This window comes from Nocardiopsis baichengensis YIM 90130, assembly GCF_000341205.1.
GTDB classification, from domain to species: domain Bacteria; phylum Actinomycetota; class Actinomycetes; order Streptosporangiales; family Streptosporangiaceae; genus Nocardiopsis_A; species Nocardiopsis_A halophila.
Genome location: NZ_ANAS01000038.1, coordinates 1 through 57429 on the forward strand (window position 1 = coordinate 1; position 57429 = coordinate 57429).

Sequence of the window (57429 nt, forward strand, 5' to 3'; positions counted from 1 at the left end):
CCCCTCCTCGCCGGAGGCGTCGACGCCGGGGAATGAGCCGGTGTGAACGGAGACGAATGTCGTACGGAATCATCACGATTCCGAACGGCCATCGTGGAAATCGCCGGTGGTGGGAAGTTTCACAGGGCCGCGCGGGTCGGTGGCGGGGCCGCACGGGGAAGATCCCTGTTCCCGGGCGGTGACGGGGGTGCGGCTCTGCGTCGGTCAAAAAGCGTGTTTTTTGACGGCGCCGCCAAGTCTCCTGGGTCTTCTCGTGTGTCCCAGGTCACCTGTTCGTTAATGCGTGAGAATTGTATGATTTTACTTCACTGGAGTTTAATAAAACCGAACAAAGTCAGTACCCCACAGCGTGCGCCGGGCACCCCGGCGCACGCCCCCGCACCCCGCCTGGAAGGCTTGAAAGGTTGGCTCGGGCATGAGTGAAGACGGCAAAGGGCGCACGGTGGAGCTGCGGTACGAGGGCGGGGAACAGACCTTCCCGCTGCTGACCGGCACCGAGGGCGAACGGGCCATCGACGTCAAGGCGCTGCTGTCGGGCGCCGGGATGACCACGCTCGACCCCGGTTTCGGCAACACCGCCTCCTGCCGCTCGGAGATCACCTACATCGACGGAGCCGCAGGGATCCTCCGCTACCGCGGCTACCCCATCCAGGACCTGTCCAAGCACAGCTCGTTCCTGGAGGTCGCCTACCTGGTGATCCGCGGAGAACTGCCCTCCGCCGGGGACCTGAAGGACTTCGCGGACCTGCTGCGGACCAACGCAGGGATCCCCGACGAGATGCGCACCCTGCTCGACGCGCTGCCGCGCAACGGGCACCCCATGACCCTGCTCGCCGCGGCGGTCAACACGCTGGCGGCCTACTACGCCGACAGCGCCGACCCCGAGGACGACGAGCAGGTCGAGGCCGCCACGATCCGGCTGTTGGCCAAGCTGCCGACGATCGCGGCGCACATCCACCGGCGTACCTCCGGCTCCGAGCCCATCGCTCCGGACCCGGCGCGCGACTACGTCGAGAACTTCCTGACCATGCTCTTCGGCGAGGGCACCGGGGACACCGAGCTGGACGCGCTCTACACCAAGGCGCTCGACCTGCTCCTGCTGCTCCACGCCGACCACGAGCTCAACTGCTCCACCGCCACCGTGCGCGTGGTGGGCTCCTCCGACGCCGACATCTACGGCTCGGTCTCGGCCGGTGTCAACGCCCTGTTCGGCCCGCTGCACGGCGGCGCCAACCAGGCGGTCCTGGAGATGCTGGAGGAGATCCGGGGCATGGGCGGCGACGTCGACGCCTTCCTGGAGAAGGTCAAGGCCAAGGAGACCCGGCTCATGGGCTTCGGGCACCGGGTCTACAAGAACTTCGACCCGCGCAGCCGGGAGATCAAGGGCCTGGCCGCCGACATCCTGGCCCGCCAGGAGCGCCCGGACGAGCTCTTCCAGCTCGCCCTGGAGCTGGAGCGCAAGGCGCTGGCCGACCCCTACTTCACCGAGCGCAAGCTCTACCCCAACGTCGACTTCTACAGCGGCGTCATCTACCGGGCGATGGGCTTCCCGACCAACATGTTCACCGTCCTGTTCGCGATCGGCCGGCTGCCCGGCTGGATCGCCCACTGGCGGGAGCAGCGCAAGGACCCGGCCACGCGCATCGCGCGGCCGCGGCAGCTCTACGTCGGTCCCGCGGAGCGCCCCTATCCGGGCCAGGGGTGAGCCGTCCGGCTCCCCGCGGCGGGTCCGGGACCGCCGGGCCCGCCTCTTTCGCCCCCGGTATGACTGCTTTGCGTTAATATTGCCCACCTGTCGGTAGTGGCCCCCGGCGCGGCGGGGAACGCCAAGGGCATGCTCGACTACATGTCCCGGCACTGGTGGGTGCTGACCGTGCGCGGCGCGGCGGCCGTCCTGTTCGGCGTGCTCGCGGTGTTCTGGCCCGGCATCACCGCCGTGGTGCTGGCCGTCCTGTTCGGCGTCTACGCGCTGGTGGACGGGGTCTTCGCCGGGGTGCTGGCCTTCCGCACCTCCGGGAGCGACCGCACGCCGCTCATCGTCGAGGCGGTCCTGGGCGTGCTGCTGGGCGTGGTGGCGCTCCTGTGGCCGCTGGCGACCGTCATCCTGCTGACCGTCCTCATCGGCGCCTGGGCGGTGTTCACCGGCGTCGTCGAGATCGTCACCGCGGTGCGGCTGCGCAAGGAGATCTCCGGCGAGTGGCTGTACATCCTGGGCGGCGCGCTCTCGGTCTGCTTCGGCCTGCTCATCTGGTTCTGGCCGCTCGAGGGCGCCGTGGCCATCGCCCTGATCATCGGCGTCTACGCGATCCTGTTCGGCGTCGTGTTCATCGTGCTCTCCCTGCGGCTGCGCTCCGCCGGGAGCAGCGGGGGCGTCCTCCCGCAGGAGTAGGCGGGGTGTCTCCCGCGGGCGCATGACCGGGGCCGCCGGGAGCGGGGATGATGCCCCCATGAGGATCTCAGCGCCCAGGCTGGAGGGATGGCGGCTGGACGCCGCGCTCGCCCTGTTCACCGGGGCGGTGCTGCTCGCCTCCGAGCCGCTGTTCGCCGCCGAGCGGGGCGTGCCGGTCTCCGCGCCCGCCCTGGCGATGCTCGGCGTCGGCGCGGCCGGCCTGGCCGTCGTCGGCCGCCTGCCCTACCTGACCGCCGTCGTCTCGCCCGCGGCGATGGTGCTCTACTACATGGTCAGTCCCTCCGACGGGTGGATGGCCTGGATCCTGCTGCTGGTGACGGTGGTCCGGCTGGCGGCGGTCGGCGACCGGGCCGGCGTGGCCACCGCCGTGCTGGTGACCCTGGTCGCGGTGCTCATCGGGGAGGGGCTGTCCTTCGACCCCTGGCGGGCGGTCGCCGTCATCGCCTGGCTGATCGTGATCTTCTCCGTGGGCGAGAGCGTCCGCAACCGCAACGCCTACCTGCGCGAGGTCGAGCAGCGCGCCGCCGACGCCGAGCGCGGCCGGGAGGAGGAGGCGCGGCGGCGGGCGAGCGAGGAGCGGCTGCGCATCGCCCGCGAGCTGCACGATGTCGTCGCCCACAACATCTCGCTGATCAATGTGCAGGCCGGGGCCGCCGTCCACCGGCGCGACCCCGAGGACGCCTTCCGCGCGCTGGAGGCGATCCGGGGCGCGAGCAAGGAGACCCTGCGCGAACTCCGGTCCACCCTGGGCGTTCTGCGCCAGGCCGACCGGGAGGAGGAGGCGCCCGCCGGACCGGCACCCACCCTGGACCGCCTCCCCGAACTGGTGGAGTGGACCCGCGCCGCGGGCCTGAGGGTGGTGCTGGACGCCGATGCCGTCGCCGACGTCTCCGCACCCACCGAACTGGCGGTCTACCGCATCGTCCAGGAGGCGCTGACCAACGCGGTGCGGCACTCCGGGGCGGGCGGGGTCCGCGTGCGCGTGGCCGCCGACGGCGACGCCGTCCGGGTCGGGGTCGACGACGACGGCACCGGCGGCGGGCCGGACCTGCACGAGGGCAACGGGCTGCGCGGCATGCGCGAGCGCGCCGCGGCGCTCGGCGGTACCTTCTCGGCAGGGCCCCGCGACGGGGGCGGGTTCACCGTCGAGGCGCGGATCCCCCGCAGGCCCGGCGACGGCGGGAGGCGCACATGATCAGGGTGGCGATCGCGGACGACCAGACCCTCGTGCGCGCGGGGTTCCGGTCGATGCTGGAGGGCGAGGACGACATCGAGGTGGTGGCCGAGGCCGGCGACGGTGCCGAGGCTCTGGCCCTGGCTTCCCGGGAGCGGCCCGACGTCGTGCTGATGGACATTCGCATGCCGGGCACCGACGGCCTGGAGGCCACCCGCCGGATCGTCGCCGACGAGCGGCTGAGCGCCGTCAAGGTCGTCATCCTGACCACCTTCGACCTGGACGAGTACGTCTACGGCGCGCTCAAGGCCGGGGCGTCGGGGTTCCTGGTCAAGGACACCGAGCCGATGGAGCTCATCCACGGGGTGCGGGTGGCCGCCCGCGGCGACGCCCTGCTGGCGCCCTCGGTGACCCGGCGGCTGATCGCGGAGTTCGCCGGGCGCATCAAGGAGCCGCCGCCCGAGCCCCGGCTGAACAGCCTGACCGGGCGCGAACGCGAGGTGCTGTCGGCGGTCGCGGCCGGGCTGACCAACGAGGAGCTGGCCCGGCGCCTGGTGGTCAGCCCCGCCACCGCCAAGACCCACGTCAGCCGGGTGCTGTCCAAGCTGGGGGCGCGCGACCGCGCCCAGCTGGTGGTCATCGCCTACGAGTCGGGCCTGGTGCGGCCCGGCTGGCTCTCCTAGCCGCCGGCCGTTCCGGTCGCACAAGGTAAGGTCTCTGTCACCGACCGGACACGGTCGTTGGCCCCCCTCTCCCTTGTCCTGCAGCGCACGGCTGCTCGAGACTCGGAACTGAGGGGGACGCGGCGGAACCCGGCGGACAGGGGAGCGGGCATGGCCAAGTGCACCGATCCGACGCGCGGCGGGTGAGGACGTGGACATGAGGACCTGCCCGGCCTGCGCCGACCCGGTCGGCGGCGGCGACGATTACTGCGAGAACTGCGGCCTGCGCCTGACCCCGGTGCCCAACGGGGAGCCGGACGCCGGGGGCGGCCGCGACCGGGTGGAGGCGGCGCTGGGGCCCATCGCCGGGGTGAGCGACATCGGCCTGCGCCACCACCGCAACGAGGACGCGCTGGCGCTGCTGACGCCCGGCGCCCGCTCGCCCGCGCTGATCGGCGTGGTGTGCGACGGGGTCTCCTCCGCGCCGCGCGCCGACGACGCCGCGCTGATCGCCGCCGAGACCGGGGCCGCCGAGACCGCCCGCGCCCTGCGCGGGGGCGCCGCCCCCGCCGAGGCGGCGACCGCCGGGCTGCGCAGGGCCGCCGCCTCCGTGGCCGCCCTCGCCGACGGCGCCGGGGCGCCGGCCTGCACCTATGTGGCGGCGTCCATGCCCGAGGGCGGCGGGCCGGTCACCGTGGCGTGGATCGGCGACAGCCGCGCCTACTGGGTCCCCGGCCCCGGGGCGCCCGGGCCGGCGCGGCTGCTCACCCGCGACGACTCCTGGAGCGCGGCCATGGTCGAGGGCGGCGTCCTCACCGAGGAGGAGGCCGGGAACTCCCTGTACGCGCACACCATCACCGCCTGGCTGGGCGCCGGCTCCGGCGAGGCGGAGGGGCACGTCGCCACCGTCGACCTGTCGGGCCCCGGTGCCCTGGTGCTGTGCACCGACGGGCTGTGGAACTACGCACCGGCGGCCGCCGACATCGGGGCCCTGGTGCCGCGGGCCTGGCGGGACCCGGCCGCCGCGGCCCGCGCGTCGGTGGAGGCGGCGCTCGCCGCGGGCGGCCGCGACAACGTGACCGTCGTGGTGATGGCCGTACCGGAGGAGACTCCGGAGGGCAGGTCGGTATGAGCACGGGGAGCGCGGCCTTCCGCGCCTCGGTGGACCAGCACCCCTGCCTGCCGCCGAGCTGCGTGGGGTGCCCGCCTACGGCGACCGCCTCGGCCCCCTCCCGGACGGCGAGGTGAACCGGGCGCTGACCCGGATGGACCAGGACGGCACCGCCGAGGAGCTGCCGGAGCGCCGGTTCGGCCGGACCGGGCTGGAGCCGGTCACGATCGTTCCCCGGTCCGTGGGGTGCGGGCGGCGCCGCGCGAGCGCAGCGCCGCCGCCCCGGCCCCGGCCAGCAGCAGCGCGGCGCAGTAGGCCAGCTGCGCCGGGCTGAACGCGAACGCCGCCACCCCGCCGAGCACGGCCGTCACCGCGATCCCGAACACCCGGTGCGCGCCCCGGAACAGGCGCGCGTAGGCCACCGCGCACACCAGGTAGAGCAGGTAGAAGTTCTGCCCGGCGATGGTGAGCAGCTCCGACAGCGACAGCAGCCCCGTCTGGTTGGCGGCCAGGACCGCCAGGAAGCCCGCCAGGCAGGCGCCCACCGCGCGGCGCGGCTGCGCCGCGCCGCCCAGGCGCGCCAGGGCGCGCGGCAACAGGCCCTCCCGGGCGCTCGACATGACCAGCCGGGAGGCGCCCCAGACGGCGCCGATCAGGTTGGCCGCGATGATGACCACGCCCAGCACCGCTACCACGCCCGCCGCCCCCGGGGAGACCGACTCGGCGACCAGCGCCCGCACCGGTGCCTTGAGTGCCTCGGAGTCGTCCCGGGCCAGCAGGGTCTGCACACCCAGCGCCAGGAGCAGGTACATCACCACGACGATCACGAAGCTGATGGCGACCACGCGCGGGAAGTCCCGCCGGGGGTCGGCGTACTCCTCCGTCGTGAAGGAGAGCATCTCCCAGCCGGTGTAGGCGAAGAAGACCGCGCCGATCACCAGCACGCCGGTGACCACCGCCCCGGGCTCCGGCGGCGGCAGGTGCTGCGCCGGCTCCCCGGCGCCGACCGCCAGCACACCGATGACCAGCAGCATCGTGGTCAGTACCAGGGCCAGCACCACCTGCACCCGGGTGGACAGGCTCACCCCGACCGCGACCACCCCGGCGGCGCCGGCCAGCAGCAGCGCGGCCGCGGCCGGGCCCGGCACCTGGGTCAGCCCGGGCAGCGCCGTCAGGTAGTTGGCGCCGGTCAGCGCGATCGCCGGGATGCCCAGCCCGAAGGTGCCCAGGGACAGCACCTCCACGCCGGCCGCCGCGTGCCGCCCGAAAGCGGCCTGGGCGAACCCCGCCACGCCGCCGGCGCCCGGGTGGGCGGCGCCCAGCCGGGCGAAGACCACCAGCAGCGGGACGGTGGCCGCCGAGGCCGCGATCCAGGTGTACAGGGCGGCGTCGCCGACCTGGCCGTAGACGATGCCCGGCAGCACCAGGGCGCCGCTGCCGACCACGATGGTGATCGCCAGGGCCACCGCCCCGGGCAGACGGAGGTGGCCGCGGAGCCGGGAGGCCTCGGCGGGCGGGTCCTGGGTACTGCTCACGGGCGTCCTCTCGTGGGAGCGGGGGCGTGCGGGAGCGGGGGCGGAACGAAAGAGGCGGGTCCGCGCGAGTGCGGCGCGGAGCGGGCACGGGGGCCGCCCGCCCTGCGCCGGGCCGGGGTTCTCGCGCGGACCCGCCCGTCTATGTGGGCACGGCTACTCGAACTCGGGCACCGGCCGGGGGTGGTCGGCGGCGGCGAGGAACGTCGTCTCGGCGGTGCGGCCGCCCTCGGGGCTGATGATGTAGACGGCCCCGTCGGCGCCGGCCACCGAACCGTGCACGGTCTCGGCCGGCAGCGCGATGTGCGTTCCGGCCGTGCAGGCGCGCTGGTGGTAGCCGTCGCCGTCGATCCAGAACAGCAGGACCTTTCCGGAGACGACGAAGAGCTCCTCTTTCAGACTGTGGAAATGCCAGGCGTGGACTTTGCCGGGCCGGTCGTTCTGCAGTTCGATGCTGCCTTGCATGGGGAGGAGTTCGGAAATCCTTGCCGGGATGGACGGGGGGACCTGGTCGGAGAAACGGACGCTCATGCTTCACCCTCACTCTCCACGTCGTCCCGCGCTTTCTGTGCGCGGACGGAGAAGGGGCACCGCGGGGGCACGGCGGTGCCCTCCTCCTCTTCGAGGAAGTACTGGGTCCATTCCCGGTTGCCGTCGGTTCCGTAGTCGCCGAGCACCGGGGCGGGAGGGACGTCGTCGAAGTCGCGCAGCCGGCCGCGGATGATGCGGCGCGCGTTCCGGCCCTGGAAGGAGGTGCCCTCCAGGCCCTCGAAGACGAAGCGGGGCTGGAAGGTGATGCAGAAGTAGGGCAGACCGCGGCTGCGCCGCCGCTCGTGGGCGGGGGTGTTGACCACGACGAACATGGGCGTTCCGGCGAAGCAGAACTCCCAGGTCGGGGACTCGGGATCGCGGGGGATCTCCGCGGGCCAGGGCTCGCGGTCGTGCTCGTGCACCCGCTGCAGCAGGGCCCAGAACCGGTCCTGGTAGGCCTTCACGGCGGCGGGGCCGGCGCCGGGGTCGGGGCCCAGGGCGCCGCGGTAGAGGACCACGAGCGAGGTGCGGCGGCCGATCGCGGGGGCCTCGGCGGCGTAGCGGGCCAGGGCCTCGGCGGTGCCGCGGGCGGCGGCCTCGATCCCGGGGTCGGCGGTATCGGCGCAGGTGTCGTCGACGAAGGCGAAGCGCAGGGTGCCGCGGCGCAGGGCGTCCACACCGAAGACGCAGGGGAACGGCGCGTGCTCGTCGAGCAGCCGTTCGGTGAAGATCTCCTCGGCGCGGCCTTTCCAGTCGCCGGATGCCCGCCGTGCGGCGGGCGCCGTCATCGCGCCGCTCATGATCGGGATGCCGCTCCTTGTGCCGGGTGCTGGGGACGGGGAACGAAGGGGACCGCGCTCGGGCGGTAGCCGAATCGATGCTCCGCTTTTCCGGGGGCGCCGGGAAAGTGGAAAAACGGCGGGCATGCTTCAATTCATGCCATGCGTGTCGTATCCGTACTGATCTATAACGGTATGAGTGTTTTCGACTACGCAGTGTCAGCAGAGGTGTGGGGGATCGACCGCACCGGAGCCGGGGTGCCCCGGTTCGAGCTGCGGCGCTGCGGGGTCCGCGGGTCCGTGGCCGCGGCGTCGCCGGGGGCGAGCGTCCGCGCCACCCACGGCATGGACGCGGTCGCCGGCGCCGACCTGGTGGTGGTGCCCGGCGGGCCCGACCCGGTGCTCGACTACCCGCCGGACCTGCTGGCGGCGCTGCGTGCGGCCGACCGGTCGGGCACCCCGATCGCGGCGCTGTGCGGGGCGGCGTTCGCTCTGGGCCAGGCGGGGCTGCTGCGCGGGCGGCGGGCCACCACCCACTGGATGTGGATCGAGGAGCTGCGCAAACGCTTCCCGGACTCAGTGGTGGAGGAGGAGGCGCTGTTCGTCAACGACGGCAGCCTGTGGACCTCCGCGGGCACGGCGGCCGGCATCGACCTGTGCCTGCACCTGGTGCGCGGCGCGCACGGGGCGGACACGGCGGCGGAGATCGGGCGCCGGATGGTGACCCCGCCGCACCGGTCGGGGACCCAGCGCCAGTACATCGAGGCGCCGGTGTCCGGGAACGACCCCTTCTCCGACACGCTGGCCTGGGCCCGGGAGAACCTGCACGTCCCGCTGACCGTGCGCCGGCTGGCGGCGCGCGCGGGCATGTCCGAGCGGACCCTGGCACGGCGGTTCGTGCAGGCGACGGGCGCCACCCCCCTGCGCTGGCTGCACGACCAGCGGGTGCAGCTGGCCCAGCGCCTGCTGGAGGGGACCGACCACCCGGTGGAGGCGGTCGCCCACCGGGCGGGGTTCGGCTCCTCGGCGGCCATGCGGCGGTCGTTCGGCCGGACACTGGGGGTGACCCCTACCGAGTACCGGGCGGCCTTCCGGGAGCGCGGGGTGGACTGAGGAGGGGGCGCCGGCCCGTGTCGTCCCTGCGCAGACCGCCCGCCGCGTGGTCTGATACCGGGTATGCGCACTCGGTCGACCACGGCGCCGGCGTCCGCGGCGACCGCCCTGGGGCTCGCCCTCGGGGCCGTCGCGGCCGCCGTCGCATTCGCCCCATCCGTCACGGCCGAAGGGGCCGGTGCGCGAACATTCGGAGAATCGTGGGCGGACCTGGTCGTGGTGGCCCCGGACCGGCTGCCCGGCGGGTCGAAGGGGTACATGGTCGGCCACCCGGACATCGAGGAGGTCCTGGTGGCCGAGGTGCGCGAGACGGGCACCGGCGGCCGCGAAGGACGCGTCCTGGCCGCGGACCCGGACGAGCTGGCGGGGTTCCAGCGCGTGTTCGGGCAGGAGCGTGAGACGGGGGCGTGGGGCGACCTCAGGGAGGGGGCCCTCGTCCCGGCGTCCGGCTCCGAGGACAAGTTCCCCTCCGAGCACGCACGGGTGCGCCCCTTCGGCGCCTTCCCGGTCGCCGAGGCGGCCCGCCCACCCGTCCCGGGCGTGGACGCGGTGGCCCCCGTCGACCCGACGGACGAGGCCCGCCCGGGCCGCACGAACGCGGCCTTGATCTCCGCACGGTGGGCCGACCAGGAGGAACTGAGCAGGGACCTGCTGGCCCACCTCCCGAGGGGATCGACCGTCACCCCGGTGAAAGAGTGGCCGGAGGAGGACACCGAGCACCGCGCAGAGTGACGTCCTCTCGGGGCACCGCACCCCACTCTTAGGCGAGGCGGCGACGGGGCCGAGGGCCGCCGGGCCCCTGCGATGCCGCACCGGCTGCGAACACCATGGACGCTCCCGATCCCGGAGCCCGTCCCTCACTCGCACATCGCCCGCGCGCCGTGTCCAGGATGGACGGGGCACGCTCAGGCGTGCCCGACCGTCTCGGTCCGGGAGAACCAATCGGCGGCGTCGTCCTTCGACAAGGCGACCAGGATGGCGATGTCCATGATGATCCCGGCGACCGTACCGAGACTGAGGCCCTGCATGAGGTTGATGCCCATACCCCCCAGGTCGAGGACGGCGACCACGCGCGCGAAGGTCCGGGCCTGGAGGCCGCCCGCACGCAGCTTCCCGGCGGCGACGAGGTACAGGACGAGGAACACTGCGCCGACGACGAGCCCGAAGACCAGGAATCCGGCGCTGGTATCGGCCTCGGCGAGGACGGCGTCCATGTCGCTGCCCACGATGAGGAACATGCCGCACAGCATCGCCAGGCCGAAGCCGACGATGACGGCATGGGCGATGAACAGGCCACGGGCGGTCCTCACCGAACCGGGCATTGGGGGAGTCATGCAGTGGGCTCCAAGGCGGATGGGGGCCATCGGTCAAACCCGATGAGGCTAGCAACCCCGGCCGGTGGGCCTTTCCTCGTCCGGAGGAGGGGGCCGTGACCCCTGAAGTTTGGAACCGGTGGCCTATGCGGCCTCGGTTAGTGGCCCGTCATCGTCGTCCCCGCCGGGCCCTCGCTCCGGTCGGCGGGTGGTGTCCCGGTGTCCTCCGGCCCCGGAGGCCCGGGCCCGGTAGTGGGCCTGGAGGCGGCGCATGTGCTTCTCGCGGTTGTGCCGCCCGCACAGCAGCTGCGCGTTGCCCAGGGCGGTGGCCCCGCCCTCCCACCACTCGGTGCGGTGGTCGCCCTGGCACCACCGTGCCGGAACGCTGCACCCCTCCTCCCACTGGCACGTGCCCGCCGTGGCCACCAGGGCCTCGCGGATGCGGGTGGGGAAGGTGCGTCGGGCCCGGCCGATGTCGACCACGCCCTCGACGGGGTCGGTGACCAGCCGCCGCAGGATGGAGTCGGAGGCGAAGGCCCGAACCGCCGAGGGCGGGAGCAGCCGCCCGCGGTCCGTGGTGGCCGGGGCCGCCCCCTCCGCGCCGAGGAGGGCCTCCAGCGGGACCACCACGCTCACCTGCGGACGCAGGACCCCACGGCGGCGGGTGCCCTGCTCCACGCGGGGCGCGTTCAGGGCGGTGGCGGCGTCCGAGCCCTCTTCGGGCACCGGGACCGGCAGGCCTTCGGCGGCCAGGCGGTTCTCGCACAGCTGGACCAGGGCATCGAAGCGCCGCTGGGCCGGGGTGCGCTCATCCGGCGGGGTGGTGTGGGCCTCGACGGCGGTGCGGATGATCTCCGCCGAAGCCGCATCACCCTGGACGTGCAGGGCGAACCCGAAGGCGTTGTCGGTGAAACGCGCCTCCCGCGCCCCGTAGGCGTCCCGGTTCTGCTCCTCGTGCTCTTGGGGGCTGATGCGCTGGGGCAGCTCCCTGCCGATCCGGCGCAGCATCCGGTCGCCCGCCCCGGAGGCGGCGGCCTGGACCATGATGTCCTCGGCCTTGGCCCGGTAGTCGCCGGCCTCGGGGTGGCGGTCGGTGCAGCGCCCGGCCACCGCCCTCTCCGACAGGTCCATGACCAGAGCGAGCTGGCCGAAGGCGATCTCACCGGCCTCCGCAGAACGGACGGCCTGCGGGTAGTCGCCCAGGTGGTCGGCCACCGTGGTGACGGCGTTGGCCTGGGAGATGGAGCGGCCATTGGCGCGCAGCAGCCCGGCCACCGTGGAGTGGCCCGAGCCCGCGAGGGCCCCGGCCTCGCCGATGCGGGCGGCCAGCCGCGCCAGGGCTAGGTCCAGCTGCCCCTGCCCGGCGGCCAGCACCCCGGCCAGCTCGCACAGCACCCGCCCCGCACCCGGCGCCAGATCCTCGCCTACCGCCCCCTGGGCCTCGGCGAGCACACCGGAGATCCCGGCCCGGATCCGCGCCGAGCGCGAACCCGCCGGGATGCCGGGGTGCCGCTGATCTGCCATACACCCATTATGAACCACCCGCCACCATTTTTGGAGCCCCGGCGGAAGATTGCCCGAAGAAATTCACGGAAGCACGGTTATCCCAGCTCAGAATACATGTTGATCATGAACGGAGGGTGTTGGACTATTGCCCGTCAAAGGCGCCCTGGAAGTCCGGTCGCTTCGCGCGGAAAGGCGCCTTTGAGGCAAGACCCCTTTCTTTTTCCAGGGGCCCTGGAGTCGGGGAGGGGCGCCCGTTCCAGACTGTCCTGGAACGGCGGAGGGGGCCTGTTCCAGGGCGGGGCGCGGATAAGGACCGATGCGTTCCCAATTCAGTTGGAGGTGCATCGGGCACCCCGCTGTCGGGCGGATGCGGGCGCGCGCCCCGCACGCGCGGGGCAGGGCGGCCGCCAACGGCCCCCGCGGGGCCACCCCCTCGGCCCGGACGGGGTGAGAGGGGCATAATAACGTTCAGCCGGCAGTCCAATACGCTTGTTCCTGTGAACTACGCAACGTCGCCGATCTTATTTCGATTGATCCAAAGGCAGACGGCAACACACCCCGAGATGGTGGTCGGAATCGATACCATGATCGCTATCGACAGCTGCTGAATGCGACGGGCGTCACACAAAAGATTGGCGTCGTTTAGTTCAGTAAATACGCCTGTGTCTTCATCCCAGTATGTCAGGTCTTCTCTGGGGGGAGCGGCAGTAAGTGGCGCATCGCACGTAACTACCTGCCCTGGCTCGAGGGTCTCCCCGCCCACGGACCGGACACCAAGCGTGGGAACAGTAAGAAAGTAAACTATGGCAATGACGCCGACTGCGAAGATGATCGACGCTATTATCGTTCGTTTCAATTTCAAATCCTACTCGGCGGGCTTCAGCCCGGTTCGGTTCAAGATTTCCCGACTGTCGTCGTAGCGCTGCGTCGTATCGTTGATCGCGACAGAGTTGTACGAATTTGTGTACTCGGATTCATAGTTTCTCATCTCGTCTTCGTAGCCGACGGATTCGAGTGAGCTCCACGTAGCCCCCCGTGCGTTATCGCGGCTAGTAGAACTGTACTGGTCGGCGTAGGGGCGGAATCGAGGGTCATTCTCAGGGTCAACGAGAAGTGAATCATCGACCTCCACGTCGATACCTTTTTGCTGAAGGTGCATAATGGTGTAGAGGTTGTTGTCGAGTGTAACGTACTCCTGACCTTTGTCGTTCAACCCGTCCTTGTTAGTTATGGAGGAAGTGGAGGGCGTATCCACGGTTCCATCCCACAGGTAGTCTGTGTAGGATTTGGTGGTAGTGCTCGCGGCTCCTCCCGCGTAGGGAATGTTGCCTACGGTTGCGTCCACGGCCGCCTGGGTGCCGATTTTCTTGATTTTGACTTCGCTTATATCCCGAGAATGGTCGGCGTTCTGGAGGACGAGTTCCGAATTATGGACAGATGAGTCGAAAAGTCCATTGAGTCGGCCATGGGCCGATGCCGCCTCCTCGGCGCTGATCTCGCCTTCCAAAAAGCTGTCCATTAGCTCTGTCCTCGTCAACTGGATATCGCGATACATGTTGACGGCGCCGACTTCATCACTGGCAATGAGCTCCATGAAGAGAGCCCTGTTATAGCCGGGGATTTCGAGAGCCTCCTCTCGCCCGGAAGCGTAATCTTCCGGAATGTCCTCGGTCTGAAAATTGAACTCTCCTGCGTTTGGACTCGCCTGGCCGAAGTCAAGCGCATAAGAGCCGAATACGCGCCCGAACTCCTGTGCGACCTTCGGGTTGTCTGCAATCGCTCCACTTTCTCCGAGTATGGTATTATAAGCGTCATCGGAAGTGGTGTTCTCGACCAGTCCCAGAGCTGAATGCCCGGCGAGGCGCCTTTCATCGGGATTATCAGAATCTGCGGCTTCCGGGATCCAGTCGATCAAACCGGCGGCTGCTTCACCGTCGTCCGGCCACTCATAGGAGAAGAGGTCGGCAAGTGCCTCTTCGGTCTCTTTTTGGTTGAGCTCTGGATGGTCGTATGTTCCGAGCGCGTCGCTTCCGTACTCCCCGTCGGTTCCCGTTGATCCCGTGAGAACCATGTGGTTCGCCTCGTGGTTTCTGGATGAAACCCCTAGGAGCTGTTGAAGGGTGTCGTCGCTGTCGTCGCCATCGGTGTGCTCGACAACACTGATCTCATCATCCTTGAGGCGGCCGGCGATGTCTCCGATAGAGGTGGTCAGGTTCGCCGAGAAAGTTTTGCCACCCACGAGTGGAGTACCACCCGGGTTCGGCGCAGAATCCAGGATGAGATTGAGCTCGTAGGCGTCATCGCTCCATCGGCCGAACCTGTCTTGAACCGATTCTTCTCTTCCATGCGGGCGAGGAGCGGCAGGGTATGCCTCAAGCCCTTCTACTGTTCTCTGGATTCTCTCTGGAAGGCGCTCGTAGTCACCACCGATGGACTCATTGGACAAGGCGAGTATTCCGCCGCCGAGAACCCCGAGAGCGTCCTGTCGCTCATCGCTGCTCATATTCTCGGCATTGTCGATGGCCTGAGATAGTGTATAAATTTTTCCGTCGAAACCACCGAGAAATCCATCGAGGAACTCGATCTGGTGGTCGCGATAGGTGTCGCCGGTGCGTTGCAGAGTGCCGGCTTGATTGATGACGCCGTTGATCACGGACATCATGTAGTAGTAGTCTTCGTCCAGCTCTTTCTCGCCGTCCCAATAGGGCTGGAGCTCACGCGCGAACTTCTCGCCTGTCCCTTTGTCTACGGGGAAATAGACGAGTTTGCGGGACGCATTGTATGCTGCCCAGCCGCGGCTTTGGGGTTGGTCTCCTTTCGCCCGCGCATTGTCGGGTCCTGGGTCGGGTCAACTGTGCTTCCTGGTGTGGACATCGCCTCAGCTTCGTCCCACCTGCTGTTGATGTCGTCGATCTTGCTGCGGTAGGTTTCGACTGCGACGCTCCACTGTTGGAGCTGTCCCCAGGCGAAATAGCACGCGGTGAGCGCTGACTGCCATGCCGACGCGTTGTCGTCAGCCGCGGATCGGATGGGTTCGGCTATCAGTTCATGAAACTCTTTCGAGGCATCATTGAACAGGGCTTCGAGATCACCGGACTTTCCCGTTATCCTGCTGACGAGGTCCAGGATGCTCTCCTGTGTAGAGGTCAGCTTGCCCAGGTCGGCGTCGTCCTTGTATTCGAAATGTCCCATCGATCCTCCAATCCGGCCTTATTCGTTGATGGGGCGACTGACGCCACCGGTCGATCCGTCCATCGCTTCTGCGTTTTCGGAATCGACGTCCTTTGCTTCGCCGGCGCCCGCTTGGATGTTCTCTCCGAGCGATATGCCCTGTTTTTCAACGTTCTCCATGCTGGCCTGTTGCTCGGAGGCGTAAGACGACCACCCGGAAACTCCCGGGGTTTTTCCGCATGCCGCCGGGGCGTCAGTACCGATGAGTTCCTCAAAATCTGAGGACAGTCCCTTGAAATCGGAGGCGTACTCTGCCGCGTCGGCGCCCTTGCCGTATGCATCAGTGGCGTTGACGCCGACTTCATGCCCAGACATGACATCTCCTGTCGCTGTTCGTGTCTTAGGTCAAGCGAACGGCCAGTGGGTGTCCGTTCATTGATGCGTCCTTCGGGGACTCGAAGTTTTCTTCCGCCTCTGAGGCCGGTGCGCCGTCCTCCTCGAATTCCAGGCGGTACCACGCCTCGTCCGTCTGGAGGAGGGCCGCGTCACGGTTCTCGTTCGGCATGTACTGCTGCAGGGTTCCCTCTCCGACGAGGAGGGGCGTGTCCTCGAAAGCCGTGCCGGATTCGTCCAGGGTCAGCAGGTGGGCTCCGGGGGTGGAAGCGTCGCCTGACGGGGTGGCCGCGGGCTGGGACCCCTCAGGGGTCACGATGACCGTTCCCCCTCCCCATACCGGGGCCCCTCGGATGTGCTGCCACTGGGTGCCGCCGGACATCAGGGTCGCGTTCATGACCGTGTCTCCGCTCTTGCGGACGGTGAGGGTCTCTCCTGCGGGGCCGGTCGCGGACTGGACGGGGGCCTGTTCCCGGACGTGCAGCTCCCCCTCGGGGGAGACCGTCCACTCCTCCGGGTTGCCGTTTTCGTCGAAGGGGACCGTGCCCTCCTGTTCCGGGGTGGCGGTGGGGTCGTCCATGGGGACCGACATCACCTGGAAGGAAGCGGCCTGTCCTTCGGCCGCCCGGGAGGCGAACCAGAGGCGGTTCCCTTGGATCACGGGGTCGGTCCAGACCTCGGCGGGCGGGGTCTCCAGGGACGCCGCCGACTCGTAGACCAGCTCGCCCTCCTCGTTCTCCACGAGCTGTGCGATCTGGACCGTCTGCGCCTCCGGGGGCGCGGACACGAAATAGTTCCAGTCCTCCGAGAACTGCGCCCACACCGGCAGGTTCGGCGCCATCGGGTCGACCGCCCCCTCGGGGAGCATGAAGGCGTCCTTCTCCTCGCCGGTCTCCGGGTCGAGGAACACCAGAGCCTGGTCCTGCTCCGGGTCGCCGCCCTCATAGCCGCGGTAGAGGAGGGCCAGGCCGGTGGGCGGCTCGGAGGACGGATCGTCCTTGCCCGAACCGCCGCCCCCGGTGGTCTCAGGGGTGCTGCACGCCGTGGCGAGGAGGACGGCGGTGCAGGCGACGGCGCAGGCGGCGGCGACGCCGCGCCGGTGGCTCCGGTGGCGCCGGTGGCGCCGGACAGCAGAACGGGGGCGGTGCAATGGGCGGGCCTTTCCTCGCGTGCGGGCAGGAGCGGCGGGCGGGGCAGGTCACTCGGGCGGGTCGCTCCAGGCCACCTGCACCTGCTCGGGCGGACGGCCCCGGCGGGCCAGCAGCGCGCGGCCCTGGGGGAGCTGACGGGACGCCACACCGTTGGCCAGCCGCCCCTCGGCCCGGTCGCCGGAGAACAGCACGCCGGGTGTCGACATGTCGCCGAGCGCCTGCAGGACCGGCTCGAACATCGCCCGCGACGTCCCGCCGGTCCGCCGGGAGGTGACCATGTGGAACCCGATGTCGCGCCCCTGCGGCAGGAGCTCGGCCAGCGCCGACAGCGGGCTGTTGCGCCCCGCCACCAGGTCCATGTCGTCCACGACGACGAAGATCTCCAGCCCCTTCCACCAGCTCCGCTCCCGCAGCTGCTTCGGGGTGACGTCCGGCCCGGGCAGCCGGTCGCGCAGCGACCCGGCCAGGTCGGCGGCGACCGCCTTGGTCTGGTCCGGCGACGTGCAGTACGCCAGCAGGTGCTCCTCGCCGACCAGCCCCAGGTGCGCCCGGCGGTAGTCCACCAGCACGATCCCGACCTCGGCGGCCGGCCGCTCGGCGATCTGCCGCAGCAGCGCCCGCAGCAGGGTCGACTTGCCGGTCTGCGGGTCCCCGAACACCACCAGGTGCGGGTCCTCGTCGAACATCATCCGCGCGGGCTCCAGGTCCCGCTCGGCCACGCCCATCACCAGGCTCTTGTCGTGGGCCCGCGCCCGGCCCCGGCGCTTGCGCGGCTTGGGCGCCAGCTCTGCCAGATCGACCCGGTCGGGCAGCGTGCGCACCTGCTGGACCGGCCCCTGCTTCCACCGCTTGGCGGCCTGGGAGACGAGGTCGCGCACCCCGTCGGCCAGGTCGGCGTCGTCGTCGGTGCCGTCGACGCGGGGCAGTGCGATGTGCGCCGTGTTCTCGTCGGCGAGCAGCGCCCGGCCCTGCACCTCCTTGGGCAGCTCCTCGGCGAGCTTGCGGTCGATCCCCGAGTCGAAGGCGTCGGTGAGCCGGAACTCGATGCGCCCGCCGAACAGCGCCTGCAGGCGGCTGCGCACCTGGGAGCTCGCAGCCCCGGTGACCAGGGTGTGCACGCCCAGGGACGGCCCGCGCGAGGCGATGTCCATCAGCGCGTCGTCGGCGTCGTCGAACGCCTCGCGGACCGAGGCCCAGCCGTCGATGAGCAGGAAGACGTCGCCCACGAACCCGCTGGGCAGCCGCCCGTCGGCGCGGGCGCGGCGCATGGCGGCGGGCGAGTCCAGGCCCGCCTGCTGGAAGACGCGCTCGCGCCGGTCCAGCTGCCCCCGCACGTCGGTGAGGATGCGGCGGACGCGTTCGGGGTCGGCCCGGCCCGCGACGCCGGCCACGTGCGGCAGCTCCTGGAACTGGGCGAGCCCGCCGCCGCCGAAGTCGATGGCGTAGACCCCCACCCGCCCGGGCGGGTACCGCCAGGCCAGGGAGGCGATGAGGGTGCGCAGCAGGGTGGACTTGCCGGTCTGGGGGCCACCGAGCACGATCATGTTGCCGTCGCCGCCGGTGAAGTCCAGCTCGGTGGGGACCTGCCGCTGCTCGCGGGGGATGTCGGTGACGCCGATGACCGCGGTGACCTCGGCGGGGTCGGGCTCCTGCGGCTCGGCCTCCGCATCGACGACCCGGTCCAGCGGCAGCGCCTCGGGCAGCGGCGGGAGCCAGACGGGGCGCACCGGCCGCGCCTGGGCCTCCACGATCCGGTCGACCGCGATCTGCAGGGTGGTGCGGGGCTTCTCCCCGCCGGAGGCCTGCGGCGCCTCCTCCTCGGCGCCGGCGAAGGGGTCGGCGAGCAGGGGCCGCAGGCCGTTGTAGGAGATGAGGGGGAGGACCGGGTCCTCCTCGGTCTTCGCCTCGGCGGGCGGGACGTAGGGCTGGGACACCATCGCGGCCTTGAACCGCTCGAAGACCGAGGTGTCGACCTTGAGGTACCCGGAGCCGGGCTCGGGCGGCAGGTGGTAGGCGTCGCCCACGCCGATGGCCTCGCGGCTCTCGGCCTCGGAGAAGGTGCGCAGGCCGATCCGGAAGGACAGGTGCGACTCCAGGCCCTTGATCTTGCCCGACTCCAGGCGCTGCGTCGCCAGCAGCAGGTGCACCCCGATGGACCGCCCGATGCGCCCGATCGCCACGAACAGCTCGGCGAAGTCGGGGTGGGCGGTGAGCAGCTCGGAGAACTCGTCGATGATGACGAGCAGGTGCGGCAGCGGCTCCAGGTCGGTCCGCCCCGAGGCCCGCGCCTGTTCGTAGGCGTGCAGGTTGGGCAGGTTCCCCGCGTCCTTGAGGAGCTGCTGGCGGCGGGTGAGCTCGCCGTACATGGCCTCGCGGAAGCGCAGGACCAGCCCGTCGTCGTCGGCCAGGTTGGTGATCAGCCCCGCGCTGTGCGGCAGCCGGTCGGTGTCGGCGAACGTCGCCCCGCCCTTGAAGTCGACCAGCAGCAGCGCCAGCTGCTCCGGCGGGTGGTTGACCACAAGCGACGCCACCAGGGTGCGCAGCATCTCGGACTTGCCGGAGCCGGTGGCGCCCACCACCAGGCCGTGCGGCCCCATGCCGCCGAACGCCGACTCCTTCAGGTCCAGCAGCACCAGCGACCCGGCCGGCCCCACGCCGATGGGCACCCGGAGGAAGTCGCCGGTGCTCCGCGGCCGCCAGGTGCGGCGCGGGTCGAGCCGGGCGACGTCGGGCACGCCCAGGATCTCGGGCAGGTCGACGGTGCCGTGCAGCGCGTCGGCGCCGTCGGAGGCGGCCAGCCGCAGCGGCGAGAGCAGGTGCGCCAGCGTGGTCAGCAGCGCCGCGCCGGCGCGGTCGGCGGTGCCGGTCAGCGGCGCCGCCTGCCCGGGCGTCCCGGTCTCGGGGTCCTGCTCGACGGCGCCGTCGGCGGTGACGTTCAGCCGCAGGTCGACGTGTTCGGGCTCCTCGCGCCGGTCGCCCAGCAGCATGACGACGTGGATCCCCAGCTGCGCCAGGTCGGTGACGGGCGGTTCGGCCGACAGCCCGGACAGCGCCGACTGGAACTCGCCGTCGACGACCAGGACCAGGCGCCGGGTGCCCGGGCCGGGCCGCGCGCCGCGGCGGCGCTGCAGGTCGACGGTGCGCTGCTCGATCTCGGCGGCGAGCAGATCGGCCATCTCCAGGGTGTTCCCGGCGACCAGGCGGGTGGTGAAGGCGGGGCCGCCGACGCCCTCCAGGCCGTCGGCGGCGTTGTGCGGCAGCCACTTGAGCCAGTCCCACTCGGCGAGCAGCCGGTCGTGGCGGACCACGCCCAGGCGCACGTCCTCGGGCGCGGAGGAGGCGGCGAGCTGGGCGGCCAGCGCGCGGGCGGCGTCGCGCCCGGCGGAGCGGTCGCCCACGATCGAGACCACCCCCAGCTCTTCGAGGGGCAGGACGAGCGGTTCCTCGGGGACGTGCGCGTAGAGCTCGATCAGCTGGTCGGCCAGGCCCTGGCAGACGGGGTCGTAGGCGATCAGCGGGCTGGAGGTGTCCACCTTCAGGCTCAGCGGCCGGGCCAGGGGGCGGGTGCCGGTGCCGATGCGCAGGTGCAGGAAGTCGGGGTCGCCGGCGCGGCGCTCCCACCGGCGGGCGGGCATCCGCACCGTCTCGGTGAGCAGTTCGGGCGCCGGGTGCAGGAACGCGCCGCCCGCGCGCTGGGTGGCCGCGACCTCCCGGACGGTCTCCCGGAGCCGGTCCAGGTACTCCACGTACCGCTCGCGCTGCTCGCGGATGCGCTTGCGCGGCCCGTTGTGCTGGGCGGTGAACATGACGATCCCCACCACGACGCTGGCGACCATGACCAGCGCGGCGGCGGCCGCGTACAGCGGGCGGTTGCCCATCGTGATCGCCATCAGCAGCGAGCCCGACCCGCTGATCACCGGCATGATGATCATCGCGAACGAGCTGTTGGAGGGCGGGTTGTCCGGCAGCTGCGGCGGGGGCGCGATGACCAGCGGCTCGGTGCCCGGGTCGGGAACGGAGTGGCGCGCGGGGCGGTGGACCAGTGTTGTCGCCACGGCGAACTCTTTCGTGCACCTGGGAACGGAGAGGAACGGGATTGCTACGGTGATGATCCCGCAATTCGTCGCTTTCTCCTAATTCGCTGCGCACGGTCGGCGCAGGCCCGGCCACGGTGCGCACCTGCTCGTGTGCAAAGGATCGGACGGACGTGAGTGGTTACTGCCGCGTGAAGGTCGCGGGCCCGCAGCGCTGGGCCGACCTCGCGCTTCCCGGGACCGTCCCGGTGGCCGGCCTGCTCCCGCAGGTCATCGGGGTGTGCTCGCCGGAGGCCGAGGGCACCCGGCCGGCCGGGTGGACCCTGGTCGACGGCGCGGGCGTGCCGGTCCCGCCGGAGGGCACCCTGGAGTCCGCCGGGGTCGTGGACGGCGACGTGCTCACCCTGCGCCCGGTCACCGCGCCCGAGCGCCCGGCGCACGTGGACGACGTGCGCGGGGCCGTGGAGGACCGCGTCGACGAGGGCGGGGGCATCTGGGACCCCTCGGCCACGTTCGCCTTCGGCCTCCTCGTGGCCGGAACCGGCCCGCTGGCGATGCTCGGGGTGATGGAGTACCTGCGCCCCGCGGGCGGCAACATCGGCGTGGCCCTGGCCGGGGCGCTGTTCACCCTGGCGCTGACGGTGTTCGCCGGGCGGCGGGGGATGCGCACCGTCGCCGACGTGCTGCTGGGGCTGGCCTGCCTGTGGGGAGCGGCGACGGCGGTGCTCACGGTGCTGCTGGTCTCCGGGCCGCATCCGCCGGCGCTGGCCGCCTTCGGCTGCGCCGGCGCGCTGCTGGTGGCGGCGGTGGGCTGGGCCGTGGAGGAGTCGGGCCTGGCCTACGTGGCGGCGCTGGGGGTGCTCGCCGCGGCGGCCGGCGTGCTGGCCGGTGTGGGCATGGTCACCGACCCCGCGCAGGGGGTGCGGGCGATGGCGGTGGCCCTGGTGCTGGTGGTGGGCGCGCTGCCGCGGGTGGCCCTGGCGATGGGCGGGCTCTCGGCGCTCGACTACGAGGTGCGGCACGCCGGCCAGGTGGAGACCGGGCGCTTCGAGGAGACGCTGACCTCCAGCGACCGGCTGCTGCACGGCCTGGTGCTGGGCGCGGCGGTGGCCACGGCGCTGACCGTGCCGCTGCTGGCGGTCGTCGGCGGCCGGGTGCAGGACGTGCTGCTGGCCGCGCTGGTGGCGGTGCTGATGGTGTTCCGCTCGCGGCTGTTCGACCGGGTCCGGCACGCGCTGCCGCTGCGCTTGGGCGGGACGCTGGGCCTGGGCGCGGCCGCGATCGGGGCCTACCCGCTGGTGCCGGCGCTGGGCCCGTGGCTGCCGGCGGTCACCCTGGCCGCGGGGGCGGTGCTGGCCCTGCTGAGCTGGGTCCGCCTGGCGGAGGTGCCGCGGGCCTCGCTGCGGCGGACGCTGAACGGGGTCGAGATCGTGGCGGTGATCGCGCTGTGCGCGGTGCTGGCCTGGGCGATGGGGCTGTTCGACCTGGTGGCGCGGGTGACCGGGTCCATCTGAGGGGCGGCCGTGCCACCCGCGTTCGGGGCAGTGACCACCGTGGGGTCGAGCACCGCCAGCGCCCCGGCCGGTTCCTCGGCGGTGGGGCGCCGTCGAAGGCGCCGAACTGGAAGGACGAGATCCCCATCACCGGATCGGGCCCGGCCGCGGTGACCGCCTCCCGGTCGTCGGCGGGGAAGGCGTCGAAGAGGTCGGGGCGACGGTGCCGCCGTCCATCGTGACCACGCGTTCGGGGGAGTTCCCAGGTCGGGGCGGGGAGGGCGGCCGCGTCGGCGGCCGATGCGAGCGGGGGCGGGTGTCGACGTGTCGTGCACCGGGGGCCGGGGCGCTTCGGCGCGATCGGTGGGGCGCGTGTCCGGATCCGGCCGGGGGGAGCGGCGTGATCGTCGGTGGCGGTCGATAACCTCTGAGTGAGCCCCCGAGTGTGGTGCGTTACCCCAGAGAACCCAGGAGGAAACCGGTGGCCAACCATGTCGGTCTGACAGAGGCGGACGCCCTCGGCAAGGGCGGTGAAGAGCTCGGAGTCTCCTCCGAAGGGCTCTACCAGCGGCTGAACAACCTGATCCAGGACATGGAGCGGGACGGCGAATCCCTCCAGGGCAACGCCCTGCACAAGTTCCGCGAGGCCCGCAACGAGCTCACCCAGCGCTTCGACGAGCTCATGGGCTGGTGCCGCAACAACGGCATCAAGCTCAACGAGGGCCAGCGCGAGGTCTCCACCGTCGACCAGGAGTCCGGCGACCAGTTCGCCTCGGCGGGCAAGGAGGCCGGCGGCCTCTCCCGGCCGATCAACGCCTGAGCAGACCCCACCGTCATCCCCATCCCCTGAGGAGCCACCGACCGTGAGCAGTTTCGAGGTCTACGGGAACGTCTCCGGCCTGCAGGACCTGAGCGGCACCCAGCAGGAGCACCTGAGCCGCTTCAAGGCGATCATGGAGGACATCCGCACCCAGTCCGAGACCACCGTCAACAAGTGGGAGGGCTCGGGCAACGACCAGTTCAAGGCCAAGGCGGAAGAGTTCGACACCCAGTTCGCCGCCGTCAACGACGCCTTCGCCAAGGTCATCCAGGCCACCGACGACGCCGCGGGCAGCTACGGCCGACTGAGCAGCCGCCTGAACAACCTGTTCTGAGGGCGTCCGTGAGCCGCAGCGCCCCGCCCGTCCCCGCCCCGCCCGAACCGCCCGCCCCGCAGGAGGGCGGCCAGCGGGTCCCCGAGGCCTTCCACTTCACGCCCAACGCCGAGCAGTACGTGCTGCAGGCGGACGCGCTGCGCCGCCGGCAGCTGCGGGCCGCGATCCTGTACGGGTCCAGCCGCTACTGGCGCCGCCGCCAGGCGGTCTGGCCCGCCGTCATCGGCGGGCTCATCCTCATCGCCCTGATCTGCGGGGGCATCGCGGTGCACGCGGCGTTCCAGAAGCAGCAGGAGATCAACGAGGAGCGCCGGAACGGCGGCCAGAGCGGGCCGGTGTTCGGCGTCCGGTCGGGACAGGAGTGAGCGAACAGATGTCCGGGGGCACGCCGCCGTCGGCGGCCGCCGTCCGGGTGCCGGGGTTCCGGTCGCCGGTCCTGGCCTACCGGGGCCGGCGGGCCCGGGTGTTCAAGGCGGTCAACGAGCGCACCGGCGCGCCGGTGGCGCTGAAGGTGATGCACGACGCCGGGGGCTACGACGAGATCGCGCGCCTGCGCGACCTCGGGGGCGCCCGCGGCGTGGTCCCGCTGCTGGACGTCGCACGCGCGCAGACCGGCGAGCCGGTGCTCGTCATGCCCTTCCAGCCGGACGGCTCCTACGCCGACATCCTCGCCCGGAGCGGGCCGGTCGACCTGCCCGAGGCGGTGCGCGCCGGGCGTGCGGTGGCCGGGGCGCTCGCCGCGCTGCACGGCGGGGGGCTGCTCCACAACGACGTCGTGCCCGGCAACGTCCTGCGCTCGGGGACCTCGGCGGTGCTGACGGACTTCGGGTGGGCGGCGGCCCTCGGAGCCGCGCCGCCGCGCCTGCGCACCAGCTCCGAGCTGGTGTTCCACGCCCCGCCGGAGGTCCTGCGGGGCCGGGCGCCGGTCCCGGCCTCGGACGTGTACTCCCTGGCCTCGACCCTGTGGACGGTCATCGCCGGGCGGGTGCCCTTCGCCGACTGGGACGGTCGGAGCCCCGACCCGCGGGAGTACGCGCGCACCGCGCTGCGCGAGGCCGCCCCGGACCTGCCGCTGCCGGGGGTGCCCCGGCAGGTGAACGCCCTGCTGGTGGGGGCGATGGCCAAGGACCCGGCGGAGCGCCCGGCGACCCCGGCGGAGTTCGAGGAGGAGCTGGGCCGCCTGTGGTCGGTGGTCGGGACGGCGTACGGCTCGGTCACCCCGGCCGGGGGCTCGGCCTCGGGAGCCGCGCAACCGCCGCGTCCGGAGCCGTCTGAGGGGCGGCCTACTGCGGATGCCCGGCCGGCTGCGGACTCGTCCGCTGGGCCTGGGGCTGTGCCGTCGCCTCAGCCGCCTCAGCCGCCTCAGCCGTCTCAGCCGGTGCGGCAGGACGGGGAGTCTGCCGCGCCTTCTGGCGGTCAGGTTCCGATGGACCCCCGGTCGGGCGAAGTTCCTGCCACGGATGCGTCGGTTCCCGGGCCCTCCGCGAAGGCCGCTGACGAGAGTGCCCCTGCGCCTTCGGCGGACCCCGCACCGTCGGGGGGAGTCCCCGAGGCCCAACCCTCCCCGGTTCCCTCGATCACGCCCGCTTCGGCGGAGCACCGCGGCCCCGCGGTGGTCGATCTCGGGCTGACCGCGGAGTTCCGGCGCAAGGGGCCGTCGCGGCCTCCGCGCAAGGTCGGGCGGCGTCCCAAGTCCAAGCCCGTACCGGGGATGGAGAACGGTGGCGCCGACGGCGCGGGACAGGCGGAGGCGCCTCACGCGAGCGGGGCGCCGGCCGCCCCGCTCGACCAGGCCCGTGTCCTCTACACGCAGCAGGCCTGGCAGCGCCTCGAAGGATGGACCGGCGGCCCCGACACCCCGCGCCTGCCCGGGACGGGAGACGGGCGCGCGGACCGGGACACGGTCGCCCCCGGCCGCGGCGCCCCTGACGGCCCCGTCGCTCCCGACGGCCCGGTGCGGCCGCGCTGGCGGCGGCACCTGCACATCGGCGCCGCGGCGGCCGCCGTCGTCGTGCTCGCCTGCCTGCTGGGCGCCGGCAGCATGGCGCGCCCCGGGCCGGGCGTGACCGCGGCCGGCGCGCAGACCACCGACTCGGCCGCCGGCTCCTCCGAGAGCGGGCAGTCCGGGGAGGAGCAGAAGAAGGCCGAGGAGGACAAGGGGAAGGACGACGGCGGGAAGAAGGAGGGCGGGGAGCCGCGCGCCCCGGAGCCGCCCGGCGGGGTCGCCCTGAAGGACGGCCTCACCAGCGTCGAGGTCACCTGGAAGGACGCCTCCGGCGGCACCGCCCGCTACTTCGTGGTCGGCGGCGTCATCGACGCACCGCCCTCCACCCTGGCCCGCACCGGGCCCGGAGTGCAGAGCGCGCAGGTCGACACCGCGAGCGAGACGGCCGAGTACTGCTTCACCGTCGTGGCCGTCGACGGACGCTCCTCCGCCGCCGAAGAGGTCTGTACCGACCGGGCCGGCGCGCGCGCCCAGGCGCAGGCCGAGGCCGAGCGCGAGCGCCAGGAGGAAGAGGAGGCCGCTCAGGAGGAAGAGGAGAAGGAGGAGTCCTCCGGCTCGGCCTCCGGGGACGATTCCGGGGCCGAGGAGTCGACCCGGCAGCAGGATCCCCAGGGCGGCCTCGCGGGGAATCCCGCCGAGTCCTCCGGCTGACGCAGGACACGACGGCCCAGCACACGGGGACGGCCCCGGCGCGTGCGCCGGGGCCGTCCTGGTCGCCGCGGTGTGCGGGGGACCGCGGCAGGGTGCCGAGGAGAGCGGAGGCTCCTACAGGTTCTCGACGTTGAGCAGCAGGTTGGGCGTGCCCCAGGGGGAGCCGGAGATCTTGTCCTCTCCGGCGTTGTCCTCCAGCCACCCCTGGACGGTGCCCTGGTCGGCCTGGCCGTGGGCGTCCTTGTACAGGGCCGCCGCGCCGGCCACGTGCGGGCTGGCCATCGAGGTGCCGCTGTAGGTGTCGTAGCCGCCGCCGGGCACGGAGGACTCCACGTCCACGCCGGGCGCGTAGATGTCCACCGCGCTGCCGTAGTTGGAGAAGTAGGCGTGTCCGTCGCCGCTGTTCGAGGCCGCCACGGTGGTGACGCCGGACGCGCGGGCGGGGGAGACGTTGTTGGCGTTCTGCCCCTCGTTGCCCGCCGCCACGGCGACGAACACGCCGGAGTCGGCCAGGTTGTTCACGGCGTCGTCGACGGCCTGGGAGGCGGGCCCGCCCAGGGACATGTTGGCGACCGAGCCCTCGGGGGCGTTCTCGGCCACCCACTCGATGCCGGCGATGACGTCGGCGTAGGAGCCGCTGCCGTCGTCGCCGAGCACCTTGACGCCGAACACGTCGGCCTCGGGGGCGACGCCGACGCTGTCGCCGGCGACGGTGCCGGCCACGTGGGTGCCGTGGCCCTGGCGGTCGATGCCGTCGCCGCCGGTGGCGTCGTAGCCGACCTCGGCCCGCCCCTCGAACTCGGGGTGGTCGGGGTCGATGCCGGTGTCGATGACGTAGGCCGAGACGCCGGCGCCGGTGGCGCCGGTGCCGTAGGAGCCGTCGAGCGGCAGGTCCGCCTGGTCGATCCGGTCGAGGCCCCAGGGGACGAAAGCCTCGGCCTGACCGGCCTGCTCGATGTAGGCGACGTCGGGGTCGGAGCGGACCTCCGCCAGCTCGGTGCCGGTCAGCTCGGCGGAGTAGCCGTCGAACACCTCGGAGAAGGTGTGCTCCACGTCGGTGGAGGCGATGCCGAACCGGTCGCTGTTCTGCTGGGTGGCCTGGGAGCCGTCCTTGAGGACGACGATCCACTCGCCGGCGACGGCGTCGGAGCTGGAGTAGAGGGGGGCGAGCTCGTCGGCGGCGGCCGCGGAGCCGCCGAGAAGCGCCGCGGGGACCGCGAGCAGGCTCGCCGTGGCGACGCCGACCGCGGTGCGCTTCATGGACACGTGCTTCACGTACTCCTCCTTGTGGGAGCTTTCGGTGCGTCTCGGGTTTCGAGGCGCGGCCGGGACATTAGTCGTGAATGCATCGCAGGCAACAGGGTCTTCACGTTCGGTTACATCGTTCGGAAAACGGGGTGAACGGTATACGCCGTGTGCACCCTGCGGTGCGATCGGGTGTCAAGGTGTCCAAGTGGCAGGATGCGGCCACCTCGTCGGGTAAACCGTGAAGCGAATGTCGCGTCGAGTGATCACCGTGGTGCCCCTGGGAATGACGGGGCGCCGCCCCCGCGGACGGGGACGGCGCCGGGACGAGGGCCGGAACGGTTACAGGTCCTCGACGTTGAGCAGCAGGTTCGGGGTCCACCAGGGAACGCCGGTGAGCGTTCCGGAGCTCCCGTCGGCCAGCAGCCGGTCCTGCACCGCCTGCGGGGAGGAGCCGGGCGCGTCCTGGAGCACGAGCGCGCCGGCGCCGGCCACGTGCGGGCTGGCCATCGAGGTGCCGCTGTAGGTGTCGTAGCCGCCGCCGGGCACGGAGGACTCCACGTCCACGCCGGGGGCGTAGATCTCCACCGCGTCGCCCCAGTTGGTGAAGGAGGCCGAGGCGTCGTTGCGGTCGGAGGCGGCCACGGTGGTGACCTTCTCGGCGCGCGCGGGCGAGTACCACTCGGCGAGCCACCCGTCGTTGCCGGCGGCGACGGCGGTGAAGACCCCGGAGTCCACCAGGTTGTTCACGGCGTCGTCGACGGCCTGGGAGCCGGGGCCGCCCAGGGACATGTTGGCGACCGACCCCGCGGGGGCGTTGGCGGCCACCCAGTCGATCCCGGCGATCACGTCGTCATAGGAGCCGCTGCCGTCGTCGCCCAGGACCTTGACGCCGAACACGTCGGCGCCGGGCGCCACGCCGACGCTGTCGCCGGCGACGGTGCCGGCCACGTGGGTGCCGTGGCCCTGGCGGTCGATGCCGTCGCCGCCGGTGGCGTCGAAGGCGACCTCGGCGCGTCCCCCGAACTCGGGGTGGTCGGGGTCGATGCCGGTGTCGATGACGTAGGCCGAGACGCCGGCGCCGGTGGCGTCGGTGCCGTAGGAGCCGTCCAGGGGCAGGTCGGCCTGGTCGATCCGGTCCAGGCCCCACGGCACGTCGGTGGTGGAGGCCGTGCCCACCTGCTCGACGTAGGCCACGCGGGAGTCGGCGCGGATCTCGGAGAGCTCGGAGTCGCTGAGTTCGGCGGAGTAGCCGTCGAGCACCTCGGTGAAGACGTGCTCGACGTCCTCGGCGCCGGTGGCGGCCGCCGTCGAGGCGCCGGCCTGGACGCCGTCCTCGAAGACGACGATCCACTCGCCGCCGGCGGCCGTCTCGCTGGTGTGCATCGGGGCGAGCTCTTCGGCGTGCGCGGCCGGGCCGCCCGCCAGGGCGACGGGGACGGCGAGGGCGCCGGCGGCGGCCAGGCCGAGCGGGGTCCTCAGGGGGTTCCTGCGGTGGGGGGATGGAGCCACGTTCTCCTCCTCGTGGGAGCAGTGGGGGACAGGTGGCCTGCGGCGCCTCCGGGTCCGGCGGCGCTGCCGGGACGATAGGCACGCGCTGGGAAGACGCGACAGGGCCGCCTATGCGGCGATGGGAGCGCGCACATGGTCCGGGGCGGCCCTCCGCCAGCGGGGCCGCGGACTGTCAAGCCGCCGGGGGTGGCAGGATCCGGCCAGCGCACGGGCGGGGCGGAGGGGAACCGTGCCGGGGGAAGGGGCGTCGGAGGGGGCATGGACGCAAACGGGGACGCACACGACGGCGCCGCCCTCCCCCAGGGGGAGGGCGGCGCCGGAGGTGTCGGGGTGCGCGTCTCTCAGGCGGCGGTGAGGCGGTGCGCGTGGTGCCGGCCGCGCTCGAAGGGGCGGCGGGGCGACGTCGGCGACGAGGAGGGGTAGAGCATCGCCGCGGCCCCGGCGGGGTCGCTGGCGGGGTGGGTGACCGTGTCACCGAGGTAGTCGTTCCAGATGAACTTGCCGTCGCGGCACCAGACGTTGATCCCGCGCATCACCGAGATGACCGCCATCTCGCTGGTCCCGGCCCGGTACATCGGGCGGACGGCCGAGGACACCAGCTCGTCCCAGAGGGCCTTGACGGCCGACTCGGCGCAGAAGGCGTGGCGCGGTCTGTGCTTGACCCGCTTGGCCAGCGCCGCTTTGGCCTTGTTGGCCCGGGGGTTGTTCAACCGCCAGTGACTCAACGACGTCTCCCGGTTTCTCGGCTGCCGCGGTGGAGGTGCCGCTCCTTTTCGATGCGGCCACGGTGCGCGGCCCTGGAGACCGCGGGCCTTGACCCGTGATCTCCGCAAAGGTCAGCGAGGAACGACGCGTTCGTTACCTCGCAGTTATTCTTTGCGATCCGGATAGTAGCAGCATCGCACCCCTAGGGGTCGAGGCCCTGAAATGTGGTCCACGTCACATCACCGCGATCGGGGAATGCGGTCCGATCGCGGTGTCCATGCAGGTGGAGATGGCTGTATCGAACAGGTGTGCGTGTGTGGCAGGTGGGATCGGAGCCCCTGAGGGGGGCTCTGGGAAGCGCGCTGGGAGCGGTGGTATCGCCGGTCGTGCGGGGAGTGTGACTCTTGGTGGTGTGATGGGGGTCTCTCGACCGTTTCGAGGGGGACGTTTGACGCCGTCCCGTTCACCCTCCCGCTACCGCGCGGCCATCCGGGCGAGCGAGGCCAGCCAGGCGGTTCCCAGAGCCGCCACGGCCACCATCCCGGCGATGTCGAGGCCCAGGATCAGCGAGGCCTGGTAGGGCAGGATCTCCGGGACGCGCCCCAGCTCCAGCGCCTGCACCTGCCAGGGCCGCCCGGTGAGCACCAGCGCCACCAGTGCCGACAGCCCGTGCACCGAGTCCCACAGGCCGTGCAGCAGGGACACCCCCAGGTAGGTCAGCAGCACCCGCACGGTGATGCGCCAGTGGCCGCCGGAGGCGGCGAAGAGCACCCCGCCCAGCACCGCCGTCCACAGCCCGTGGCCCACCGGGGTGAGCAGCCCGCGCACGATCTCGGTCTGCACCAGCGCGGCCAGGTCCAGGCCCCGCTCGGTGAGCATCGCGTTCATCGCGTAGCCGGCGCTCTCGAAGGCGGCGAAGCCGAAGCCGACCGCGGCGCCCAGCACCATGCCGTCGCGCATCGTGGCCCGCGCCGTGTGCCGGGCCACGAAGACCAGGGCCGCGGCCTTGACCCCCTCCTCGATCAGCCCCACGCCGAGGTAGACGAAGGGCGACTGGCGCAGCAGGTAGGACTCCAGCAGCGAGGCCCCCAGGACGCCGAGCACCCCGCCGACGAGGAACGCGCGGAAGAGCAGCTCGGCGGTGGCGTTCTCGCCCTGGCGGTGCTCGTAGGCCCAGGTGACGAAGGTGACCGGGACGAGGAAGCTGCCCAGCAGGATGACCGTGGGCACCAGGGTGGCGTTGGCCGTCACCAGGGTGACGGCGACCGTGGCCGCCCACAGGGCCAGGCCGGTCAGCAGCACGGCGGGCCAGGTGCGGCGCGGCCGGGACCGGGTGCCGGTGCCTGCGGGCGTGTGCATGGGCTCCCCCTGCCTCCGGAGGTCGGGACGGCGCCATCGTCCCAGCGCGGCCGCGGACCGATGCCCGAAATGCGCGTGTTCTGTGTGACTTTTACCGGATCCCTTCCCGGTCTTTTCCGGGCCGCCCCGGGCCTAGCATAGATACAACATGGATACGACCTCACCCGGCCCGTCGGCCACCGACCGGGCCTACACCTATGCCAAGGACGCCATCCTGACCCACCGCTACGCCGGCGGGGACCTGGTCAGCGAGGGCGACATCGCCGCCGGGGTGGGCGTCTCCCGGACCCCCGTCCGGGAGGCCCTGCTGCGCCTGCAGGCCGAGGGGCTGGTGCGCCTCTACCCCAAGCGCGGCGCGCTCATCGTGCCGGTCTCCCGGGAGGAGGTCGACGACGTGGTGGAGACGCGCCGGCTGGTCGAGGCGCACACCGCCGGGCGCGCGGCCGAGTCCGGCGCCGAGGCCCGCGCGGAGCTGGCCGGGCGCCTGGAAGGGCTGCTGTCGGCGATGCGCGCCGAGGTGGACGCCGGGGAGCGGGGGGACAAGCGGGCGTTCATGTCCGCCGACCGCCGGTTCCACCGGGAGATCATCGCCGCCAGCGGCAACGGCATCCTGGTGGGCCTGTACGACTCGCTGCGCGACCGGCAGCTGCGGATGATGGAGGAGGGCACCCGGACCGCGGCACGGATGCGGCGCAGCGTCGAGGAGCACCAGGCGATCCTGGAGGCCGTCCGGGACGGCGACCCCGGGGCGGCCCGCGCGGCCGTCAGCGTCCATCTGGGGACCGCCGCGCGGCTGCTGGGGGCGCGCCGATGAGCCTGGAGCCGCTGGACCGCGAACCGGGCCCACGGACATCCGATGACCGGCCCGATCCGACCGCACCCGCCGCACCCGCCGCACCCGCCGAGCCCGTCGGCGGCGCCCGCGCCTGGCTGGTGTGGGCCGTGGGCGTCGGCGTCTACTTCCTGGCCATGTTCCACCGCAACGGGCTGGGCGTGGCCGCCCTGCAGGCCCAGGAGCGGTTCGACGTGGGCCCCGCGCTGCTGTCCCTGCTGCCCATGCTGCAGCTGCTGGTGTACGTGGTGCTGCAGGTGCCGGCCGGGATCATGGCCGACCGGGTGGGACCGCGCCGCTCGCTGCTGGCCGGGCTGGCCGCGATGGCCGCCGGGGTGGTGCTGTTCGCGGTGGCGCCGACCGTCGCCGCGGCGGTGGCCGGGCGGGTGCTCATCGGCGTCGGCGACGCGGTCACCTTCCTCAACGTCATCCGGCTGGGCGCGCTGTGGTTCCCGCGCCGCCGCTACGCCCTGGTGAGCGCGCTGACCGGGGTGGCCGGCGGGCTGGGCCAGGTCGCCAGCGTGGCGCCGCTGTCCGTCGCGCTGCACGCCCTGGGCTGGACCGGGGCCTTCCTGGCCACGGGCGGCCTGACCTGCGCCATGCTGCTGCTCGTGGCACTGGTGGTGCGCGACCGCCCGGCCGGGGCCCCGGCCCCGGCGCAGCACGCCCCGCTCTCCGTGCTCGCCGCGGTGCGCGAGGCGCTGCGGGCGCCCGGCCCGCGGGTGGGCATGGCCCACCACGCGGCGGTGATGGCGCCCTACACGATGCTCGGGGTGCTGTGGGGCTACCCCTTCCTGGTGGAGGGGGTCGGGCTGAGCCCGTCGGCGGCGAGCACGCTGCTGACCGTCCTGGGCGTGGGCGTGCTGTGGCTGTCGCCGGTGCTGGGCGCGGTGGTCGGCCGCCGCCCGGGGGTGCGGCGCCCGTTCGCGCTGTGCCTGGCACCGCTGCTGGGCCTGGGGTGGCTGGCCCTGGTGGCCTGGCCGGGGGGTCCGCCGGTGCCGCTGGTGGTGGCCGTGGTGGCGCTGAGCGCGGCGGGCGCGGTGATGGCCCCGGCGCTGTCCTTCGACTTCGCGCGCGACGGGCTCTCGCCCGAGCGCACCGGGGTCGCCTCGGGGCTGGTCAACATGAGCGGCTTCACCACCACGGTGCTGGCCACCGTGCTGGCGGGGGCGGTGCTGCAGGCCGGGTACGGCTTCCAGGCCGCGTTCGTCCCGGTCACCGCGACCACGCTGGGCGCCTCGGCGGTGCTGGCGGTGCTGCTGCTCAGACCGCGTCGGGATCGCTGCCGTAGCGGGACCGGTCGCGTCGGGTCAGCATCAGGATGATCGAGATGACGACCACCGCGATCCCGGCGCCCATGAGGATGTAGCCGATCGCGTCCAAGTCCAGTCCGGGCAGGTCGGCGGTGATGCCGAACGTGAGTACGGCACCGATGATCATGAGGAAGATGCCCAGGCCGATGCCCATGTCCACCCCGTCCTTTCCGCGTCCGCTCCAGGCCCCTACCCCCGGGAGCACAGGGCCAATCGGGGCGTGCGCAACGGGCGGGGCGCCCAAGCGCCCCGCCCGCGGGGTGTCCGGACCGCGCCGCAGGTGGACGCGGTGGGTGCGGCCTAGAAGGCCGATTCCGGAACGTCCATGAGGTCGAGCCCGGTGTTCTGGGCGATCGTCCGCTCGGCGGCGATCTTGGGCAGGACCTGGGTGGCGAAGAAGCGCGCGGCGGCGATCTTGCCGGTGTAGAAGTCGGTGTCGGCGGCGTCGGCGCCGTCCAGGCGCTCCAGGGCCACCTCGGCCTGGCGCAGCAGCAGCCAGCCCAGCACCACGTCGCCCACCGCCATGAGCAGGCGGGTGGCGTTCAGGCCGACCTTGTACAGCTCGCGCTGCTCCTCCGCGGAGCGCATCGCGTCGCCGACCATGACCTCGACGATCTTCTCCACGTCGGCGGCGGCCTCGGCCAGGAGCGCGCGCTCCTCCTTGAGCCGGCCGTTGCCCGCCTCGCTCTCCGCGAATCCCTTGATCTCACCGATCAGGCGCCCGAAGGCCTGGCCGTTGTTCTTGACGATCTTGCGGAAGAAGAAGTCCTGGGCCTGGATCGCGGTGGTGCCCTCGTAGAGGGTGTCGATCTTGGCGTCGCGGATGTACTGCTCGATCGGGTACTCCTGCAGGTACCCGGAGCCGCCCAGGGTCTGCAGGGACTCGGCCAGCAGCGCGTAGGACCGCTCGGAGCCCACGCCCTTGACGATGGGCAGGAGCAGGTCGTTGAGGGCGATGACGTCCTCGTGCTCCTCGCCGGCGTGCTCGGCCATCTGCACCGCGTCCTGCTGGGTGGCGGTGTAGATCACCAGCGCGCGCAGCGCCTCGGCGTAGGCCTTCTGCGTCATCAGGCTGCGGCGCACGTCGGGGTGGTGGGTGATGGTGACCCGCGGGGCGGTCTTGTCCGACATCCGGGTCAGGTCGGCGCCCTGCTTGCGCTCCTTGGCGTACTCCAGGGCGTTCAGGTAGCCGGTGGACAGCGTGGCGATGGCCTTGGTGCCGACCATCATCCGGGCGTACTCGATGATGAGGAACATCTGCCGGATGCCGTCGTGCTTGTCGCCCACCAGGTAGCCCACGGCCGGGTGCTTGGCGCCGAAGGTCAGTTCGCAGGTGGTGGAGGCCTTCAGGCCCATCTTGTGCTCGACGTTGGTGACGTAGGCGCCGTTGCGCTCGCCGGGCTCCCCGGTCTCCAGGTCGACCAGGTACTTGGGCACCAGGAACAGCGACAGGCCCTTCGTCCCGGCCTTGGCGCCCTCGGGGCGCGCCAGCACCAGGTGGAAGATGTTCTCCGTCATGTCCTGCTCGGCGGAGGTGATGAAGCGCTTGACGCCCTCGATGTGCCAGGTGCCGTCGCCCTGGTCGACGGCCTTGGTACGGCCGGCGCCGACGTCGGAGCCGGCGTCGGGCTCGGTGAGCACCATGGTGGCGCCCCAGCCGCGCTCGATGGCCAGCTCGGCGAAGCGCTTCTGGTCGGCGTTGCCCTCCTGGTGGAGGATGCTCGCGAAGCCCGGGCCCGCCGAGTACATGTGGATGGAGGGGTTGGCGCCCAGGATCAGCTCGGCCGCGGCCCAGACCAGGGAGCGCGGCGCCCCCAGGCCGCCGAGCTCCTGGGGCAGGTCCAGGTTGTACCAGCCCGCGTCCATGTAGGCCTGGTACGACTTCTTCAGGCTCTCGGGGACGGCGACCTCGCCGGTGGCGGGGTCGAAGACCGGCGGGTTGCGGTCGGCGTCCTCGAAGGACTCGGCAACGACCCCCGTGGCCAGCCGGTTCACCTCGTCGAGGATGGTGCGGGCCGTGTCCTCGTCCAGCTCCGGGAACGGTCCGCCGCCCAGCACGTCCTGGCGCTTGAAGACCTCGAAGAGGTTGAACTGGAGGTCACGGAGGTTGCTCTTGTAGTGCGTCATTGGCGCGCTCCGCTGCTGTCTCGTGCCCGCGGTGACCGCAGACGGAGTGTCTGCGCACGCAAGCTACTACCGGTGGGTAACAAGTCAATGTTACTACCCGGTAGTAGCTCTTTGCCAAGACGCTCGCGGGTCAGACGTTCATGGAGGCCGGGCGGGCCATCGCGATCCCGTCGGCGTCCATCTCGCTCTTGATCCGCGCCCGCAGCGCGCGGCCCACGGCCCACTGCTCGTTGGGGCGGGTGCGGACGGTGACGCGCAGGGTCATCGCCCCGTTGGCGATGTCGTTCACCCCGACCACCGTCGGGTCCTCCAGCAGGGCGCCGGCGACCTCGGGGTCGGCGGAGAAGCCCGCGGCCGCCCGGCGGGCCGCCGCCTCGGCCGCGGCGGGGGAGGCCTCCGCCGACACCGGCAGGTCCACCACCGCGTTGGCCCAGCCCTGGCTCATGTTGCAGACCCGCAGGATCTCGCCGTTGCGCACGTACCACAGGCCGCCGTTGATGTCGCGGACCTTGGTGATGCGCAGGCCGACCTCCTCGATGGTGCCCACGGCCTCGCCCACGTCCACGGTGTCGCCGACCCCGTACTGGTCCTCCAGCATCATCGCCATGCCGGAGACGAAGTCCTTGACCAGCCCCTGGGCGCCGAAGCCGATCGCCAGGCCGAGCACGCCCGCGCTGGCCAGCAGCGGGCCCAGGTTGATCCCCAGCTCGCCCAGGACCATGAACAGGGCGACGCCGAACACGGTGAAGGAGGCGATGCTGCGCAGCACCGACCCGATCGTCTCGGCCCGCGCGCGCTGGCGCTCGGCCGCGGCCCCGCCGCGCAGCCGCTCCTGGGAGTCGGCGATGCGCCGGGTCATCGCGGAGATCAGCCGCCCGAGCAGCACCCGGGCGACCGCGGCGAGCACGATGATCAGGACGACGTTCAGCGCTCCGGAGAGCAGGGCGCCGGAATGGTCGGCGAACCAGGAGGTGATCGCGGCGGCCGTCGGCATGGTTCTTCTCCCAGCGGTGGGCGGTGGGCGGTGGTCGGTCGGTGGTCGTCCGCGAGGCGCACCCGGCGCCTCGCGGTGCGCCATCGTCCCATAACGCCCATAGGCCACCGGATCTATTCGCAGATCACGACAGGGGACCTACGCCACAGGCGCCTCAGTCGACCTCCTTCCAGTCGCTCTCCACCACGATCTCGTCCTTTTCGCCGCCGTCCCCGGAGGAGGAGTCCCCGGTGTAGTCGAGGACGAGCTTGCCGACCAGGACCGCGACGGCGAGCAGGAAGACGATGAAGAAGAAGATCTTCCACCCGCTGTAGGGGCGCTCGCCGTGCACCTCGCCGGTCTGGCCGTTGACCAGCACCTGCCACGTCTTGCCGCGGAACATGTAGGAGCCGATCCACACCGGCAGCAGCATGTGCTTGTAGGTGACCTTCGCGTACTTGGTGTCGATCGACTCCACGCGCTGCTCGTCGCCGCCGATGTCCTTGACGACGTCCTTGCGGATCGCCTTGGCCATCTCCTTCTTGGCCTTCTTGAGCCCCGCCTCGGGCTCGACGTCGTAGCGGACGGTCTCGTGGCCCGCCAGGTACTCCGGCGCGTACGGCACGGCCTTCTTCAGCGGCCAGGGCTCCAGCTCCACCAGGAACTCTTCGGGCACCTTGGTGGTGGCGTGCACGAGGATGTCGTCGAAGTTGCGCTTGACCCGGCCCTCGGCCGCGTGCCAGCGGGTCTTGCGCACCTCGCGGGTCTCGACCTCGCGCTCGCCGTTGCGCAGGATCGTGCGCTCCTCGGTGACCCAGTAGTGCTCGCCGCGCTTGCCCGTGTAGTCGGAGCGGGTGCGCGCGTCGTAGGTCCAGTGCGGCAGGTAGGTGCTCTTCATCGACTCCGAGTCGGCCACCTTCTTCAGCCGCCTCGGGGCGAACCAGCGGGTGCGCACCCACTTCTGGAAGGACTCGCGCGCCTGGCCCTGGCCGAGGGCGAACAGCAGCACCGCCTCCGGCGGGATCTGCGGGTCGTTCGTCGTCTCCACGACGAGCGGGTGTGCGCAGAACTGGCAGGTGAAGGACAGGCCCTCGCCCTGGACGCGGGCGCCGCACCCGTGGCAGACCAGCTCCTGTTCGGTGAACTTCGCCCGGCGCTTCTTCTCGGCCTTGAGGTCCTTGTAGGCGTGCTCGACGATCTCCCGGTCGGGCGCCTCGATCTTCTGCTTGTGCCCGCAGTAGGGGCACTGGAGCCCCTTGGTGCCGGGCTTGTAGTGGAGCGCGGCACCGCAGCCCCCGCAGGGCAGGGCCTCCTCGAGCGCATCGGGCTCGGGTTCGGGCTCCTCTTCCGGCTCCGGCTCCGGCTCGGGGGCGGGCTCGGGCACGGGGACCGGCATGGGCGGCGGTGCCGCCTGCGGCGGCATGGGAGGAGGCATGGGGGGAGGCATCGGCGGCGGCGCCTGGGGAGGCGGGCCGGGGGCGGCGTGCCTGCCGCGGCTCGGCGGGGGGTGGTAGGGATCGCCCGGAAGGGGCGGGGGTGTGGACATGCGGGACGTGCTCCTACGCGGTTCGGGGGATGGCGGTGCGGGTCAGGCCTGCGGCGGCAGCGGCGGCGGCGCCGCGCCGAAGAGACCGGCCAGCTGCGGGACCTGGCCCGCGGCGGTCCACTGCGCCATCCCCTCGCTCCACACCAGCGTCTCCCGGGTGAGCGCGCCCTGGGCGGCCATGCCCTGGAGCTGCTCGGGCCCGAAGGGGCCCTGCTGCTGCCCGCCGGCGCCGACGAACCACTGCTGCGCGCCGGGCAGCGGCGGCGGAACGGCCGCGCCGCCCGGCGCCTGCTGCGGCGCCGCCTGCTGCGGTGCGGGCTGGGGCGCGGGCTGCTGCGGTGCCGGCTGCTGCATGCTCTGCGCCATCTGCTGCGCCGCGGCCATCCCCATGCCCATGGACATCGCGTCGGAGACGCCGCCCCCGTGCTGCGAGGAGTCCTCCAGCGCGTTGGCGGCCTGGAAGCGCTGGTACTCGCCCATGTCGCCGAGGATCCCCATCTGGGTGCGCTTGTCGAGCGCCTCCTCCACCTCTTCGGGCAGCGAGACGTTCTCGATGATGAAGCGCGGGATCTCCAGGCCCATGTCGGCCAGGTCGACGCTGAGCGCGGCGGCGACCTTGTCGCCGATGTCCTCCTGACCGGCCGCCAGGTCCAGGACCGGCGTGCGGGCCGAGGCCTTGGCCAGCGCGGGGCCGAACCGGCCCACGATCATCTGGCGCAGGTGGTCCTCGATCTCCTCGGTGCGGAAGTTGGGGTCGGTGCCGACCAGCTCGGTCAGGAACCGCGCCGGGTCGACCACCCGCGCGGAGAACCCGCCGAAGGCGCGCAGCCGGACCGGGCCGAACTCGGGGTCGCGCACCATGACGGGGTTCTTGGTGCCCCACTTCATGTCGGTGAACTGCCGGGTGTTGACGAAGTACACCTCGGCCTTGAAGGGGGAGTCGAAGCCGTACTTCCACCCCTTGAGGGTGGACAGGATCGGCATGTTCTGCGTCTCGAGGGTGTAGGTCCCCGGGGGGTAGACGTCGGCGAGGCGGCCCTCGTTGATGAACACGGCGTTCTGCGACTCGCGCACGACGAGCTGGGCGCCCATCTTGATCTCGTTGTCGTGCCGCGGGAAGCGCCAGACCATGGTGTCCCGGCTGTCATCGGTCCACTCGATGATGTCGATGAGCTCGCCGCGGATGGAGTCGAACAGGCCCACGGGGGATCCTCTCTCGTCGGGTCCCCCGCGCCGCAGCGGGCGCAGGGGACGCATGCACCTCTCCTTCGGACGGACGGGCGCCCCGGACGGTTCACCCCCTGTGGGCCTCGCGGTTGGCCGGAAGCGGCCCCTAGTCGGAGGAACCGGCCTCCAGGCGGGGCGGGAGGCCGAAGAGGGGGAACAGCGCCTGGGTGTCCAGGAAGCAGTGCAGCCCGGTGATGCGGCCGTCCTCGACGTCCAGGACCTGCAGCGCCCACGGCTCGTGGCCGCCGTCCTCGGACGGTTGGTAGTGGCCGAAGGCGGGCGCCCCGTTGGCCGAGACCGGGACCAGGCGGGAGCCGCGGCACTTGGCGCCCGGGCCGAGCATGAAGGCGGAGATGTCGTCGTGGCCGCGCAGCCAGAGGGGGAACGGGGGCATCGTCATGGCGGCGTCGTCGCGCAGCAGGGTGACCAGGGCGGCGATGTCGTACCGCTCGAAGATGTCCACGTAGCGGGTGAGCAGGTCCTTGTGCTCCTCGTCCAGCTCCGGCGCGGGGGCCGCGTCGGTGGCGGCGCCGTGCGCGGCCAGCGTGGCCCGGGCCCGCTGCAGGGCGCTGTTGACCGAGGCGACCGAGGTGTCGAGCAGGTCGGCGACCTCGGCGGCGCGCCAGCGCAGCACCTCGCGCAGGATGAGCACCGCGCGCTGGCGCGGCGGCAGGTGCTGCAGCGCGGCGACGAAGGCCAGGCGCACGGTCTCGCGGGAGACCACCGCGTCGGCCGGGTCGCCGGTGTCGGGCGGGGCGATGCGCTGGTCGGGGATGGGCATGACCCACGCCGACTCCGGCAGCGGCGCGCCCAGCGGGGTGGCCGCGGTGCCGGCCGGGGCCATGTCCACCGGGCGGGCCCGGCGCTGCCGCCCCTGGAGCATGTCCAGGCACACGTTGGTGGCGATGCGGTAGAGCCAGGAGCGCAGGGCCGAGCGGCCCTCGAAGCGGTCGTGGGCGCGCCAGGCCCGCACCAGCGTCTCCTGCACCGCGTCGTCGGCCTCGAACGCCGACCCCAGCATCCGGTAGCAGTGCCCGGTGAGCTCGCCGCGGTGCGCCTCCAGCGTCTCGTCCAGCCGTTGCTCCGTCATGGGGGCGCCCTTTCGCTCGGGGGCGTCCCATCGTACGGGGCGCCCCCGACGATCAGAGGGCGATCGCGGAGAACTCCCGGGTGCGCGCGGTCAGGGCCTGCTCCACCGGGAGCCGCTCCATGGAGGAGGCGCCGTAGAAGCCGTGCACGTTCCGGCAGCCGCGCAGGACGAAGGCGGCGTCCTCCGGCTCGGCGATCGGCCCGCCGTGGCACAGCACCGTGACGTCCTCGCGCACCTCCAGCGCGGCCTGCGACCACTCGTCGATCAGCGGAACGCACTCCTCCAGGGTCAGGGCGGTCTCCGCGCCGATGGAGCCCCCGGTGGTCAGGCCCATGTGGCACACCACCACGTCCGCCCCGGCCCCGGCCATCGCCGCGGCGTCCTCGGCGGAGAAGACGTAGGGGGAGGTGAACAGGTCCAGCGCGCGGGCGCGCCGGACCATGTCCACCTCATGGGCGTAGCCCATCCCGGTCTCTTCCAGGTTGGCGCGGAACACCCCGTCGATCAGGCCGACGGTGGGGAAGTTCTGCACCCCCGAATAGCCGAGCGCGGCCAGCCGGGGCAGGAAGACGTCGAAGTCGCAGAACGGGTCGGTGCCGTTGACGCCGGCCAGGACCGGGGTGTCCCGCACGGCGGTCAGCACCTCCCGGGCCATGTCCTCGACGATCTCGTTGGCGTTGCCGTAGGCCAGCAGGCCGGCCAGCGAGCCGCGCCCCGCCATCCGGTAGCGGCCGGAGTTGTAGACCACCAGGATGTCGGCGCCGCCCGCCTCCTGGCACTTGGCGGACAGGCCGATGCCGGCGCCGCCCCCGATGATCGGGGTGCGCGCCTGCCTCTTGGCCTTGAGCCGCTGGAGGATCTCCGCTCTGGGAATCCCGGCCATGCCCTCACTCCTCCCCGTGGAGTTCGGCGAGGACCGCCACCGCGGCCTCGGCGAACGCCGGATCGTTGATGTCGGTGTCGCGCTCCTCGACGCGGACCCCGCTGCCGGCCAGGCCGGTGCGCACCGCGTCGAACAGGGCGGCGTCGGCGTCCGGGTCGTGGAAGGGGCCGTCCTGCACGGCGACCGCGGAGACGCCGCGCAGCGGCAGCAGCACCGCGGTGGGCCCCGGCCGGGCGCAGGCGCGGGCGGCCAGTCGGCTGCCCAGCTCGGCGCACTCCTCGGGGGTGGTCCGCATGAGCGTGACCGAGGGGTTGTGCACCAGCAGGCGGCGGTCGGCGAAGTGCTCGGGGACGCTCTCGCGCGGGCCGAAGTTGACCATGTCCAGGGCGCCGAGCGAGATCACGCGGGGCGTGCGGGGGCCGCCCGCGAGCCGTCCGGGGCCCGCCGACATGACGCCGCCGACCAGTTCGTCGGCGAGTTCGGTCGTGGTCAGGTCGAGCACCCCGTCCAGCGCCCCGGCGTCGGCCAGCGCCTCCAGGGCCCGCCCGCCGGTGCCGGTCATGTGGAAGACGAGCACCTCGTCGCCGCGCTCCTCCAGCAGCTCCCGGGCCCGGGTGACGGCGGGGGTGGTGACGCCGAACATGCTCGCGGCGACGGTGGCGCCCGCGGCGGGCCGCTCCACCGGCGCGCCGCGCACCATGCCGGCCACCGCGTCGCAGGCGTTGGCCAGCACCCGGGTGGACACGCTGTTGAGCCCGGCGACGTCCACCACGCTGGGCATGAGCACCAGGTCGCTCTCGCCGACGTAGGGGCGGGTGTCGCCGGAGGCGGCGGTGGAGACCACCACCTTGGGCACCCCCAGCGGCAGCGCGCGCAGGGCCCGGGCGGCGATGGAGGTGCCGCCGGTGCCGCCGGTGCCGCCGACGGCGACGGCGCCGTCCAGCCGCCCCTGGGCGCGCAGGGCGAGCACGGCGGCGTGCGCCCCCTCGGCCATGGCGGCCACGGCGGCGCCCCGGTCGGCGCCCGCGTCCGGCGCGTCGGCGGCGTCCCGGGCGGCGATGTCGGCCGGCGGCCCCGCTGCGGGGGCGAAGACCCCGGTGTCGACCAGGACGGTCTCCAGCCCGGCGGCGGCGAGCCGGCCGGTGACGAAGGCGGCCTCGGCGCCCTTGGTGTCCAGGGTGGCCAGGACCGCGACGACGGGGGGACGCGCGCTCACCGGTTCACCGCCCCGGGGTGCTCGCCGGCCGGGGCCTCGCGGAAGTCGGGGGCCGCGCGCAGCGCCTCCTCGGCGCCGGCGGGGGAGTAGACGACCACCAGGCGCAGCGTGCTCCAGCCGGTGTTGAAGGTGGAGTGCAGCACGCCGCGGGGGACGTGCACCGCGTCCCCCGCGGCGACGGGGAAGGCGGGGCCGTCGCCGACGGTCTGCTCTCCGGTGCCCGACAGGACGTAGATGACCTCGTCGGACTCGGGGTGCCGGTGCCGGTCGTGGCCCTTTCCGGGGTGGACGTCCACGTCGCCGACGGTCAGCTCGGTGCCGGGGGCCGTGCCGGGGGTGATGCGCCACTTGATCCGCCCCCAGTCGAAGAGCCAGGTGGGGACGGAGTCGGGGCGGTGGGGGGTGGGTTCCATGGGGTGTGCCCTACCCCGGGCCCGGGGTAGGGCAACGTGCGGGCGGTGAACATGAGAATGAGGCGCCGAAACTTATTTTCCGTGAAATGCGGACATGGGCGGGGGGCAGGGGGCTAGATTGGGCCCTGTGGACGCGGAGCGTGTCCACATGTGTACGGATAGTCGATATTGCGGTGTCCCGTGGACGGCGGGAGCCGCGAGACGAGGGACCACATGATGAAGAAGATGTTCGCCGCCGGTGCCGTCGCCGCCGCCTCCGCGGGCGTGCTCCTGGGCGGGGCCCCCGCCTTCGCCCACGACGGCCCGATCACCTCGGGCAACGGCTCGATCCTCGGGGGCAACCAGGTCGTGGCCGACGCGAACGTCCCGGTGAACGTGTGCGGCAACGGCATCGGGATCCTGGGCATCGGCAACGGCGCCTGCGTCGACTCCGGCGCCTGGGTCAAGGACCACTAAGCGGTCCCCGGCCCCAGGGGGGCGGCGCCGGACTCAGCGGTCGGCGCCGTCCCCTTCTCCGTGTCACAGGTAGGAGCGGGTCCGCCCGTCGACCCGGCCGCGGAACGCCCACCAGCCGGCGGCCTGGTAGGCGGCCATCAGCGGGACCGCGACGGCGGCGGCCCAGGACAGCGGCGCCAGGGAGGCGGCGTCGGCGGCCGCCTGGGACAGGGTCAGGCCGCCCCCGTCCGCGGAGGCCAGGACATAGGGGTGGTGCGCCGCCCAGGGCAGGACCGCGAACAGGGCCATCGCGGCCGAGGTGCAGGCGAAGGCGGCGCCGGTGCGCCCCGCGCGCGCCGCGGCCCGGGCGCCCAGGAGCGCGGCGGCCTGCAGTGCGGCGGTTCCGGCCGCGGCGGCCGGGTGGGCCACCGCAGGCGTGGCGAGGGCGGCGGCGCCGACGAGGACGGCGCCGGCGGCCGCGGCCGCCGGGAGGCGCCCGGCCAGGACGCGGGCCCGGGAGGCCGTCGGCCCGAGGGTGCGCAGTGCGGTGAAGGACGCGCCGTGCGCCGCGAACAGCGGCGGGGCGGCGGCGGTGCACAGCAGGGCCGCAGGGGAGAGCAGGGCGGGAACGGCCGAGACCGCGTGGCCGGAGGTGAACTCCACGCCGTTGAGCAGGACGCCGACCACCGTCCCCCACAGCACGGCGGGGACCGCGCCGCCGGCGGTGATCAGGGCGTCCCACCCGCGCACGCCCCGGGCCGTGCGCGCCCGGCCGCGCAGCTGCACCGCGGCCTTCCCGGCCACGAGCGCCGCCAGCAGGGGCACGAGCACCGGGTACAGCCCGGACAGCAGTGCGCCCTCCAGGAGGGGGAAGGCGCCGAGGAGGACGGCCGCGAAGGCGACGAGCCAGACCTCGTTGCCGAAGAAGAAGGGGCCCAGCGCCGCCATCGTGGCCCGGCGGTCCGCCCCGTCGCGGGCGATGAAGGGGCGCAGCAGCTGCGTCCCGTAGTCCAGTCCGCCCAGGACCAGGTACCCGGCCAGCAGGGCGACCAGCAGGACCAGCCAGGCGTTCTCCAGGGGCGCGCTCTCCACGGTCATGGCGTCCTCACGGAGTGCGGGGCGGGGGCGGGTTCGGGTTCGGGGGCGCCCAGGCGCACACCGTCTGGGCCCCGGTGGGCCAGGCGCGCGATGATCACCCAGTCGGCGGCCGCCAGCGCGCCCAGCACCCCGGTGAACAGGACCAGGGACGCGGCGACCGCGGCGACCGCGGCGGCCGGGACGGGCGAGGCGGCGTCGGTGACCGCCAGCTCGCCGTAGACCAGCCACGGCTGGCGGCCGGCCTCGCGGAAGAGCCACCCGCACACCGAGGCGATGAACGGCAGCGGGACCAGGGCCACCACCGCCCAGGCGAGCGGGCGGGTGCGCACCAGCAGGTCGCGGGGGAGCAGCACCAGCGCGATCAGCGGGGCGAAGAAGAGCACCCAGCCCAGGGCGACCATGGTCTCCGCGGGCACCGCGATCCACGCCGGGGGCGCGTGCGCGGCGCCCTCCGCCCCGCCCTCCAGGACGGCGGTCTTCAACGGCTGCTGTTCGGCGATGCCCCGGAACTGGACGTCGCCGACCGCGTAGAGCGGGTAGCAGGCCAGGGCCGCGACGACCACCCCCAGCCGCAGCGGTGCGCGGAAGAAGGCGGTGTGCGGGGTCCGGCGGGCGAAGTGGTAGGCGGCCACCCCCGCCATGGCCAGGCCGCCGGTGACCAGCGCGGCCGCGGTGACGTGGCCCAGCGCCACCAGGGCGTTGGGGTTGGCCATCACCGCGCCGAGGTCGGCGAGGTAGGCGGTGCCGCCGCGCACCTCGTGGCCGACCGGGTGCTGCATGAAGCCGTTGGCGACCAGGATGAAGTAGGCCGAGGCGTAGGCGGTCAGCGCCACCAGCCAGATCAGCGCGGCGTGCAGGCGCGGGCCCAGCCGCCCCCAGCCGAAGATCCACAGCCCCAGGAACGTCGACTCGGCGAAGAACGCGACCATCCCCTCCAGGGCGACCGGCGCGCCGACGATGTTCCCGGCGTATTCTCCGAGCCCGCTCCAATTCAGCCCGAGCTGGAACTCCATGACGAGTCCGCTGACGATTCCCAGGGCGTAGTTCACCACGTACAACTGGCCCCAGAACCGGGCCTGGAGTTCGCGGCGGGCGCGCCTTTCCGGGTCGGAGGCGGCCGCGGACGCCGTGTGCAGGACGGCGACCAGGGGAGCCAGGCCCAGGGTGAGCAGGACGAACAGCCAGTGAATTCCGGTGGTCAGTGCGAATTGCAGGCGCGACAGATCGATCGCGTCCACGGCGCCCCCTTTCCCGTGCGAAGAACGGAGCCGGCCGGACGGTGACGACCTTAAAGCGGGGGGTCCTAGGATCTCCAAGACCGATTCCGTCATATGCACATGCGCGCGGGCGCATGAGGAGGGTGGCCCGGTGGACCTGCAGGCGCTGCGGTACTTCCAGGCGGTGGCGCGCCACCAGCACATCAGCCGCGCGGCCGAGGAACTGATGGTGGCCCAGCCGTCGCTGAGCCGGGCCGTCGCGCGCCTGGAGGCCGACCTGGGGACGGTGCTCTTCGACCGGCGGGGGCGGCGGATCCGGCTGAACGCCCAGGGCGAGGCGTTCCTGCGCCGGGTCGAGCGGGTGCTGGGCGAGCTGGACGACGCCCGCCGGGAGCTGGCCGGCGTCCCGGGGGAGGCCGGGGGGACGGTGTCGGTGGCCGCCGAGACCATGCTCACCCTGACCGGGGTGCTGGCGGGGTTCCGGCGGGCCGAGCCCGGGGTCGGGTTCCACCTGCACCAGGCGCACGCCGAGGCGATGCCGCGCCTGCTGCGCGACCGCCGGGTGGACTTCTGCGCGGCCTCCCAGCCGCTGGCCGGGGGCGACCTGTGCGGTCGGGAGCTGCTGCGCGAAGAGGTCCTCCTCGCCGTCCCGCAGGACCACCCCTGGGCGGCGCGGCGGAGCGTGCGGATCGAGGAGCTCGCGCGCGAACCGTTCGTGGTGCCGCGCCCCGGCTACTGGCAGCGCGCGTTGGCCGACCGCCTCTTCGAGCGCGCGGGGGTGCTGCCGACCATCGTCTACGAGGGCGACGAGCCCGGGGCCATGCAGGACCTGATCGGCGCCGGGCTCGGGGTGGGGCTCATCCCGGCCGTGGCGCGCGAGGCGGGCACCCGCGCCGCGGTGGCCTGGCTGCGGGGGGAGGCCCAGGACTGCGAGCGGGTGCTCACCCTGGTGTGGCACCGCGACGCCCACCTGTCCCCGGCGGCCCGGCGGTTCCGCGACTTCGCCGCGGGCCACTTCCGCGCCCCCTTCGCGGGCGGCCGGAAAACCGGTTGCCCTTCCCCTGTGGAGTGAGGTTAACCTTACCTCGCCGTGCCGACCGGGGAGGGACATGTCCGATACGCCGCTGCGGCGTGCCGTGCGCAGGAACCGGGGCGCGATCGCGCGGTCCGTGCTGGGGCAGTCGCTCTACCAGGTGTGCGAGACGCTGGTGCCGGTCGCCATCGGGGTGGTCATCGACCGCGCCGTCGCCGCCGGGGACCCGGCGGCGCTCGCGGTGTCCCTGGCCGGGCTGGCCGCGCTGTTCACCGTGCTCACGCTCTCCTGGCGGTACGGGGCGCGCGCCGTCGTGCGGGCCGGGGAGCACGAGGCCCACCGGCTGCGGGTCGAGGTGGCCGGGCACGCCCTGGACCCCCGGTCCCCCGACACCGGGATGGGCGCGGGCGAGCTGCTGACCGTGGCCACCACCGACGCCGACCGCACCGCCCAGGTGCTGCACCCGCTCACCGGCGGCGCGGGGTCGCTGGTCGGGCTGGCGGTGGCCGCCGCCGTGCTGCTGGGCATCGACCCGCTGCTGGGCGGCGGGGTCCTGGTGGGGGTGCCGGTGCTGGTGGCGATCGTGCAGGGGATCGGCCCGGTGCTGACCCGGCGCACCGCCGACCAGCAGGAGGCACTGGCGCGCGCCGGAGGGCTCGCCGCCGACCTGGTGCGCGGACTGCCCGCGCTGCGCGGCATCGGGGCCGAGGAGCACGCCGCCCGGCGCTACGCCTCCTCCAGCGCCGCGGCGCTGCGCGGCGCGCTGCGCGCCGCCGTGCCGCTGGGCCTGTACCAGGGCGCCACCGGGCTGGCCGGCGGGCTGCTGCTGGCCGCGGTCGCCGCGGCGGCGGGCACGGCCGCCGTGCAGGGCCGGATCAGCGTCGGCGAGCTGGTCACCGTGGTCGGGCTGGCCCAGTTCCTGACCGAGCCGGTGCGCGAGATCGGCTACGCCACGATGCACCTGGCCCGCTCCAAGGCCTCCTCCGACCGCCTGGAGCGGGTGCTGCGCGCCCCCTTCCGGCTGGCCGCGGGCGAGCCCGGGGCAGACGGGCGGACCGGCGCCCCCGGGGCGGCCCCCGTCGAGCTCAAGGGGGTGGGCGGCGCCCTGGGCGGGCTGGACCTGCGGGTGGCGCCCGGGGAGTTCCTCGGGGTGGTCTGCTACGACCCCGCCGACGCCCGCGCCCTGGTCGACGTCCTGGCCGCCCGGTCGCCCGCCGCCGAGCACGGCGGCGCCTACCTGGTGGACGGGGTCCCGGCCGAGGCCCTGGGGCCCGAGCGGGTGCGGGAGCGGGTGCTGGTCGAGCCGCACGACGCCGACCTGTTCGAGGGAACCCTGGCCGAGAACGTGCTGACCGGCGCCGCGCCCGGCGCCGACCCCTGGCCGGCGCTGCGCGCGGCCGCCGCCGACGAGGTGGTGCGCACCGTGCCGGGCGGCCTGCAGGCCCCGCTGACCGACCGCGGCACCACCCTGTCCGGCGGCCAGCGCCAGCGCCTGGGGCTGGCCCGGGCCCTGGCGGCCGACCCCCCGGTGCTGGTGCTGCACGACCCCACCACCGCGGTGGACGCGGTGACCGAGGAGGCGATCGCGGCCGGGCTGCGCCGGCTGCGGCACGGCGCCTGCACGGTGGCGGTCTGCTCCAGCCCCGCGCTGCTCGCCCGGGCCGACCGGGTGGTGGCCGTGGCCGGCGGCCGCGTCGCGGCCGAGGGCACCCACGCCGGACTGGCGGCCGACGACCCCGACTACGCCGAGGCGGTACTGCGATGACCTACCGGACCCTGCCGGTGGCCTCCGGGCGCCGGACCCTGGCGGTGCTGGCGCGGCAGGTGCGCGCGGTCCGCCTGACCGGGGCCGCCGCCGTCGCCGCCAGCGTGGCGGCCAACGCCTGCGTGCTCGCCGGGCCCTGGGCGCTGGGCCTGCTGGTGGACGCGGTGGTCGACGGCGGGGGCGGCGGGCGCGTGCTGGTGCTGGCCGGTGTCATCGCCCTCGCCGCGCTGGCCGGGGGCGTGTTCGCGGCGCTGGAGTCGGTGCTGCTGGCGCGGGCCGGGGAGAGGGTCCTGGCGCGGCTGCGCGAGGCGGTGATGCGCAGGGCGGTGCGGCTGCCGGAGGAGCGGCTCTCCCGGCTCAGCCCCGGCGACCTGCTCTCCCGGGTCGGCGACGACGTGGCCCGGACCTCGGAGGTGGTGCGCGAGCGCGCGCCGCTGGTGCTCACCTCGCTGGTGCTGGTGGTGATGGCGCTGGGCGGGATGGCCGCCCTGGACTGGCGGCTCGGGCTGGCGGGCGCGTGCGCCCTGCCGGTGCACGCGCTGGCGCTGCGCTGGTACCTGCCCAGGTCCGCGCCGATGTACGCCCGCCAGCGCGCCCAGCTCGGCGACCGGGCCCAGGCGCTGGTCAGCTCCCTGCAGGGGGCGCCGACCGTGGAGGCCTACCGGCTGCGGGAGCGGCGCTCCGCGCTGGTCGCCGAGCGCTCCGCCGCCGCCCGGGACACCGAGATCGGCGTGTTCCGCCTGTTCAGCCGGTTCATCGGGGGGATGAACGCGGCCGAGTGCGTCGGGCTGTCGATGATCGTGGCCGTGGGCTTCTGGCTGGTGGGGACCGAGCAGGCCACCGTGGGCGCGGTGACCGCGGCGGCGCTGCTGTTCCACCGGCTCTTCGACCCCTTCGGGGCGCTGATGACCAGCTTCGACGACGTGCAGTCGGCGGGGGCGAGCCTGGCGCGCATCGCCGGGGTGCTCGACCTGCCCGAGCCTCCCGAGCCGGCCGATCCGGCCCGCCCGGCGCACGGCGGGGTGCGGGTGCGCGGGGCGGTGCACCGCTACGAGGACGGGCCCGCGGTGCTCGACGGGGTGGACCTGGACATCGCCCCGGGGGAGCGGGTGGCCCTGGTGGGGGCGAGCGGGGCGGGCAAGACGACGCTGGCCCGGGCGGTGGCCGGGCGGCTCGCGCCGACCGGGGGGCGGGTGCTGCTGGGCGGCGTACCGGTCGAGCGGGTGCCCCGCGCGGACCTGCGCCGGCACGTCGCCATGGTCAGCCAGGAGTCCCACATGTTCTCCGGGACGCTCGCCGAGAACGTGCGCATCGCCGCCCCCGGCGCCGACGACGAGCGGGTGCTGCGGGCACTGGAGCGGGTCGGCGCCCGCGCCTGGGCGCAGGCGCTGCCGGAGGGGATCGCCACCGCGGTGGGGGAGAACGGCACGCGGCTCACCGCCGACCAGGCCCAGCACGTGGCGCTGGCGCGGCTGGTGCTGGCCGACCCGGCGGTGGCGGTGCTGGACGAGGCCGGTGCCGAGGCCGGGAGCGCGGGCGCCCGGGGCCTGGAGCGGGCGGCGCTGGCCGCCACCGAGGGCAGGACGGCGCTGGTGGTGGCGCACCGGCTGCCCCAGGCGGTGGACGCGGACCGGGTGGTGGTGATGGAGGCCGGGCGCGTCGTGGAGACGGGCACCCACGCCGAGCTGGTGGGGCGCGGCGGCCCCTATGCCGACCTGTGGAAGGCCTGGAGCGACGGCCGCTGAGGGGGCGCGTGCACCGCACCACGGCGGTGTGCAGTGCAGCACGATCGCCTCCGGGGGGTCCGCCCGGGGGGCCCACGGAGCCACCATGTGGCTCCTGAATTCGCCCTGTCCCCCGCGTGCGGATCGGAGGCCCCCGTGCCGGACGACCTCTCCTCCCCCATCTACCTCCCGGTGCTGCTCGCCGTCCTGGCGGCCATGCTCGGCCTGGGCGTGTGGGTCGCCCGGCGCGCCCGCAGCGGGGAGGACTTCCTGCTGGCCGGACGCAGCCTGGGCACCCCGCTGCTGCTCGGCACCACCCTGGCCACCCTGGTCGGCACCGGCTCCAGCCTCGGCGCCGTCGGGTTCGGCTACGAGAACGGCTGGGCCGGGGCGCTGTACGGCATCGGCGGCGCGGGCGGGGTGCTGCTGCTCATGTGGCTCTTCGCCGACGTGCGCCGGCACGGCTTCATGACCTTCTCCGAGGAGATGAGCTCCTACTTCGGCGCCAGCCGGGCGGTCAAGGGGGTGGTCTCGGTGGTGCTCGTGCTGGCCTCGGTGGGCTGGCTGGGCGCGCACATCCTGGGGGGATCGCTCTACCTGTCCTACCTGACCGGCATGGACCCCCAGCTCGCCAAGGTCGTGGTCGCCGCCGGGTTCGGGCTGTACACGGTGGTCGGCGGCTACCTGGCGGTGGTCGTCACCGACGCGGTGCAGGGCACGGTGCTCTTCATCGGCTTCACCGTGCTGGCCGTGCTGGCGCTGGCGGCGGCGGGCGGGCCGTCCGGGCTGACCGAGGGGGTGCCCGCCGAGGCCTCCTCCCTGCTCGGCATCGAGGCGCTGGGGCCGGTCCCGGCGGCGTCGCTGGCGGCGGTGGTGGCGGTGGGCGTGCTGGCCACGCCGTCCTACCGGCAGCGGATCTACTCGGCGCGGGACACCGCCACGGTCCGCCGGAGCTTCGCCTGGGTCGGCGGGCTGTTCGCGGCGTTCGCCCTGCTGCCGGCGGTGGCGGGGATGTCCGCCCGCGCCCTGGCGCCGGGCCTGGACAACCCCGACATGGCCTTCCCCTACCTGGCCACCACCCTGTTCCCCGTCTGGGTGGGCGCGTTCCTGCTGGTGGCAGGGCTGTCGGCGACCATGTCCTCGGGCGACTCCGACGCGGTGGCGGCCACCACGATCCTGCTGCGCGACGTGGCCCACCTGGTCACCGGGCGGCTGCCCCGGTCCGCGGACATGGTGCGGCTGTCCCGGCTGTGCCTGGCCGGCGTGCTGCTGCTGGCGCTGCTGTGCGCGCTGGCGGCCACCACGATCATCGACTACATCACGCTGATGATCTCCACCGTGCTCACCGGGCTGCTGGTCGCCTCGCTGCTCGGCCGCTTCTGGAGGCGGGCCACCTGGCAGGGCGCGCTGGCGGCGATGGCCGGCGGCTCGGCCGCGGCGCTGGCGGTCGAGGGCACCGCCTCCTGGTCGGAGTTCTGGGGCAACCCGGTCTTCCCGTCGATGGCGGCGGCCCTGGTGTGCGGGGTTGCGGTGAGCCTGGTGACGCCGCCGACGCCGATCACCCGGGAGGAGGCGCGGGAGCGGCTGGGGCGGGAGCGCGCCCGGATGGACGTGGGGACCACGCTCCGCGCCGGCGGGGAATGAGGCGGGCGGGGCCCGGCGGCCGCGCCGGGCCCCGCCCGCTCCCGGGGCGCGGTGCGGCCTCAGCGCACCAGCACGGTGTCGTAGACGTCGAGGTGGCCGCTCTCCCACAGGTGGTCCATCGCCTTCAGGCCCACGCGCGCGCAGCCGTGGGAGGCGGGGTAGGGCGGGACCGACCCGTAGCCGTGGACGGCGATGCCGCCGTTGAAGTACTTGGGCCGGTAGAGCGCGCCGAGGGGGCCCGGGTCCCAGGCGTCGACCTCGCGGAACACCTGGTAGCTCCCGGTGGGGGTGGTCGCGATGTGCCGCTCGCCACGGGAGGTGTAGGGCTCGCCGGAGCCGGTGGAGGTGCTGAACACCTCCTGCACCTGCCCGTCCTCGACGGTCATCAGCAGCTGGCGGTCCAGGTCGATCTCGACCGCGCGGCCGCTGGAGGTCTGGGCGGAGGGGCGCACGCCCTCGTCGAGCGCGGCGCGGGTGTCGGGGCCCACGATCCCGTCGCGGTCGATCCCGGCGGCCTTCTGCAGGGCCTGCACCGCCAGGGAGGTCTCGGTGCCGAATTCGCCGTCGGCGGTGCCGAGCCAGTAGCCCAGGCCGCTCAGGCGCTCCTGGAGGGTCTGGACCTCGGGGCCGGAGTCGCCGGCGCGCAGCAGGTCGGAGGCGGGGGCGACGGCCGCGTAGGCGGTGCCCGCGGGTGGGGCGTCGGGGAGCGGGACGACGGCGGCCGCCAGGGCGAGCGCCGCGACCGTGGCCGCACGGCGGGGGGAACGTCGTAGGGTCATTTCCCTCTTTTACCCCTCTTTCCCCCGCCATTACCGGACTGCTCCCTTAAGCTCGGGCGCCTCTGAGTGAAGGCCCGGTGAACGGGGCGGGCAGGGGTGCGTGCAGGAGCCCGGCCGGCCCCGTGCGACGGGGCCGGCCGGTGCGGGGCCGGTCCCGGTCAGCCCTGCAGGGCCGCGACGGCCTCCTCCGCCGCCTGGGCGATCAGCTCGTCCTCGGACTCGGCGTCCTCGGTGTCCTTGGTGGAGTAGGCCGCCAGCACGATCGGGTCGCCCTCCGGGGGCCACATCACGGCGATGTCGTTGCGGGCGCCGTAGCCCGGCATCCCCGACTTGTCGCCGACCTTCCAGTCCTCCGGCACCCCGGCCCGGATCAGGGTGTCGCCGGTGGTGCTGCGGACCATCATGTCGGCGAGCGCCTCGCTCTTGTCCTCCTCCAGCGTGTCGCCGAGGACGTACTCCTCCAGATTCCCGGCGAACGCCCGCGGGGAGCTGGTGTCGCGCTCGTCGCCCGGCTTGTTCTCGTTCAGCTCGGTCTCCCAGCGCGCGGAGACGGTCACCTCGTCGCCGAGCTCGCGCATCGCCTCCTGGAAGCCCTCGGGGCCGCCGATCTCCTCCAGCAGGAGGTTGGCCGCGGTGTTGTCGCTGTAGCGCAGCGCCGCGTCGCACACCTCCATCAGCGTCATCCCCGTGTCCACGTGGTCCTCGGTGATGGGCGAGTACGTGACGAGGTCCTCCTCGTCGAAGTGGACGACGGTCTCCTCCATCTCCTTGAGGGAGTGCTCCTCCATGACCGCGCCGCACGCCGGCACCTTGAAGGTGGAGGCGTAGGCGAAGCGCTCGTCGGCGTTGTAGGCGACCTCCTCGCCGCTCCCCGTGTCCAGCGCGTAGACGCCCAACCGGGCGCCGAACTCCTCCTCAAGGCGCTCGAAGCCGGCATCGGCGCCGGCCTCTGCGCCGGTCTGCGACGTGCCCGCGGTCGGGGCCGCGTCCTCCTGAGGGGAGCAGGCGGCGGCGGGCACGACGGCCGCGGCGAGCAGCGCGGGCAGTGCACGTTCGATCAGCATGGTTCGGCCTTCCTCATCTGCGGCGGTACGGCGATTCGGAAGGGCCCCGGGAACCCTGCCCAGCAGTCTGGCCCGCGGATCGAATGCTGTCCAAGACGGAAACGGCGCCTTCCATGCCGCAGCGGCATAAGGTGAGCCCATGGACCTCGTCGCCGCCTGCAGGGCGTTCGTCCACGTGAGCGAGCAGGGCAGCTTCACCCTGGGGGCGGCCGCCGCCCGGGTGGCCCAGCCGGTGGCCAGCAGACGGATCGCCGCGCTCGAGCGCCACCTGGGCGGGCGGCTCTTCGACCGGTCGAGCCGCAGGGCGCGGCTGACCCCGTTCGGCCGCGAGATGCTGCCGGCCGCGCGCCGCCTGGTCCGGCTGGCCGAGGCGATGGAGGACGCCGCCGAGCAGGCCCGCAACGCCCCGCTGCGGCTGGCCGTGCCGGAGGTGTGCACCACCGGCGACCTGGCCCTGCTGGACGTGCGGGCGCGCCGCCTGGGCCTGCGGCTGGACCTGGAGGCGGCGCCGCCGGCGGTCCGCACCGAGCTGCTGCGCTCCCAGGAGGTGCGCGCGGCCCTGGTCGCGGTGCCCGAGGCCGAGGCGGTGTGGCGGGTGCCCCTGGGGGCGGCCTCGGCCACCGAGCCCGAGGGGGCGGCGGTGTACCTGGAGACGCTGCGCTCCGGGCGCACGGGGCGGTCCCCGGGGCCCGGGCGGCCGCGCCGGCTGTGGATCCAGCCCGAGGACGACGTGCCGCACGTGCGCGACCGCGTCTTCCGGCTGCGCGACCGGGCGGGGCTGCGCCCGGCCCAGGTGGCCCTGGCCCGCACGCTGGCCGGGGCGCTGGCCGAGGTGCTCGACGGCGGCGACCTGCTGCTGGCGTCCGAGCGCCAGGCCGACGACCTGGGGCTGTACTGGCGCCCGGTGGGCGAGGAGGACCTGGCGCGCGGGTTCGACGCGGCCACCAGCGGCGGCGAGGACCCCGGCCGGCTGCGGGGGCCGCTGCGCGCGGGGATCGCGCGCTGCCTGGGGGCCGACGGCGACGGGGACACCGCGGACAGGACCGGAGAGGAGGACGCGGAGTGCGGGAGGAGGCCTTCCTGAGACGGCTGCGCGAGGAGCTGGACGAGGGCGGACTGCGCGGCTCGTTCCTGGTGCGCGACCTGGACTCGGGCGAGGAGATCGGGATCGAGCCCGACCTGGAGTTCAGCACGGCCTCGCTGGTGAAGGTGCCGCTGGCGACGGCGGTGCTGGAGCGGGTCCGGCGCGGGGAGCTGGACCCCGCACGGCAGGTGCTGCTGACCCCGGGGGTGGACGTGGTCCCGGGGCCGACGGGGATCAGCCGCTTCCGCCACCCGGCGAGCATCGCGGTGGAGGACCTGCTGTACCTGAGCATGGCCGTCAGCGACAACGCCGCCTCCGAGGCGCTGTTCGCCCTCACGCCGCCGGCCGAGGTGGCCGGGCTGCTCAAGGAGCTGGGCCTGGACGGGATCACCATCCGCAACACGCTGCGGCACCTGCGGGACACCCCCGAGGCCCACCTGGCCCCGGCCGACGCCCACCTGGCGCAGCGGCTGGCGATCGAGGCGGGCACCGAGGGGCGCGGGCACAGCGTCCCCCAGCTGGACGTCACCCGGGCCAGCGCCGGGTCCGCGCGGGCCTACGCCGACCTGCTGCAGGAGCTGTGGCGGCCGCAAACGCTGGACGCCGGGACCGCCGAGCGGGTGCGCGGCCTGATGGCCGCCAACACGCTGCGGCAGCGGCTCGCCCCGGACTTCGCCTCGGACGCGGCGCGGTGGTCCTCCAAGACCGGGACGCTGCTGAACCTGCGCCACGAGATCGGCGTGGTCGAGCACGACGGCGGCGGCGCCTACGCGGTGGCGGCGCTCACCGAGTCGCGGGTGGCGGCCATCGTGCAGCCGGAGGCGGAGGCGCTGATGGGGGCCGTGGCGCGGCGCCTGCGCGACCGCCTCCGGGCGGCGCGGGTGTGAGGCTCAGACCGCCGACCAGCCGTTGTCCACCGGCAGCACGGCGCCGTTGATGCTGCTCGCGGCGTCGGAGGCCAGGAAGACGACGGCCGCGGCGAGCTCGTCGGCCTCGGCGACCCGGCCGATGCCGGCCGTGTAGGCGCCCAGGACCCGCGGGCCGGCCGCGGAGGCGTCGGCGTCCACCCGGATGCCGGTGGCGGTACCGCCGGGGGCGACCGCGTTGACCCGGATGCCCTGGTCGCGGTACATCACCGCGGTCGACTTCACCAGCCCGACCACCCCGTGCTTGGCGGCGGTGTAGGCGGCCCCGGCGGCGCTGCCGCGCAGCGAGGCCTCCGAGGCGGTGAACACGATCGCGCCCGAGCCCCGCTCCAGCATGTGCGGCAGCACGGCGCGGGTGAGCAGGAACGGCGCGGTCAGGTTCACCCGGATCAGGCGTTCCCACAGCTCGTCGGTGACGTCGGCGGCGGCCGACATGTCGTCCATGATCCCGGCGTTGTTGACCAGCACGTCGATGCCGCCGAAGCGCTCGGCGGCGGTGCCGGCGACCCGGTCCACGACCTCCTGCCGGCTCAGGTCGCCCACGACCGCCCCGGCGGTCCCGCCGGCGGCGCGGACCTCCTCGGCGGCGCGCTCGGCGGCCGCGGCGTCGATGTCGGCGATGAGGACCTTCGCGCCCTCCTCGGCCAGGCGCAGGGCGGCGGCCCGGCCGATGCCGGACCCGCCCCCGGTGACGACGGCGCTCTTGGACTCCAGCCCGGTCCGCATGGCGGGCTCCCTTCGGTGGCGGTGCGCGGTGTGCGCGGGGGTGAGTGGGTGCGTGGGGGGCTCTTTCTGTCATGTTACGACTATTTGTCACTGAGCGACATTTTATCGGGGGGTGCTCCGCCGCACGGCTAGCCTGAGGCCCCGAGCACGCCCGAGGACGGAGGAGGGACCGGTGCCGGAAGCGGCCAAGGGGCGGGGGCGCCCGCCGATGAGCGAGCGCCGCAGGCAGGCGGTGCGCACCGAGATCGCCCGGGCCGCCACGGAGCTGTTCGCCGAGAAGGGGGTGGCCGCCACCACCGGCGAGGACATCGCCGCGGCGATCGGCGTCTCCGCGCGCACCCTCTGGCGCTACTTCCCCAGCAAGGAGGGGTGCGTCCGGCCGCTGCTCACCTCCGGGCTGGAGGCGATGGCCGGGTGGCTGCGCACCTGGCCGCGCGGCACCGGCCTGCTCGCCCACCTGGAGGACCGGGCCGCCTTCGCCGGAGAGGCCCCGGCGGCCGGCCCGGTCACCGCCCTGATCCGGATGACCCGGACCGAGCCCGGCCTCATGTCCGTGTGGATGGACGTGCACCGCGAGGCCGAGGGGGTCTTCGCCGGCATCCTCGCCGAACGCACCGGCCGCTCCGCCGACGACCTGGAGGTGCGCGTGCACGCCGCCTCCCTCAACGCGGCCCTGCGCCTGGGCGCCGAGGAGTCGGCACTCGGGGAAGGGGAAGCCCCCTCCTACGCCGCCGCGCTCCACACGTCCCTGCACACCCTGGAACGGGGACTCCCCCTCCTCCGGGAGTGAACGGCCCCGGCGGGTTCACTCCTCCGCCAGGCGGGCGGCCAGGCCGTGGGCCAGGTGGTCGAGGAGGGCGCGGGTGCGGCGGGGGAGGAAGGCGGTGGCGTCGGTGACCGCGAACACGTCGGCCGGCGGGGTGGGCACCTGCGGCAGCACCTGCACCAGGCGGCCGCTGCGGATCAGCGGCAGGGCGTGCCAGGCCGACCGGAGCATCAGGCCCCGCCCCTCCAGGCACCAGCCGACGATCACCTCGCCGTCGTTGCCGGCCATGTCCCCCGAGACCCGCACCGCCGTCTCGTCGCCGGGACCGGTGCCGAACCGCCAGACGCCGAAGTCGGCGTCGTTCTCCTTGATCACCAGGCAGTTGTGGTCGGCGAGGTCGGCCAGGGAGCGCGGGGTGCCGCGGGCCTCCAGATAGGAGGGCGCGGCGCAGACGATGCGCCGGTTGGGGTGCAGGCGCCGCAGGCGCAGGCGGGCGTCGGGCGGCGGGCCGACCCGGATCGCGGCGTCGTAGCCGGACCCGGCG

At 73.4% G+C, this 57429-nt stretch carries 50 protein-coding genes and 1 pseudogene (1 of these 51 only partly in view); 22 read left to right on the top strand and 29 right to left on the bottom strand.

All coding sequences use genetic code 11. The features are described from left to right. The first annotated feature begins 415 nt into the window (after positions 1-415). The 5 genes from C892_RS0125305 (at position 416) to C892_RS0125325 (ending at position 5378) form a co-directional block, all read left to right on the top strand. Positions 416-1705, top strand: coding sequence for a citrate synthase (locus C892_RS0125305; RefSeq protein WP_017539449.1), 1290 nt, complete (start codon positions 416-418; stop codon positions 1703-1705). Between the two features lie 96 nt (positions 1706-1801). Beyond that, the gene (locus C892_RS0125310) at positions 1802-2389 is read left to right on the top strand and encodes an HdeD family acid-resistance protein (protein WP_017539450.1); all 588 of its coding nucleotides are present in this window, start codon (positions 1802-1804) and stop codon (positions 2387-2389) included. A gap of 58 nt (positions 2390-2447) precedes the next feature. After that, positions 2448-3605, top strand: a complete 1158-nt coding sequence (locus tag C892_RS0125315) for a sensor histidine kinase (RefSeq protein ID WP_040685603.1) — start codon at positions 2448-2450, stop codon at positions 3603-3605. Further along, a complete protein-coding gene (locus tag C892_RS0125320) occupies positions 3602-4267 on the top strand; it encodes a response regulator transcription factor (RefSeq protein ID WP_017539452.1) in 666 nt (221 codons plus the stop codon). Before C892_RS0125315 ends, C892_RS0125320 begins: the two co-directional genes overlap by 4 nt. A 196-nt stretch (positions 4268-4463) precedes the next feature. Next, complete coding sequence (locus tag C892_RS0125325) at positions 4464-5378, top strand: PP2C family protein-serine/threonine phosphatase (RefSeq protein ID WP_017559498.1); 915 nt, start codon at positions 4464-4466, stop codon at positions 5376-5378. Positions 5379-5578: 200 nt separating this feature from the next. Here C892_RS0125325 and C892_RS0125330 read toward each other — a convergent pair whose 3' ends face one another. The 3 genes from C892_RS0125330 to C892_RS0125340 form a co-directional block, all read right to left on the bottom strand. Beyond that, entirely contained in the window at positions 5579-6892 is a 1314-nt protein-coding gene (locus C892_RS0125330; RefSeq protein ID WP_017559499.1) for an APC family permease, read from the bottom strand. Positions 6893-7045: 153 nt separating this feature from the next. Continuing rightward, complete coding sequence (locus tag C892_RS0125335; protein ID WP_017539457.1) at positions 7046-7354, bottom strand: cupin domain-containing protein; 309 nt, start codon at positions 7352-7354, stop codon at positions 7046-7048. Positions 7355-7416: 62 nt separating this feature from the next. Further along, positions 7417-8220 (bottom strand): YqcI/YcgG family protein, encoded by an 804-nt coding sequence (locus C892_RS0125340; protein WP_017559500.1) that lies wholly within the window; start codon positions 8218-8220, stop codon positions 7417-7419. A gap of 174 nt (positions 8221-8394) precedes the next feature. Between C892_RS0125340 and C892_RS0125345 the strand changes: the two genes are divergently transcribed. Together C892_RS0125345 and C892_RS0125350 are read left to right on the top strand one after the other, a co-directional pair. Continuing rightward, positions 8395-9312 (top strand): GlxA family transcriptional regulator, encoded by a 918-nt coding sequence (locus C892_RS0125345; protein ID WP_051060608.1) that lies wholly within the window; start codon positions 8395-8397, stop codon positions 9310-9312. A gap of 63 nt (positions 9313-9375) precedes the next feature. After that, a complete protein-coding gene (locus C892_RS0125350; RefSeq protein WP_017559501.1) occupies positions 9376-10044 on the top strand; it encodes a hypothetical protein in 669 nt (222 codons plus the stop codon). A 173-nt stretch (positions 10045-10217) separates the two neighbouring features. Here the strand turns inward: C892_RS0125350 and C892_RS0125355 are convergent, their stop codons facing one another. The 7 genes from C892_RS0125355 to eccCa form a co-directional block, all read right to left on the bottom strand. Continuing rightward, on the bottom strand, positions 10218-10622 hold the full coding sequence (locus C892_RS0125355; RefSeq protein ID WP_239647529.1) for a hypothetical protein: 405 nt from the start codon (positions 10620-10622) through the stop codon (positions 10218-10220). 147 nt (positions 10623-10769) lie between these two features. After that, a complete protein-coding gene (locus C892_RS0125360) occupies positions 10770-12149 on the bottom strand; it encodes an HNH endonuclease signature motif containing protein (protein ID WP_017559503.1) in 1380 nt (459 codons plus the stop codon). A gap of 847 nt (positions 12150-12996) precedes the next feature. Then, positions 12997-14793, bottom strand: a complete 1797-nt coding sequence (locus tag C892_RS0125365) for a TPR repeat domain-containing protein (RefSeq protein WP_152513469.1) — start codon at positions 14791-14793, stop codon at positions 12997-12999. An 83-nt stretch (positions 14794-14876) separates the two neighbouring features. Then, the gene (locus C892_RS31480; RefSeq protein WP_152513470.1) at positions 14877-15323 is read right to left on the bottom strand and encodes a hypothetical protein; all 447 of its coding nucleotides are present in this window, start codon (positions 15321-15323) and stop codon (positions 14877-14879) included. Between the two features lie 18 nt (positions 15324-15341). Next, positions 15342-15677 (bottom strand): hypothetical protein, encoded by a 336-nt coding sequence (locus tag C892_RS31485; RefSeq protein WP_152513471.1) that lies wholly within the window; start codon positions 15675-15677, stop codon positions 15342-15344. Between the two features lie 25 nt (positions 15678-15702). Beyond that, complete coding sequence (locus C892_RS0125375) at positions 15703-16845, bottom strand: hypothetical protein (RefSeq protein ID WP_017559506.1); 1143 nt, start codon at positions 16843-16845, stop codon at positions 15703-15705. A gap of 48 nt (positions 16846-16893) precedes the next feature. Beyond that, the gene (gene eccCa / locus C892_RS0125380; protein ID WP_239647538.1) at positions 16894-20778 is read right to left on the bottom strand and encodes a type VII secretion protein EccCa; all 3885 of its coding nucleotides are present in this window, start codon (positions 20776-20778) and stop codon (positions 16894-16896) included. A 275-nt stretch (positions 20779-21053) separates the two neighbouring features. On the opposite strand from eccCa, the gene eccD reads away from it, so the two are divergent. From eccD to C892_RS0125410, 5 genes are all read left to right on the top strand, one after another. Next, the gene (gene eccD, locus C892_RS0125390) at positions 21054-22394 is read left to right on the top strand and encodes a type VII secretion integral membrane protein EccD (protein ID WP_026124635.1); all 1341 of its coding nucleotides are present in this window, start codon (positions 21054-21056) and stop codon (positions 22392-22394) included. A 460-nt stretch (positions 22395-22854) separates the two neighbouring features. Further along, positions 22855-23193 carry a hypothetical protein gene (locus tag C892_RS0125395; protein ID WP_017538282.1) on the top strand — a complete coding sequence of 113 codons (339 nt, stop codon included), beginning with the start codon at positions 22855-22857 and terminating at the stop codon, positions 23191-23193. Between the two features lie 43 nt (positions 23194-23236). After that, positions 23237-23527: a WXG100 family type VII secretion target gene (locus tag C892_RS0125400; RefSeq protein WP_017538281.1), complete on the top strand. Its 291-nt coding sequence runs from the start codon at positions 23237-23239 to the stop codon at positions 23525-23527. Positions 23528-23535: 8 nt separating this feature from the next. Beyond that, entirely contained in the window at positions 23536-23892 is a 357-nt protein-coding gene (locus C892_RS0125405; RefSeq protein WP_017559510.1) for a hypothetical protein, read from the top strand. Positions 23893-23900: 8 nt separating this feature from the next. Then, complete coding sequence (locus C892_RS0125410; protein WP_017559511.1) at positions 23901-26183, top strand: serine/threonine-protein kinase; 2283 nt, start codon at positions 23901-23903, stop codon at positions 26181-26183. 114 nt (positions 26184-26297) lie between these two features. On the opposite strand, the gene C892_RS0125415 is transcribed toward C892_RS0125410, so the two are convergent. From C892_RS0125415 to C892_RS0125430, 4 genes are all read right to left on the bottom strand, one after another. Further along, entirely contained in the window at positions 26298-27458 is a 1161-nt protein-coding gene (locus C892_RS0125415; RefSeq protein WP_017559512.1) for a S8 family peptidase, read from the bottom strand. A 312-nt stretch (positions 27459-27770) separates the two neighbouring features. Then, entirely contained in the window at positions 27771-28940 is a 1170-nt protein-coding gene (locus C892_RS0125420; protein ID WP_017559513.1) for a S8 family peptidase, read from the bottom strand. A 341-nt stretch (positions 28941-29281) separates the two neighbouring features. Continuing rightward, on the bottom strand, positions 29282-29665 hold the full coding sequence (locus tag C892_RS0125425) for a hypothetical protein (protein ID WP_026124638.1): 384 nt from the start codon (positions 29663-29665) through the stop codon (positions 29282-29284). 454 nt (positions 29666-30119) lie between these two features. Then, complete coding sequence (locus C892_RS0125430) at positions 30120-31004, bottom strand: PrsW family intramembrane metalloprotease (RefSeq protein WP_017559514.1); 885 nt, start codon at positions 31002-31004, stop codon at positions 30120-30122. A gap of 148 nt (positions 31005-31152) precedes the next feature. On the opposite strand from C892_RS0125430, the gene C892_RS0125435 reads away from it, so the two are divergent. Then, entirely contained in the window at positions 31153-31818 is a 666-nt protein-coding gene (locus C892_RS0125435; protein WP_017559515.1) for a GntR family transcriptional regulator, read from the top strand. After that, complete coding sequence (locus tag C892_RS29585) at positions 31815-33161, top strand: MFS transporter (RefSeq protein WP_017559516.1); 1347 nt, start codon at positions 31815-31817, stop codon at positions 33159-33161. Before C892_RS0125435 ends, C892_RS29585 begins: the two co-directional genes overlap by 4 nt. Here C892_RS29585 and C892_RS0125445 read toward each other — a convergent pair. From C892_RS0125445 to C892_RS0125485, 9 genes and pseudogenes are all read right to left on the bottom strand, one after another. Continuing rightward, a complete protein-coding gene (locus tag C892_RS0125445) occupies positions 33100-33354 on the bottom strand; it encodes a DUF6458 family protein (protein WP_239647530.1) in 255 nt (84 codons plus the stop codon). The genes C892_RS29585 and C892_RS0125445 overlap by 62 nt on opposite strands. 95 nt (positions 33355-33449) lie before the next feature. Beyond that, positions 33450-35276: an acyl-CoA dehydrogenase gene (locus C892_RS0125450; protein ID WP_017559518.1), complete on the bottom strand. Its 1827-nt coding sequence runs from the start codon at positions 35274-35276 to the stop codon at positions 33450-33452. Positions 35277-35406: 130 nt separating this feature from the next. Then, positions 35407-36270, bottom strand: a complete 864-nt coding sequence (locus C892_RS0125455) for a mechanosensitive ion channel family protein (RefSeq protein ID WP_017538270.1) — start codon at positions 36268-36270, stop codon at positions 35407-35409. Between the two features lie 154 nt (positions 36271-36424). After that, positions 36425-37672: a TFIIB-type zinc ribbon-containing protein gene (locus tag C892_RS0125460; RefSeq protein ID WP_017559519.1), complete on the bottom strand. Its 1248-nt coding sequence runs from the start codon at positions 37670-37672 to the stop codon at positions 36425-36427. Between the two features lie 165 nt (positions 37673-37837). Then, positions 37838-39052 carry an SPFH domain-containing protein gene (locus C892_RS0125465; RefSeq protein WP_017559520.1) on the bottom strand — a complete coding sequence of 405 codons (1215 nt, stop codon included), beginning with the start codon at positions 39050-39052 and terminating at the stop codon, positions 37838-37840. A 76-nt stretch (positions 39053-39128) separates the two neighbouring features. After that, positions 39129-40118, bottom strand: a pseudogene (locus C892_RS0125470) (sigma-70 family RNA polymerase sigma factor); the annotation flags it as partial. A gap of 46 nt (positions 40119-40164) precedes the next feature. Continuing rightward, entirely contained in the window at positions 40165-40995 is an 831-nt protein-coding gene (locus tag C892_RS0125475) for a phosphoenolpyruvate hydrolase family protein (protein WP_017559522.1), read from the bottom strand. Between the two features lie 4 nt (positions 40996-40999). Continuing rightward, positions 41000-42211, bottom strand: coding sequence for a Tm-1-like ATP-binding domain-containing protein (locus tag C892_RS0125480; protein ID WP_017559523.1), 1212 nt, complete (start codon positions 42209-42211; stop codon positions 41000-41002). Continuing rightward, positions 42208-42624 carry a cupin domain-containing protein gene (locus C892_RS0125485; protein ID WP_017559524.1) on the bottom strand — a complete coding sequence of 139 codons (417 nt, stop codon included), beginning with the start codon at positions 42622-42624 and terminating at the stop codon, positions 42208-42210. The genes C892_RS0125480 and C892_RS0125485 overlap by 4 nt, the downstream gene beginning before the upstream one ends. A 213-nt stretch (positions 42625-42837) precedes the next feature. Here C892_RS0125485 and C892_RS0125490 point away from each other — a divergent pair, with 213 nt between their 5' ends. Further along, positions 42838-43080: a chaplin family protein gene (locus tag C892_RS0125490; RefSeq protein ID WP_017538263.1), complete on the top strand. Its 243-nt coding sequence runs from the start codon at positions 42838-42840 to the stop codon at positions 43078-43080. Between the two features lie 63 nt (positions 43081-43143). On the opposite strand, the gene C892_RS0125495 is transcribed toward C892_RS0125490, so the two are convergent. Together C892_RS0125495 and C892_RS0125500 are read right to left on the bottom strand one after the other, a co-directional pair. Further along, positions 43144-44157 carry a cytochrome d ubiquinol oxidase subunit II gene (locus C892_RS0125495; RefSeq protein ID WP_017559525.1) on the bottom strand — a complete coding sequence of 338 codons (1014 nt, stop codon included), beginning with the start codon at positions 44155-44157 and terminating at the stop codon, positions 43144-43146. Beyond that, positions 44154-45395 carry a cytochrome ubiquinol oxidase subunit I gene (locus C892_RS0125500; RefSeq protein WP_017559526.1) on the bottom strand — a complete coding sequence of 414 codons (1242 nt, stop codon included), beginning with the start codon at positions 45393-45395 and terminating at the stop codon, positions 44154-44156. Before C892_RS0125500 ends, C892_RS0125495 begins: the two co-directional genes overlap by 4 nt. A gap of 130 nt (positions 45396-45525) precedes the next feature. Here C892_RS0125500 and C892_RS0125505 point away from each other — a divergent pair, with 130 nt between their 5' ends. The 4 genes from C892_RS0125505 (at position 45526) to C892_RS0125520 (ending at position 51540) form a co-directional block, all read left to right on the top strand. After that, on the top strand, positions 45526-46446 hold the full coding sequence (locus tag C892_RS0125505; RefSeq protein ID WP_017559527.1) for a LysR family transcriptional regulator: 921 nt from the start codon (positions 45526-45528) through the stop codon (positions 46444-46446). Between the two features lie 37 nt (positions 46447-46483). Further along, entirely contained in the window at positions 46484-48172 is a 1689-nt protein-coding gene (locus C892_RS0125510) for an ABC transporter transmembrane domain-containing protein (protein WP_017559528.1), read from the top strand. Further along, positions 48169-49917, top strand: a complete 1749-nt coding sequence (locus C892_RS0125515) for an ABC transporter ATP-binding protein (protein WP_017559529.1) — start codon at positions 48169-48171, stop codon at positions 49915-49917. Before C892_RS0125510 ends, C892_RS0125515 begins: the two co-directional genes overlap by 4 nt. A 195-nt stretch (positions 49918-50112) precedes the next feature. Then, positions 50113-51540 carry a sodium:solute symporter family protein gene (locus tag C892_RS0125520; protein ID WP_239647539.1) on the top strand — a complete coding sequence of 476 codons (1428 nt, stop codon included), beginning with the start codon at positions 50113-50115 and terminating at the stop codon, positions 51538-51540. 59 nt (positions 51541-51599) lie between these two features. Here the strand turns inward: C892_RS0125520 and C892_RS0125525 are convergent, their stop codons facing one another. Together C892_RS0125525 and bla are read right to left on the bottom strand one after the other, a co-directional pair. Continuing rightward, complete coding sequence (locus tag C892_RS0125525; RefSeq protein ID WP_017559531.1) at positions 51600-52319, bottom strand: L,D-transpeptidase family protein; 720 nt, start codon at positions 52317-52319, stop codon at positions 51600-51602. Between the two features lie 158 nt (positions 52320-52477). Beyond that, positions 52478-53383: a class A beta-lactamase gene (gene bla, locus C892_RS0125530; RefSeq protein ID WP_017559532.1), complete on the bottom strand. Its 906-nt coding sequence runs from the start codon at positions 53381-53383 to the stop codon at positions 52478-52480. A gap of 139 nt (positions 53384-53522) precedes the next feature. On the opposite strand from bla, the gene C892_RS0125535 reads away from it, so the two are divergent. Then, the gene (locus C892_RS0125535) at positions 53523-54467 is read left to right on the top strand and encodes a LysR family transcriptional regulator (RefSeq protein WP_017559533.1); all 945 of its coding nucleotides are present in this window, start codon (positions 53523-53525) and stop codon (positions 54465-54467) included. After that, positions 54446-55354 carry a serine hydrolase gene (locus C892_RS0125540; protein WP_017559534.1) on the top strand — a complete coding sequence of 303 codons (909 nt, stop codon included), beginning with the start codon at positions 54446-54448 and terminating at the stop codon, positions 55352-55354. The genes C892_RS0125535 and C892_RS0125540 overlap by 22 nt, the downstream gene beginning before the upstream one ends. A 3-nt stretch (positions 55355-55357) precedes the next feature. Here the strand turns inward: C892_RS0125540 and C892_RS0125545 are convergent, their stop codons facing one another. After that, positions 55358-56119 (bottom strand): SDR family NAD(P)-dependent oxidoreductase, encoded by a 762-nt coding sequence (locus tag C892_RS0125545; RefSeq protein ID WP_017538252.1) that lies wholly within the window; start codon positions 56117-56119, stop codon positions 55358-55360. 208 nt (positions 56120-56327) lie between these two features. Here C892_RS0125545 and C892_RS0125550 point away from each other — a divergent pair, with 208 nt between their 5' ends. Next, positions 56328-56909 carry a TetR/AcrR family transcriptional regulator gene (locus C892_RS0125550; protein ID WP_026124641.1) on the top strand — a complete coding sequence of 194 codons (582 nt, stop codon included), beginning with the start codon at positions 56328-56330 and terminating at the stop codon, positions 56907-56909. Between the two features lie 15 nt (positions 56910-56924). Here the strand turns inward: C892_RS0125550 and C892_RS0125555 are convergent, their stop codons facing one another. Beyond that, positions 56925-57429: the 3' portion of a LysR family transcriptional regulator gene (locus C892_RS0125555; protein ID WP_017559536.1), read on the bottom strand. It continues 410 nt past the right edge of the window; 505 of the gene's 915 nt are visible here — the last part of the coding sequence; the start codon falls outside the window, past its right edge — the gene reads right to left on this strand; the stop codon is at positions 56925-56927.

Coding starts and splice junctions, on each gene's coding strand:
- C892_RS0125340 (WP_017559500.1), bottom strand. CDS start 8,220: ATGAGCGGCGCGATGACGGCGCCCGCCGCACGGCGGGCATCCGGCGAC.
- C892_RS0125510 (WP_017559528.1), top strand. CDS start 46,484: ATGTCCGATACGCCGCTGCGGCGTGCCGTGCGCAGGAACCGGGGCGCG.
- C892_RS0125305 (WP_017539449.1), top strand. CDS start 416: ATGAGTGAAGACGGCAAAGGGCGCACGGTGGAGCTGCGGTACGAGGGC.
- C892_RS0125335 (WP_017539457.1), bottom strand. CDS start 7,354: ATGCAAGGCAGCATCGAACTGCAGAACGACCGGCCCGGCAAAGTCCAC.
- C892_RS0125545 (WP_017538252.1), bottom strand. CDS start 56,119: ATGCGGACCGGGCTGGAGTCCAAGAGCGCCGTCGTCACCGGGGGCGGG.
- C892_RS0125455 (WP_017538270.1), bottom strand. CDS start 36,270: ATGCCGACGGCCGCCGCGATCACCTCCTGGTTCGCCGACCATTCCGGC.
- C892_RS0125525 (WP_017559531.1), bottom strand. CDS start 52,319: ATGACCCTACGACGTTCCCCCCGCCGTGCGGCCACGGTCGCGGCGCTC.
- C892_RS0125430 (WP_017559514.1), bottom strand. CDS start 31,004: ATGCACACGCCCGCAGGCACCGGCACCCGGTCCCGGCCGCGCCGCACC.
- C892_RS0125460 (WP_017559519.1), bottom strand. CDS start 37,672: ATGCCGCCGCAGGCGGCACCGCCGCCCATGCCGGTCCCCGTGCCCGAG.
- C892_RS0125360 (WP_017559503.1), bottom strand. CDS start 12,149: ATGGCAGATCAGCGGCACCCCGGCATCCCGGCGGGTTCGCGCTCGGCG.
- C892_RS0125320 (WP_017539452.1), top strand. CDS start 3,602: ATGATCAGGGTGGCGATCGCGGACGACCAGACCCTCGTGCGCGCGGGG.
- C892_RS31480 (WP_152513470.1), bottom strand. CDS start 15,323: ATGGGACATTTCGAATACAAGGACGACGCCGACCTGGGCAAGCTGACC.
- C892_RS0125475 (WP_017559522.1), bottom strand. CDS start 40,995: ATGGCCGGGATTCCCAGAGCGGAGATCCTCCAGCGGCTCAAGGCCAAG.
- C892_RS0125450 (WP_017559518.1), bottom strand. CDS start 35,276: ATGACGCACTACAAGAGCAACCTCCGTGACCTCCAGTTCAACCTCTTC.
- C892_RS0125315 (WP_040685603.1), top strand. CDS start 2,448: ATGAGGATCTCAGCGCCCAGGCTGGAGGGATGGCGGCTGGACGCCGCG.
- C892_RS0125535 (WP_017559533.1), top strand. CDS start 53,523: ATGGACCTCGTCGCCGCCTGCAGGGCGTTCGTCCACGTGAGCGAGCAG.
- eccCa (WP_239647538.1), bottom strand. CDS start 20,778: ATGATCATCATGCCGGTGATCAGCGGGTCGGGCTCGCTGCTGATGGCG.
- C892_RS0125325 (WP_017559498.1), top strand. CDS start 4,464: ATGAGGACCTGCCCGGCCTGCGCCGACCCGGTCGGCGGCGGCGACGAT.
- C892_RS0125410 (WP_017559511.1), top strand. CDS start 23,901: ATGTCCGGGGGCACGCCGCCGTCGGCGGCCGCCGTCCGGGTGCCGGGG.
- C892_RS31485 (WP_152513471.1), bottom strand. CDS start 15,677: ATGTCTGGGCATGAAGTCGGCGTCAACGCCACTGATGCATACGGCAAG.
- C892_RS0125490 (WP_017538263.1), top strand. CDS start 42,838: ATGATGAAGAAGATGTTCGCCGCCGGTGCCGTCGCCGCCGCCTCCGCG.
- C892_RS0125485 (WP_017559524.1), bottom strand. CDS start 42,624: ATGGAACCCACCCCCCACCGCCCCGACTCCGTCCCCACCTGGCTCTTC.
- C892_RS0125520 (WP_239647539.1), top strand. CDS start 50,113: ATGCTCGGCCTGGGCGTGTGGGTCGCCCGGCGCGCCCGCAGCGGGGAG.
- C892_RS0125435 (WP_017559515.1), top strand. CDS start 31,153: ATGGATACGACCTCACCCGGCCCGTCGGCCACCGACCGGGCCTACACC.
- C892_RS0125515 (WP_017559529.1), top strand. CDS start 48,169: ATGACCTACCGGACCCTGCCGGTGGCCTCCGGGCGCCGGACCCTGGCG.
- C892_RS0125365 (WP_152513469.1), bottom strand. CDS start 14,793: ATGATGTCCGTGATCAACGGCGTCATCAATCAAGCCGGCACTCTGCAA.
- C892_RS0125550 (WP_026124641.1), top strand. CDS start 56,328: ATGAGCGAGCGCCGCAGGCAGGCGGTGCGCACCGAGATCGCCCGGGCC.
- C892_RS29585 (WP_017559516.1), top strand. CDS start 31,815: ATGAGCCTGGAGCCGCTGGACCGCGAACCGGGCCCACGGACATCCGAT.
- C892_RS0125350 (WP_017559501.1), top strand. CDS start 9,376: ATGCGCACTCGGTCGACCACGGCGCCGGCGTCCGCGGCGACCGCCCTG.
- C892_RS0125495 (WP_017559525.1), bottom strand. CDS start 44,157: ATGACCGTGGAGAGCGCGCCCCTGGAGAACGCCTGGCTGGTCCTGCTG.
- C892_RS0125465 (WP_017559520.1), bottom strand. CDS start 39,052: ATGCGTCCCCTGCGCCCGCTGCGGCGCGGGGGACCCGACGAGAGAGGA.
- bla (WP_017559532.1), bottom strand. CDS start 53,383: ATGCTGATCGAACGTGCACTGCCCGCGCTGCTCGCCGCGGCCGTCGTG.
- C892_RS0125345 (WP_051060608.1), top strand. CDS start 8,395: ATGAGTGTTTTCGACTACGCAGTGTCAGCAGAGGTGTGGGGGATCGAC.